The 56,665-nt window shown below is 59.3% G+C and carries 53 protein-coding genes and 1 other RNA gene; 21 read left to right on the top strand and 33 right to left on the bottom strand.

Features of this window, described 5'->3' with window-relative positions:
* Positions 1-181 precede the first annotated feature (181 nt).
* Entirely contained in the window at positions 182-1,012 is an 831-nt protein-coding gene (locus tag THS5294_RS01015) for a universal stress protein (RefSeq protein WP_058122258.1), read from the top strand.
* Here THS5294_RS01015 and fnrL read toward each other — a convergent pair.
* Complete coding sequence (gene fnrL / locus THS5294_RS01010) at positions 1,009-1,761, bottom strand: transcriptional regulator FnrL (protein WP_370736560.1); 753 nt, start codon at positions 1,759-1,761, stop codon at positions 1,009-1,011. The genes THS5294_RS01015 and fnrL overlap by 4 nt on opposite strands.
* Positions 1,762-1,825: 64 nt before the next feature.
* Between fnrL and hemN the strand changes: the two genes are divergently transcribed.
* The gene (gene hemN / locus THS5294_RS01005) at positions 1,826-3,181 is read left to right on the top strand and encodes an oxygen-independent coproporphyrinogen III oxidase (protein ID WP_058122292.1); all 1,356 of its coding nucleotides are present in this window, start codon (positions 1,826-1,828) and stop codon (positions 3,179-3,181) included.
* Here hemN and THS5294_RS01000 read toward each other — a convergent pair.
* The 5 genes from THS5294_RS01000 to THS5294_RS00980 all read right to left on the bottom strand — a co-directional run bounded on the left by THS5294_RS01000 (position 3,178) and on the right by THS5294_RS00980 (position 9,414).
* Positions 3,178-4,791, bottom strand: a complete 1,614-nt coding sequence (locus tag THS5294_RS01000; RefSeq protein ID WP_058122256.1) for an ABC transporter ATP-binding protein — start codon at positions 4,789-4,791, stop codon at positions 3,178-3,180. The genes hemN and THS5294_RS01000 overlap by 4 nt on opposite strands.
* Positions 4,788-5,897, bottom strand: a complete 1,110-nt coding sequence (locus THS5294_RS00995) for an ABC transporter permease (RefSeq protein ID WP_058122255.1) — start codon at positions 5,895-5,897, stop codon at positions 4,788-4,790. The genes THS5294_RS01000 and THS5294_RS00995 overlap by 4 nt, the downstream gene beginning before the upstream one ends.
* A 2-nt stretch (positions 5,898-5,899) precedes the next feature.
* Positions 5,900-6,994, bottom strand: coding sequence for a microcin C ABC transporter permease YejB (locus THS5294_RS00990; protein WP_038005901.1), 1,095 nt, complete (start codon positions 6,992-6,994; stop codon positions 5,900-5,902).
* A complete protein-coding gene (locus THS5294_RS00985) occupies positions 6,995-8,686 on the bottom strand; it encodes an extracellular solute-binding protein (RefSeq protein ID WP_058122254.1) in 1,692 nt (563 codons plus the stop codon).
* A 197-nt stretch (positions 8,687-8,883) separates the two neighbouring features.
* The gene (locus tag THS5294_RS00980; protein ID WP_038005899.1) at positions 8,884-9,414 is read right to left on the bottom strand and encodes a c-type cytochrome; all 531 of its coding nucleotides are present in this window, start codon (positions 9,412-9,414) and stop codon (positions 8,884-8,886) included.
* Between the two features lie 100 nt (positions 9,415-9,514).
* Between THS5294_RS00980 and THS5294_RS00975 the strand changes: the two genes are divergently transcribed.
* Positions 9,515-10,354, top strand: coding sequence for a prephenate dehydratase (locus THS5294_RS00975; RefSeq protein ID WP_058122253.1), 840 nt, complete (start codon positions 9,515-9,517; stop codon positions 10,352-10,354).
* On the opposite strand, the gene THS5294_RS00970 is transcribed toward THS5294_RS00975, so the two are convergent.
* On the bottom strand, positions 10,351-10,812 hold the full coding sequence (locus THS5294_RS00970) for an SRPBCC family protein (RefSeq protein WP_058122252.1): 462 nt from the start codon (positions 10,810-10,812) through the stop codon (positions 10,351-10,353). The genes THS5294_RS00975 and THS5294_RS00970 overlap by 4 nt on opposite strands.
* A 36-nt stretch (positions 10,813-10,848) precedes the next feature.
* The gene (gene nudC, locus THS5294_RS00965; protein WP_038005896.1) at positions 10,849-11,805 is read right to left on the bottom strand and encodes an NAD(+) diphosphatase; all 957 of its coding nucleotides are present in this window, start codon (positions 11,803-11,805) and stop codon (positions 10,849-10,851) included.
* A gap of 121 nt (positions 11,806-11,926) precedes the next feature.
* On the opposite strand from nudC, the gene THS5294_RS00960 reads away from it, so the two are divergent.
* The 7 genes from THS5294_RS00960 (at position 11,927) to THS5294_RS00935 (ending at position 17,212) form a co-directional block, all read left to right on the top strand.
* Complete coding sequence (locus tag THS5294_RS00960; protein WP_058122251.1) at positions 11,927-12,250, top strand: hypothetical protein; 324 nt, start codon at positions 11,927-11,929, stop codon at positions 12,248-12,250.
* Positions 12,251-12,296: 46 nt separating this feature from the next.
* An RNA gene (ffs, locus tag THS5294_RS17850) (signal recognition particle sRNA small type) lies at positions 12,297-12,394 on the top strand.
* Positions 12,395-12,529: 135 nt separating this feature from the next.
* On the top strand, positions 12,530-14,263 hold the full coding sequence (locus THS5294_RS00955; RefSeq protein WP_058122250.1) for a DNA polymerase III subunit gamma/tau: 1,734 nt from the start codon (positions 12,530-12,532) through the stop codon (positions 14,261-14,263).
* Positions 14,239-14,631, top strand: a complete 393-nt coding sequence (locus THS5294_RS00950; protein ID WP_133244409.1) for a hypothetical protein — start codon at positions 14,239-14,241, stop codon at positions 14,629-14,631. Before THS5294_RS00955 ends, THS5294_RS00950 begins: the two co-directional genes overlap by 25 nt.
* A 117-nt stretch (positions 14,632-14,748) precedes the next feature.
* Entirely contained in the window at positions 14,749-15,093 is a 345-nt protein-coding gene (locus THS5294_RS00945) for a YbaB/EbfC family nucleoid-associated protein (protein ID WP_038005890.1), read from the top strand.
* Between the two features lie 15 nt (positions 15,094-15,108).
* Positions 15,109-15,717, top strand: coding sequence for a recombination mediator RecR (gene recR / locus THS5294_RS00940; RefSeq protein WP_058122248.1), 609 nt, complete (start codon positions 15,109-15,111; stop codon positions 15,715-15,717).
* 91 nt (positions 15,718-15,808) lie between these two features.
* Positions 15,809-17,212 carry a bifunctional diguanylate cyclase/phosphodiesterase gene (locus tag THS5294_RS00935; RefSeq protein ID WP_158508570.1) on the top strand — a complete coding sequence of 468 codons (1,404 nt, stop codon included), beginning with the start codon at positions 15,809-15,811 and terminating at the stop codon, positions 17,210-17,212.
* Here THS5294_RS00935 and THS5294_RS00930 read toward each other — a convergent pair whose 3' ends face one another.
* Positions 17,213-17,842, bottom strand: coding sequence for a ribonuclease T2 family protein (locus tag THS5294_RS00930; protein WP_058122246.1), 630 nt, complete (start codon positions 17,840-17,842; stop codon positions 17,213-17,215). It lies immediately after the preceding gene.
* A 128-nt stretch (positions 17,843-17,970) separates the two neighbouring features.
* On the opposite strand from THS5294_RS00930, the gene THS5294_RS00925 reads away from it, so the two are divergent.
* Positions 17,971-18,717 carry a DUF1013 domain-containing protein gene (locus tag THS5294_RS00925; RefSeq protein WP_038005884.1) on the top strand — a complete coding sequence of 249 codons (747 nt, stop codon included), beginning with the start codon at positions 17,971-17,973 and terminating at the stop codon, positions 18,715-18,717.
* A gap of 44 nt (positions 18,718-18,761) precedes the next feature.
* Here the strand turns inward: THS5294_RS00925 and THS5294_RS00920 are convergent, their stop codons facing one another.
* From THS5294_RS00920 to clpS, 4 genes are all read right to left on the bottom strand, one after another.
* Positions 18,762-20,006 carry a PAS domain-containing protein gene (locus THS5294_RS00920; protein ID WP_058122245.1) on the bottom strand — a complete coding sequence of 415 codons (1,245 nt, stop codon included), beginning with the start codon at positions 20,004-20,006 and terminating at the stop codon, positions 18,762-18,764.
* A gap of 89 nt (positions 20,007-20,095) precedes the next feature.
* Positions 20,096-20,896 (bottom strand): SDR family NAD(P)-dependent oxidoreductase, encoded by an 801-nt coding sequence (locus tag THS5294_RS00915; protein WP_058122244.1) that lies wholly within the window; start codon positions 20,894-20,896, stop codon positions 20,096-20,098.
* A gap of 3 nt (positions 20,897-20,899) precedes the next feature.
* Positions 20,900-21,880, bottom strand: coding sequence for a class I SAM-dependent methyltransferase (locus THS5294_RS00910; protein WP_058122243.1), 981 nt, complete (start codon positions 21,878-21,880; stop codon positions 20,900-20,902).
* A 13-nt stretch (positions 21,881-21,893) separates the two neighbouring features.
* On the bottom strand, positions 21,894-22,220 hold the full coding sequence (gene clpS / locus THS5294_RS00905; protein ID WP_038006070.1) for an ATP-dependent Clp protease adapter ClpS: 327 nt from the start codon (positions 22,218-22,220) through the stop codon (positions 21,894-21,896).
* Positions 22,221-22,325: 105 nt separating this feature from the next.
* Between clpS and THS5294_RS00900 the strand changes: the two genes are divergently transcribed.
* Positions 22,326-23,036 carry an HAD family hydrolase gene (locus tag THS5294_RS00900; protein WP_058122242.1) on the top strand — a complete coding sequence of 237 codons (711 nt, stop codon included), beginning with the start codon at positions 22,326-22,328 and terminating at the stop codon, positions 23,034-23,036.
* 322 nt (positions 23,037-23,358) lie between these two features.
* Here THS5294_RS00900 and THS5294_RS00895 read toward each other — a convergent pair whose 3' ends face one another.
* Positions 23,359-24,342 (bottom strand): NAD(P)H-quinone oxidoreductase, encoded by a 984-nt coding sequence (locus THS5294_RS00895; RefSeq protein ID WP_058122241.1) that lies wholly within the window; start codon positions 24,340-24,342, stop codon positions 23,359-23,361.
* Between the two features lie 37 nt (positions 24,343-24,379).
* Positions 24,380-25,072, bottom strand: a complete 693-nt coding sequence (locus THS5294_RS00890) for a COQ9 family protein (RefSeq protein WP_058122240.1) — start codon at positions 25,070-25,072, stop codon at positions 24,380-24,382.
* Between the two features lie 96 nt (positions 25,073-25,168).
* On the opposite strand from THS5294_RS00890, the gene rpsU reads away from it, so the two are divergent.
* Positions 25,169-25,375: a 30S ribosomal protein S21 gene (gene rpsU / locus THS5294_RS00885; RefSeq protein ID WP_038005873.1), complete on the top strand. Its 207-nt coding sequence runs from the start codon at positions 25,169-25,171 to the stop codon at positions 25,373-25,375.
* A 68-nt stretch (positions 25,376-25,443) separates the two neighbouring features.
* On the opposite strand, the gene THS5294_RS00880 is transcribed toward rpsU, so the two are convergent.
* The 5 genes from THS5294_RS00880 to THS5294_RS00860 form a co-directional block, all read right to left on the bottom strand.
* Entirely contained in the window at positions 25,444-26,061 is a 618-nt protein-coding gene (locus tag THS5294_RS00880; protein ID WP_058122239.1) for a hypothetical protein, read from the bottom strand.
* A 4-nt stretch (positions 26,062-26,065) separates the two neighbouring features.
* The gene (locus tag THS5294_RS00875) at positions 26,066-26,203 is read right to left on the bottom strand and encodes an aa3-type cytochrome c oxidase subunit IV (protein ID WP_058122238.1); all 138 of its coding nucleotides are present in this window, start codon (positions 26,201-26,203) and stop codon (positions 26,066-26,068) included.
* A gap of 95 nt (positions 26,204-26,298) precedes the next feature.
* Complete coding sequence (locus tag THS5294_RS00870) at positions 26,299-26,757, bottom strand: DUF6173 family protein (protein WP_058122237.1); 459 nt, start codon at positions 26,755-26,757, stop codon at positions 26,299-26,301.
* Positions 26,723-27,796: an MBL fold metallo-hydrolase gene (locus tag THS5294_RS00865; RefSeq protein WP_058122236.1), complete on the bottom strand. Its 1,074-nt coding sequence runs from the start codon at positions 27,794-27,796 to the stop codon at positions 26,723-26,725. The genes THS5294_RS00870 and THS5294_RS00865 overlap by 35 nt, the downstream gene beginning before the upstream one ends.
* Positions 27,797-27,806: 10 nt before the next feature.
* Entirely contained in the window at positions 27,807-29,477 is a 1,671-nt protein-coding gene (locus THS5294_RS00860; RefSeq protein ID WP_058122235.1) for an acyl-CoA dehydrogenase family protein, read from the bottom strand.
* Positions 29,478-29,596: 119 nt separating this feature from the next.
* On the opposite strand from THS5294_RS00860, the gene THS5294_RS00855 reads away from it, so the two are divergent.
* On the top strand, positions 29,597-30,529 hold the full coding sequence (locus THS5294_RS00855; RefSeq protein ID WP_058122291.1) for an L-threonylcarbamoyladenylate synthase: 933 nt from the start codon (positions 29,597-29,599) through the stop codon (positions 30,527-30,529).
* On the opposite strand, the gene THS5294_RS00850 is transcribed toward THS5294_RS00855, so the two are convergent.
* From THS5294_RS00850 to ubiA, 3 genes are read right to left on the bottom strand one after another with little or no spacing between them, the layout of a single operon-like run.
* Entirely contained in the window at positions 30,526-30,852 is a 327-nt protein-coding gene (locus THS5294_RS00850) for a hypothetical protein (protein ID WP_038005866.1), read from the bottom strand. The genes THS5294_RS00855 and THS5294_RS00850 overlap by 4 nt on opposite strands.
* Positions 30,845-32,761, bottom strand: coding sequence for an OmpA family protein (locus THS5294_RS00845; RefSeq protein ID WP_058122234.1), 1,917 nt, complete (start codon positions 32,759-32,761; stop codon positions 30,845-30,847). Before THS5294_RS00845 ends, THS5294_RS00850 begins: the two co-directional genes overlap by 8 nt.
* Positions 32,762-32,819: 58 nt before the next feature.
* Positions 32,820-33,779 (bottom strand): 4-hydroxybenzoate octaprenyltransferase, encoded by a 960-nt coding sequence (gene ubiA / locus THS5294_RS00840; RefSeq protein ID WP_058122233.1) that lies wholly within the window; start codon positions 33,777-33,779, stop codon positions 32,820-32,822.
* Positions 33,780-33,792: 13 nt separating this feature from the next.
* Here ubiA and THS5294_RS00835 point away from each other — a divergent pair, with 13 nt between their 5' ends.
* From THS5294_RS00835 to THS5294_RS00820, 4 genes are all read left to right on the top strand, one after another.
* Positions 33,793-34,518, top strand: coding sequence for a 16S rRNA (uracil(1498)-N(3))-methyltransferase (locus tag THS5294_RS00835; protein ID WP_058122232.1), 726 nt, complete (start codon positions 33,793-33,795; stop codon positions 34,516-34,518).
* Positions 34,515-35,081, top strand: a complete 567-nt coding sequence (locus THS5294_RS00830; protein ID WP_058122231.1) for a hypothetical protein — start codon at positions 34,515-34,517, stop codon at positions 35,079-35,081. Before THS5294_RS00835 ends, THS5294_RS00830 begins: the two co-directional genes overlap by 4 nt.
* Entirely contained in the window at positions 35,078-35,608 is a 531-nt protein-coding gene (locus THS5294_RS00825; RefSeq protein ID WP_058122230.1) for a hypothetical protein, read from the top strand. Before THS5294_RS00830 ends, THS5294_RS00825 begins: the two co-directional genes overlap by 4 nt.
* Positions 35,609-35,674: 66 nt before the next feature.
* Complete coding sequence (locus THS5294_RS00820; RefSeq protein WP_058122229.1) at positions 35,675-37,045, top strand: glutamate--cysteine ligase; 1,371 nt, start codon at positions 35,675-35,677, stop codon at positions 37,043-37,045.
* Here the strand turns inward: THS5294_RS00820 and THS5294_RS00815 are convergent, their stop codons facing one another.
* Positions 37,046-37,921, bottom strand: coding sequence for a flagellar motor protein MotB (locus THS5294_RS00815; RefSeq protein ID WP_058122228.1), 876 nt, complete (start codon positions 37,919-37,921; stop codon positions 37,046-37,048).
* 84 nt (positions 37,922-38,005) lie between these two features.
* Here THS5294_RS00815 and THS5294_RS00810 point away from each other — a divergent pair, with 84 nt between their 5' ends.
* Complete coding sequence (locus tag THS5294_RS00810) at positions 38,006-39,460, top strand: alpha/beta fold hydrolase (protein WP_058122227.1); 1,455 nt, start codon at positions 38,006-38,008, stop codon at positions 39,458-39,460.
* Here THS5294_RS00810 and THS5294_RS00805 read toward each other — a convergent pair.
* The 3 genes from THS5294_RS00805 to THS5294_RS00795 are packed head-to-tail and all read right to left on the bottom strand — an operon-like array spanning position 39,457 to position 43,530.
* Positions 39,457-40,497 (bottom strand): lipocalin-like domain-containing protein, encoded by a 1,041-nt coding sequence (locus tag THS5294_RS00805; protein WP_058122226.1) that lies wholly within the window; start codon positions 40,495-40,497, stop codon positions 39,457-39,459. The genes THS5294_RS00810 and THS5294_RS00805 overlap by 4 nt on opposite strands.
* Positions 40,487-42,871: an FtsX-like permease family protein gene (locus tag THS5294_RS00800; RefSeq protein ID WP_370736561.1), complete on the bottom strand. Its 2,385-nt coding sequence runs from the start codon at positions 42,869-42,871 to the stop codon at positions 40,487-40,489. Before THS5294_RS00800 ends, THS5294_RS00805 begins: the two co-directional genes overlap by 11 nt.
* On the bottom strand, positions 42,871-43,530 hold the full coding sequence (locus THS5294_RS00795; RefSeq protein WP_058122224.1) for an ABC transporter ATP-binding protein: 660 nt from the start codon (positions 43,528-43,530) through the stop codon (positions 42,871-42,873). The genes THS5294_RS00800 and THS5294_RS00795 overlap by 1 nt, the downstream gene beginning before the upstream one ends.
* Positions 43,531-43,620: 90 nt before the next feature.
* On the opposite strand from THS5294_RS00795, the gene betC reads away from it, so the two are divergent.
* Positions 43,621-45,129 carry a choline-sulfatase gene (betC, locus tag THS5294_RS00790; protein ID WP_058122223.1) on the top strand — a complete coding sequence of 503 codons (1,509 nt, stop codon included), beginning with the start codon at positions 43,621-43,623 and terminating at the stop codon, positions 45,127-45,129.
* Between the two features lie 99 nt (positions 45,130-45,228).
* A complete protein-coding gene (locus THS5294_RS00785; RefSeq protein ID WP_058122222.1) occupies positions 45,229-47,640 on the top strand; it encodes a GcvT family protein in 2,412 nt (803 codons plus the stop codon).
* Between the two features lie 73 nt (positions 47,641-47,713).
* On the opposite strand, the gene cysG is transcribed toward THS5294_RS00785, so the two are convergent.
* The 6 genes from cysG to THS5294_RS00755 form a co-directional block, all read right to left on the bottom strand.
* Positions 47,714-49,105 carry a siroheme synthase CysG gene (gene cysG / locus THS5294_RS00780; RefSeq protein ID WP_058122221.1) on the bottom strand — a complete coding sequence of 464 codons (1,392 nt, stop codon included), beginning with the start codon at positions 49,103-49,105 and terminating at the stop codon, positions 47,714-47,716.
* Positions 49,102-50,037 carry a glycosyl transferase family protein gene (locus tag THS5294_RS00775; protein WP_058122220.1) on the bottom strand — a complete coding sequence of 312 codons (936 nt, stop codon included), beginning with the start codon at positions 50,035-50,037 and terminating at the stop codon, positions 49,102-49,104. The genes cysG and THS5294_RS00775 overlap by 4 nt, the downstream gene beginning before the upstream one ends.
* Positions 50,034-52,613, bottom strand: coding sequence for a nitrate reductase (locus tag THS5294_RS00770; RefSeq protein WP_058122219.1), 2,580 nt, complete (start codon positions 52,611-52,613; stop codon positions 50,034-50,036). The genes THS5294_RS00775 and THS5294_RS00770 overlap by 4 nt, the downstream gene beginning before the upstream one ends.
* Positions 52,610-52,951, bottom strand: a complete 342-nt coding sequence (gene nirD / locus THS5294_RS00765) for a nitrite reductase small subunit NirD (protein WP_058122218.1) — start codon at positions 52,949-52,951, stop codon at positions 52,610-52,612. The genes THS5294_RS00770 and nirD overlap by 4 nt, the downstream gene beginning before the upstream one ends.
* Positions 52,948-55,386: a nitrite reductase large subunit NirB gene (nirB, locus tag THS5294_RS00760; RefSeq protein ID WP_058122217.1), complete on the bottom strand. Its 2,439-nt coding sequence runs from the start codon at positions 55,384-55,386 to the stop codon at positions 52,948-52,950. Before nirB ends, nirD begins: the two co-directional genes overlap by 4 nt.
* Positions 55,387-55,461: 75 nt before the next feature.
* Positions 55,462-56,665: nitrate ABC transporter ATP-binding protein (locus tag THS5294_RS00755; protein WP_058122216.1), on the bottom strand; the 1,204-nt coding region annotated here is incomplete at its 5' end.

The following is a 56,665-nucleotide window of genomic DNA, read 5'->3' as shown; positions in this document are numbered from 1 at the left end:
TTCCGCCCATTTTGGCTCAACTGCGAGCCGGTGGGCCTGTTCATGAGGACCGACATCGCAAGCGCGCCTCTAAGTTGCATTGATCCATGTCAAGAAACGGCATCGACGAATTGACACAGGTCATGGCTGTCAAAATCTCGATCCAATAGCTGTGTAGCAGAGAAACAAGCAGGAGAAGACCATGCGTTTCGCCACCGTTTTGACCGTGATTAGCAATCATCAAGATATTGAAATTATGACAAAAACAGCGCTGCCTTTCGCCCGTGCACATTGCAGCCACCTTGAGGTGATCTGTGTCGGGATGGATGCCACCCAACCCGGTGTTTATTTCGCGGGTGCGACATCTTTGGTCTACGATGACGGGCGCCTTCAGGCCGTTGAGCAGGCGCAAGCCCTTCAATCCGATGCGAACGAGGCGTTGCAAACGCAGGGGGTGCTATTTGACGTTCAAGCGGCAGTTGTGCAGCCCGGAACGATAGGTGACATGGTGGCAGAGCGCAGCCAATTTGCCGATATCGTCATTCTTCCGCCACCCTATGCGCCCAGCCGCGCCGCACATGCGCCCACAATTGTAGAGGCCGCGTTGTTTGCCGGACGCGCACCCGTTCTAATTACCTCAGATGACATCGGGCAGCCTGAGCGAATCGTCCTCGCATGGAACCAATCCCGCGAAGCTGTCGCAGCCGCGCGCCACGCCCTGCCGTTCTTTGCTGCGGCCAAACGCACAGATGTCCTGATCGTCGATCCACCCCGCCATAGCGCGACACAGGGCGACCCAGGCGGAAACATTGCTAGGATGTTAGCCCGGCACGGTGGCAACCCTTCTGTGGTGATCGATGTGCAGACGCTGCCCCGCGTATCAGACACGTTAACGCGTCACGTCGTAGATACCGAAGCCGACCTGTTAGTCATGGGCGCATACGGGCATTCTCGCCTACGCGAGGCGGTGTTGGGCGGTGCCACTCGCCGTATGCTAGAGCAGTCAGAAGTGCCCCTATTATTGGCGCATTAACCGAAAATACCACCGTCGCTGTCATCGCCTGTTTCAGACATCAACAGGTCAAAATCGGGCACCGTAACGTGGCGTTTGCCTTCTAGAACAATGACTTTGTCCCGACGCAATGCGGAGATCTGACGGCTAACGGTTTCCAGCGTAAGCCCCAGATAATCGGCCATCGCTTCGCGGGTCAGGGGCAGGTCAAAGACTACACTTTGCTCCGCCGGATTTTCACGAAGCGACGCATCCCGACGGGCGATAATCGACAAAAGGCTCGCGATCTTTTCACGCGCAGTTTTGCGCCCCAACAGGATCATCCATTCGCGCGCAGCATCAAGCTCGTCTAACGTCATCTCCAGCAAACGCTGAGAAATATGGGGCGTGTCGAGAAGTAGTTCCTGAAATGGTTTTTGCCGGAAACAACACAACACAAGGTCCGTCGTCGCCACCACATCATACGTGGCCTTCGCGCGATTGGGCCGCCCCAAAAAGTCCGATGGCAGCAACAGGCCAACCATCTGACGACGGCCATCCTCCATGGTTTGCGTCAGCGTAGCCACACCCTCAACCACCGATCCGACAAAATCCAGAGGCTCGCCCGCCCACGCGATTTGTTGGCCCGCCTTATAGGAGCGGTAGTATTTCACGCTCTCCAAACGTTCCAATTCGTCAGCCTCACAGCGCGCACACACTGCGCTATGTCGAATAGGACAATTGCTACAATCCTGCTGAGTGAGCCGTGGGGCGGACATTGTACGTGGCATCTTTTGCCTTCTTTGCTTGATCTCGATCAAGGCGGAGATCATCTTTCGGTATAATGGTAAACAAATGAGTGAACAAATACAACTTAAGCGATACGGACTGTTCGATACGAAGGTCCCGCGCTACACGAGCTATCCGCCCGCCACACAATTTGCAGGGGGCGTTAATGCCGCAGTGCAGCGCGAATGGATAGAATCCATTGCCCCCGGGACCAAGCTTTCACTCTATATGCATGTCCCTTTTTGCCGGCGTTTATGCTGGTTTTGCGCATGTCGCACCCAAGGTGTGCGGTCAGATGAACCTGTCCGCGCCTATGTCGACAGCCTACTTCAGGAAATCGCGACGCTAAAATCAATGCTTCCGTCAGATGTTAGTTTGGCGCGTCTACACTGGGGCGGCGGCACGCCGACGTTGCTTGCGCCCGACATGATCGCGCGCATTGCGGACGCTTTCCAAGATATCGTTCGGTGGGAACCAGACGCCGAGTTCTCGGTCGAGATTGATCCAAATGAGATTGATCAGGCCAGGCTCAAGGCCCTGCAGGCAGGTGGCATGAACCGCGCCTCTATCGGGGTGCAGGATTTTAACCCTGACATTCAAAAAATTATCGGCCGTATCCAAAGCTATGAAACCACGCGCGACGTGGTTGATGCCCTGCGCGATCTTGGCGTCAAAAGTCTAAACGCAGACATTCTGTTCGGACTGCCCGAACAATCCCCCGAGCGTTTGGCCGAAAGCGTGCAACTATTGCTATCTCTCACGCCGGACCGCGTGGCTCTTTATGGCTACGCCCATGTGCCTTGGATGGCCCGACGTCAGGGAATGATCCCAACAGACACGCTGCCCACCCCAGAAGAACGTCTGCAACTGTATGAAAACGCCAAGAAGCTGTTCTTGTGGGATGGCTATAAAGAAATTGGAATCGATCATTTTGCGCGCGAGGACGATGGCCTTGCGATTGCGCGGGATACGGGTCGGCTACGGCGTAATTTTCAGGGGTATACCGACGACACATGTGATGTGCTGATCGGTCTTGGGGCCTCGTCTATTTCAAAATTCCCGCAAGGGTTCAGCCAAAATATCAGCGCGACAGCAGGGTATCAGTCCGCCGTGCGGGCGGGTGAATTAGCAACCGCCCGGGGCCATGTGTTCACCGCGGATGACAAATTTCGCGGCCGGATGATTGAAGCGCTTATGTGCGATTTTGAGGTTGAGACGGCAGACATCGTCTCAAGCTTTGGTGTTTCAGAAGACACCCTGAACCGGCTGTACACCCAAGCCTCCAACCAGTTCGCTGGTATGGTTGAGATCACTCCGACCCACTTTCGCATACGTCCGCAGGCACGCCCCCTTGTCCGCATGATCGCGCGCGTTTTTGACGCCTATGACATCAGCCAAGGCAGCCATAGCGCCGCGATCTAGGCCTCAATCACGGCCTCATCAGACTTTAGGTCAAACGCCGCCGCCATCAGGGCGCGCGTGTATTCGGTTTGCGGTGCATCAAAAACCTGTTGTGCGGGCCCGGCCTCAATGATGTCGCCTTGCTTCATCACCATCACCTTATGGCTCAACGCGCGAACGACCTTTAGATCATGGCTAATGAACAGATAAGCCAGCCCGTATTTCTTTTGCAGATCACGCAGAAGATCTACGATTTGAACCTGCACCGTCATGTCTAACGCACTTGTCGGCTCATCCAAGACCACCAGTTTGGGCCGCAAAATCATGGCGCGTGCGATTGCGATACGCTGGCGTTGGCCCCCAGAAAACTCATGCGGGTATCGGTCCATCATCGCCGGATCAAGGCCGACCTCGGTCAGGATTTCCGCGACCAGCTCACGGTGTGGGCGACCTTCACCCAAATCATGCACGCCCAAACCTTCGGCGATAATTTGGGCGACGGTCATGCGCGGGCTGAGGCTGCCGAAGGGGTCTTGGAAAACGATCTGCATGTGTCGCCGCAGGTCGCGCAGCTGCCGGGACGTCCATCCTTGGACATCTTGGCCCTGAAAAACGATTGGCCCTTCCGATGACAACAACCGCATCAGCGCAAGCGCAAGTGTCGTCTTACCCGAACCACTTTCGCCCACAATCCCAAGGGTTTCACCCGCACGCACATCCAGCGTTGCCGCGTTCACAGCCTTTACGTGGCCAACAGTCTTGCGCAAGAACCCACGCGTGATCGGAAACCACACACGTAGGGCATCGGTACTGACGACGACATCGCTGTTTGCAGGCGCTGGATCGGGCAAACCCGAAGGCTCCGCCGCAAGCAGCTTTTGCGTATAAGGATGTTGGGGCGCGGTGAAAATTTGCTCAGTCGGGCCGGTTTCGACAATCTCACCGCCCTGCATCACACACACGCGATCCGCGATGCGCCGCACAACGCCCAGATCATGCGTGATGAACAAAAGGCTCATACCTTCGGCAGCTTTTAGCTCTGCTAACAGATCAAGGATCTGCGCTTGGATCGTGACGTCTAACGCAGTGGTCGGCTCATCCGCGATCAACAACTCCGGCCCATTCGCAAGCGCCATCGCGATCATCACACGTTGCCGTTGCCCACCTGATAATTGGTGTGGATAAGCGCTCAGGCGGCTCTCGGCTTCTTGGATACCGACGCGCTCCAGCAGCTCCAAAATGCGGGCACGCGCGGCATCACCGCTAAGCCCCTGATGCAGGGCTAGGCTTTCAGCGAGTTGTTTTTCAATGGTGTGCAACGGGTTGAGCGACGTCATCGGCTCTTGGAAAATGAAGCTGATGTCGTTGCCGCGCACGCGGCGCAAATCCGGTTCGGGCGCGTGCACCATCTGCGTGCCGTTGTAGGTGACAGAGCCCGACACCTCTGCCGCATCTGGCAAAAGCGACACGGTCGACAACGCCGTTACCGACTTGCCCGAGCCGCTTTCGCCGACCAATGCCACGGTCTCACCGCGCGCAACCTCAAAGGAAACTCCCTTCACGGCCTCAGCTATCTGACCGTCCTGCCGGAACCCAACCCGAAGATCTTTGACTTGCAACACTGCGCTCATTGAAAGGTCTTTCGTGGGTCAAAGGCGTCGCGGACGCCCTCAAAGATAAACACTAAGAGTGACAGCATCACGGCGAAGGTCACGAATGCCGTGAACCCCAGCCAAGGTGCTTGCAGGTTTTGCTTGGCCTGAAGCGTCAATTCCCCCAGCGACGGGGCCGACGACGGCATCCCGAAGCCGAGAAAATCCAGCGTTGCCAGCCCGCCGATTGTGCCCGTAACGATGAACGGCAACAGCGTCACGGTGGCGACCATCGCGTTTGGCAAGACGTGACGAAACATGATCGTCCCGTTGGACACGCCCAAGGCGCGTGCGGCACGAACATATTCGAAGTTGCGAGCGCGCAGAAATTCGGCCCGAACAACGCCGACCAAAGCGGTCCATCCAAAGAGCGTCATCAACCCGACCAAAAGCCAGAAGTTCATCGGCACGATCGCCGCCACAATGATGATAATGTAGAGGGAGGGGGTCGAGCTCCAGATCTCCATGAGGCGCTGGAAAATCAGATCGACCCAGCCGCCAAAATACCCCTGCAAAGCCCCTGCCGTGATCCCGATAACAGAGGTCAAAACCGTCACGACCAACGCGAACAAAACCGAGAGGCGGAAGCCATAGATCACACGCGCCAGCACGTCACGCGCGGTGTCATCTGTGCCCAACCAGTGGGTGCCGTCGGGGGCGGATGGTGCCGTGCCGCCAATGTCGTTCACGGTATCATAGCTGAACGGCACAACAGGCCACATGATCCAGCCGACGGATATCTCTTCGCCATTGATGGACCCGTCTGCCGCATCTTCAATATACCCCTCAGGGTCGTCGAAACAGTCGATCAAACCGCCCGTGATAATGAGGCATTGAACCTCAACATCACGGTAGATCGCCTCGGTTCTGAAGTCGCCACCAAAGGTCGTTTCGGGATAAAAGCTGCGAAACGGGGTGTAATAGCCGTCCTGATATTTGACCAAAATCGGCTTATCGTTAGCGATGATCTCGGCGCAAAGCGACAGCCCAAACAGGATGGAAAACACCCATAACGACCAAACCGCCCGGCGGTTGGCTTTGAAGTTACGCAAGCGACGTTGGTTCAGGGGGGAAATCCAAGCCATACTCAGGTCTCCCGGCTTTCGAAATCGATGCGCGGGTCGATCCAGACGTACATCAAGTCTGACAAAAGCCCGACCACGAGACCAATAAGTGTGAACACAAACAGTGTGCCAAAAATCACCGGATAGTCACGGTTCAAGGCTGCCTCAAAACCTAGACGCCCCAAACCGTCGAGTGAGAATATCGTCTCAATGATAAGGGACCCGCCGAAGAAAACACTGACAAACAGCGCCGGAAACCCGGAGATAATGATCAACATCGCATTGCGGAACACATGGCCATAGAGCACCGCATTTTCCGACAACCCCTTGGCCTTGGCCGTGGTCACATATTGCTTTTTGATCTCATCCAAGAATGAGTTTTTCGTCAGCAACGTCAGCGTTGCAAAAGCCGCAATAGTCGATGCCAACACCGGCAGAGCAATGTGGTGGAAGTAGTCCAAAACCTTGCGGATCGGGCCGAATGTGTCCCACTCAGCCGAGGTCAGGCCCCGCGCTGGGAACCACTGAAAATAGCTTCCACCTGCAAACAAAACCAACAACAAAATCGCGAACAAAAAGCCCGGGATCGCATAGGCAACGATGATGATCCCCGAGGTCCACGTATCGAAATCGGACCCGTCACGCACTGCCTTGCGGATGCCCAGCGGGATCGACACCAAATAGGCAATCAAAGTGGACCATAGGCCCAGCGTGATCGACACGGGCATCTTTTCCAGCACCAAATCCACGACCGAGATTGAGCGGAAGTAGCTCTCCCCGAAGTCGAAACGCATGTAGTTCCACATCATATTGAGGAACCGCTCAAGCGGCGGTTTGTCGAAGCCGAATTGCGCTTCAAGCTCTTTGATAAATTCCTCTGGTAAGCCTCGCGCACCGACGTACCGTTCGCTCCCGCCGGAAACGACGTTGGTTTCAACGCCCAAATCACCGCCAGAGCCGGAGATATTGGCAAAAGCGTCGCCGCCGCCTTCAAGCTGCGCCAACACCTGTTCGACAGGGCCGCCCGGCACGAACTGTACCAAGGTAAAGTTGATCACCATGATCCCCAAAAGCGTTGGGATCATCAGCAAAAGACGTCGAAAAATATAGGCGGCCACTTACAGGGCTCCCGCGTCTTTCAACTGCTGAGCGGCCTCCGCGTCGTACCACCAGAAATCCAGCAAACCGAGGTCAAGCGGTGGCAGGGGATCGGGATGCCGATATTGATCCCAGTAGGCGACCCAATAATCGGTAGTGCCCCAGCGCGGCACCCAAAAACCGTGCGCACGCAAAACGCGGTCTAGCGCGCGGGTGCGCGGCTCCAACTCATCCAGTGTTTTGGCCTCAATCACGGCATCGATCAAGCGATCCACGGCTGGATCAGCCAGTGCCATAATGTTGCGCGAGCTGTTCTCAGCCGTCTCAGAGCCAAACCATTGTTTCAGCCCCAAGCTCGGCTCAAAACCTTGACCAGCCGCGATGTTGGTCAGATCCCAATCACCCGAACGGCGCAACTCGACGTATTGTGCAGTGTCGACGCGGCGCAGGCTGGCATCGATACCAACGGCACGCAGATTATCGATATAAGGGTTAATAATGCGGTCCATTTCGGCATTGAACTGGATGATGATCAGCTCCAGCGTCTCACCAGCGGCGTTGCGCAACAGGCCATCGTCACCAAGGCTCCAGCCCGCATCCTCTAGCATGCTCAGCGCTTGCCTACGGGACCGGCGATCAACGCGGTTGCTCTCGGATGTGTTTATGGGCGGCATTAACACTTCGGTTTCTAAGATTGACGCATCCAACAAACCCTCGGCCACAAGCGGCTCAAGCGCGGCCAACTCAGCCCCCTCGGGCGCGCCGACGGCCTCTAGGTTCGATCCCTGCCAAAACGAATGGTGCCGCTCAAACAGGTTGAAAAACAGTGCTTGGTTAGACCATTCGAAATTAAACAGCATCCGCACGGCATCACGCACGCGGTTGTCTTGCCATTTCTCACGGCGCAGGTTGAACACAAAGCCAGAGCCACCGGTAATGTTCCCACTGGGGATGGTGTCCACCGTCACGTGCCCATCTTGGACCGCGGGAAAATCATAAGCCGTTGCCCATTCCTTGGACGAGCCGGGCGTGCGGAACGTGTATGCGCCAGTCTTAAACGCCTCTTCGTCTGTGGATTCGTCCAGCCGAGCGCCTGTGCGCGCGAACCATTCCTTAGAAAACGGGTTCCACAGCCCGACCAACCCCATGCGGTCGCGCTTGGGTGCGGCTTGCGTAAATTCGAACCGGATTTGATGCGAGCCCGTCACTTCGATGTTCTCAAAAAACCCGTCAATAATGGAACGGAATTCCGCAATGCCTTGGTCCAAAAACAGATCAATCGTGAATTTCACATCCTCTGCCGTCATGGGCGTGCCATCGGAAAAGGTAACGTCATCGCGCAGGTTCATCACGACCCAATCAAGGCTCTCGGGATATTCGATCGTGGTGCAAAGATAACAATAGGAGCCATAGGGATCGTCGGCCGCGGCGATCATCAGGTTTTCGTATAGCAGATCATCGCCAGTGCGTTCAGCCACGCCCTTGCGGGTAAAGGGGTTAAAGCTATCGAAGGTGGCCAGCGTCGATAGGCTGATCTCACCCCCTTTGGGCGCATCTAGATTAACGTAGGAAAACGGCTCTCCCGGCCCGTATTTTAGCGCGCCAAAGTTTGAAAACCCATGGCTGACAATCACGTCCTCTGCCGAGGCAGGTGCCATCGCGCCACACATCGCCAGTCCAAAAGCCGCCAACCCGTGTTTCGCCCGTGTCATTCGCTGCGCTCCCTGTCCTGTTTTTGTCGATCTATGCGCGCTACCGCCCCTGCAGAAGACGTCGCACGTGCTTAAAGTTCAAGACTAATTAAAGTGCGATCTGGCCCCGGGGCAAATTTGCTAACGCAAAATTGAGCACAAAAACGAAAAAAGGCCGCCCCGATGGAGCGGCCCTCGCAATCTGGATTGGCAAAACCTTAGTTAAAGGTTGCCATGTAGGCGATCAGGTTCGCCTTATCTTCTACGGAGCCGCGGAAGTTATAGTTCATTTTGGTGCCGGGAGCGTATTCACGCGAGTTTGCGATGAAGTTCGCAATGTTTTCGGGGCTCCAGTCACCGCCCATGGTGGCCAGCGTTTCCGAGTAGGCGTAACCATCAGCAACACCTTTGGGCCGGTTCACAACACCGTGCAGGTAGGGGCCTGTGCCATTGGCACCAGCTTCAAGCTTGTGACAGGCCGAACATTGGCGCCACTGACGCTCACCCGCGCCGGCATCGGCCGTGGCATATACGTCTGCGAATGCGACTTGCACGACTTCTTCCGCAGGCGCGTCACCTGTTTCAACCGCAATGCGGTAACCTTGCACGGCCTCGTGCTTGTCGTGGCCCGCGTAGTGTTTCCCACCGACGTGGTACAGCGTTTCAGCAGCCCATCCACCGAGCAAGAGAAAGAGCAGGGCCGCGCAAAGCGATGCACCAGCTTTTGTTATCGTCATCATATCAAACATTGAGCGTCCCTCATCGTCGTTCGGGTGTATGTATGTGGTTTTCCAAGTCTGTTTCAAGGTATAGAACCGCGACCAAACGACCAAATTAGAAAGAATCTAAATGTCTGCCCGCATTGCATTTCAGGGAGAGCTTGGCGCCTACTCTCACGAAGCCTGCCTGAAAGCCCGCCCCAATCACACCCCAGTGCCCTGCGCAACGTTTGAGGATGTGATCGCAACAGTGCGCAATGGCGATGCGGAATTGGCCATGCTTCCGGTGGAAAACACGACATATGGGCGTGTGGCTGACATGCACCGATTGTTGCCAGATTCGGGTTTACACATCGTTGATGAGGCGTTTGTGCGGGTCCGCATCTGCATGATGGCGATGCCCGGTCAGACCCTTTCACAGATTAAGGTCGCGCGAGGGCACCTAGTGATTCTGCCACAGTGTCGAAGCTTTCTTGCGAACAACGCGATCACTGCGGAACCCCATGCAGACAACGCGGGCGCAGCGGCCGACATCGCCAAAGAGGGCGAAATGGGGGCTGCCGCCTTGGCGTCGGAACTGGCTGCTGAAACGTACGGGCTAAAAGTTCTTGCACGCGATATCGAAGATCAAGACACCAACACGACCCGGTTCTTAGTCATGTCGCCCACACCGGATCTGACGCATCGCGGCTCGGACCAGATGCTGACCAGCTTTGTCTTTCGGGTGCGCAACATCCCCGCCGCGCTATACAAAGCGATGGGTGGGTTCGCCACAAACGGCGTCAACATGACCAAGCTCGAAAGCTACATGGTCGGCGGCCAATTCACTGCGACACAATTCTATGCTGATATCGAAGGCCATCCTGAGGACCCCGCCGTGCAACGCGCGATGGAAGAGCTGAGCTATTTCAGTTCAATGGTGAAGGTCTTGGGCACCTATCCCGCAGACCCCGACCATATCCGCCACTAACTCAGGCGCATTTCCGCCTCGGTCTCGGCCACATACTCCGCGATCCGCGCGCGGTATCGGGCCAGAATTTGGCCATGCGCCAACTTGAGCGATTGCATCATGATCCGGGCCGGCAGCGTTTTTGGCGCGCCTTGAGTTGTGACCGTCAGGCGTGTTGTGACCGCGTCGACGACTGCCAACTCCACATCGACCGCAATATCAAAAGCCGCGCCATTGCCCCGGAACCGCATAAGCATGGGTGCCTCCAGCGACGTGACGATAAAGCTAACCTCCCGGGAGGCACCGCGAAAGGCGATCCGCGCGTCCCACTGCGTTCCCTCCTCCACCGGTCCGATTGGATTGCGCCGAATGATGCCACCTTGGCCGCGAACCGTCTGTTCCAGCCGGTCGGGATCACACAAGCTTTCAAACGCCTGATCTATCGGAGCCGCGATATCTGCCTTGGCGGTGAGCTTCATTGCCGTAGCCTCATGGAGTTTGGGCGGCTTCGCCGCTTAGTCCAAAGTATCCGCAAGCCAGTTTTGTAACAAGAACTGCGCGATGGAGCCCTTTCGCGCGGGCTTGAGCGCCGGGTTCTCACCCGCGAAAGAGGCCATCATGTCCTCCTTGCTCACCCAAAGGGCATCCTCGATTTCATCGACGTCTACTGTGATCTCATGATCCAGCGCCTCACCCCAGCAGCCAAACATCAGCGACATGGGAAAGGGCCAAGGCTGGCTCGCAAGGTACTCAACACGGCCGACGCGCACGCCGGCTTCTTCCCACACTTCGCGGCGTACGGCAGCCTCCAGGCATTCGCCCGGATCTACAAAGCCCGCCAACAGCGAATACATCCCCTCTGGCCAACCGTGGCTGCGTCCAACCAAGACAGAATTTCCGTGCGTGATCAGCATGATTACCACGGGGTCGGTACGCGGGAAATGCATTCCGCCACAGGTGTCACACTTGCGTTGGAACCCTGCTTTGCGGGCCTGTGTCGCCCCCCCGCATTTTGAACAGAACCTATGGCTGCGGTGCCATTCCAAAATCGCCTTGGCCATCGCGGCCAGCTCTGCGTCGCGTGGGGTCAGACCCGACATCACCTGCCGCAACTCCGCAAAGGCCGTGCCCTTGGGCAGATCGGGGTGGCTCTGCTCACTCGGGTCGACAAAGGCACCGATTTCAGGCTCATCCGCGCCCAAAGGCTCCCAGTCTGAGACATCGCGCGCGAACAACCCGCCCTGCGCATCCCTGCCCAAAAACACCTCTTCGGCACCTTGCATGGCAACAGGATGATCGGGTGACACCCATGCAAGCGCATCTCGCTCTGGGTTCAAAAGGGGTTTGCCCCGCCACAACAGCAACATCCGCGCGTCTTTGCGCAGCTTCGCCAATTCCTCGGGGGCCCGGCGAATATCCTCAGCCCGGTCCAAGCCCGAGCCACCAAAAGTCACTGTTTCCGCCAAGCGCATCGCCAATTCCCCCGTTTGGCCTCGGGATGGCACAGCCGATGGGCAGTGGCAACGGGCTTGCGCCGATGCAGCCCCCTGCCCCATCATTGGGACGATCCGTTTCGCCACAAGGAAAACCGTGATGATAAAGCTTGGCACCTATGCCCTTGTGTTGCTGACCTTGGCCGCCACATTCACCAAACCCACGCCCGAGGCCGTGGAAGGTTTGCTAAAGGCGCGAACGTTGCAGGCCGTGCAAGACGCCGAGGTGAACCTAGCCGATATGGGGCTGGACGGCGCGATGGTGACACTGTGCAAGCTACAGCCGAACGCCTGCTGGGACGTGCTGCGCGGCTTGACCGAAATCACGCACGAAGATCGGTACGTTTACGCCAAAATCGGGATTGATGGCCCCGGTGATCCGCAGGTGTGTTACGGGGCGTTTCGACAATTGATTTGCCTGTAGCTCGGGGCGGCTTGCAGAATCTTTGGGCATTGCTTAGGTGAGCGGTGAGGGGTTGGCGCGGGCAAGCGCCTCGCCAACCTGGTCAGGTCCGGAAGGAAGCAGCCACAACGAGCCCCGCTTGGGTCGATGTCCAATCCCTCACCCCAGCGCACAACGGTGCGCATCGCAGTTTCGCCGAAAAATCTGCTGAAACGACGCCATCGCACAAAATCACAAACACATACGCTGGACGCCCCACGCACGCGCCCCTATCCTGCGACCTAAGCCGAGGGAGCCACAATGTCCGATCAACCCGCTTATCAGGTGCTTGCCCGCAAGTATCGCCCTGCGACTTTCGCCGATCTGATCGGTCAGGAGGCGATGGTCCGCACCCTGCGCAACGCTTTTGAGGCGGACAGGATCGCGCAGGCCTTTATCATGACGGGTATTCGCGGCACCGGCAAAACCACCACCGCGCGGATTATTTCCAAGGGGATGAACTGCGTTGGCCCTGACGGAACGGGCGGCCCGACGACGGACCCTTGCGGGACCTGCGAACACTGTGTTGCCATTTCTGAGGGACGGCACGTCGATGTTATGGAAATGGACGCCGCATCACGCACCGGCGTCGGCGACATCCGCGAAATTATCGACAGTGTGCACTACCGCGCGGCCTCTGCTCGCTACAAAATCTACATCATCGATGAGGTTCACATGCTCTCGACCAGCGCGTTCAACGCGCTGCTCAAGACGTTGGAAGAACCCCCTGCGCACGTCAAATTCATCTTTGCCACGACCGAGATCCGCAAAGTTCCCGTCACCGTTTTGTCCCGGTGTCAGCGGTTCGACCTGCGCCGGATCGAACCCGAGGTTATGGTCGCACACCTGCGCAAGATCGCCACGGCTGAGAATGCAGAGATTGCGGATGATGCGCTGGCGTTGATCACCCGCGCCGCAGAGGGGTCTGTCCGCGATGCGATGTCCCTGCTGGACCAAGCGATCAGCCACGGCGCGGGCGAAACGACCGCAATACAGGTCCGCGCGATGCTTGGACTGGCCGACCGTGGCCGCGTTTTGGACCTGTTCGACATGATCATGCGGGGCGATGCCGCCGCGGCGTTGACCGAACTGGCGCAGCAATACTCGGACGGGGCGGACCCGTTGGCGGTGCTGCGCGATTTGTCAGAAATCACGCATTGGGTTTCGGTCATTCAGATCACGCCTGAGGCTGCCGAGGACCCCACCGTTTCACCAGATGAACGCGCCCGGGGCCAGTCCATGGCCGCAGGCTTGCCCATGCGCAGCCTGACCCGGATGTGGCAAATGCTGTTGAAATCACTCGAAGAAGTTTCCGCCGCGCCAAATGCGATGATGGCAGCCGAAATGGCGATCATCCGCCTGACCCACGTGGCAGACCTACCGGCACCCGACGACCTAATCCGCAAGTTGCAAAAGGACCCGCCCGCAGGCCAAGCCCCAGCGACCCGCGCCCCCAACCCACAAGGCGGCGGCCCACGCGGCCCGATGAACAGCGTCACGAATGTGGTGTCCGGCTCTGGCGCCCAAGCCGCACCCGCCGCAGCCCCCACACCGGGGCTGGAGCGGTACAACCAGTTTAGCCAAGTGGTTGAGTTGGTCCGTCAGCACCGCGATGTGAAGCTATTGGTGGAAATCGAAAGCTATCTGCGGCTGGCCAATTACGCCCCCGGGCGCATTGAATTTGAGCCCACACCAGAAGCCCCAGCCGACTTAGCTGCTCGGCTGTCGTCAAGGCTACAGGGCTGGACTGGCCAACGCTGGGCAATTTCGGTCGTGAATGCCGGCGGTGGCAAAACGATTGCCGAGGATCGCGACGCAGAAGCCGCTGCCCTGGAGGCCCAGGCCAAAGCGCACCCCATGATGGCCGCCGTTTTCGATCTATTTCCAACGGCCAAGATCCTCGAAATTCGAACCCCAGAGGCGCTGGCCGCACAGGCCCTCGCCGATGCTTTGCCGGAGGTGCCCGACGAATGGGATCCGTTCGAAGAGGAGTGATCCTTGCCGCGTTTGCAGCCCTGCCGGCACCCGCACTCGCCGATATCTGCGCCCAAGTCCGGCCCAATTGGACCGGGACAGAGGCCACAGCCCTAACAGAGGCCGTGGCTCTGTTTGGCACGCCACCCAGCCTTTTGTTGATCGTAGCGACCGCGCTTGTGGTCCGTTTTCGCAGCCAGTGGGGCGGATTGGCTGTCGTTGTCGCGTGGGCGATGTGGACGTCTGCCGTGGCCTTGAACGGGAATGCGCAACTCGCGCAAGCCGCTACCGAGGGCTGCGTCGGGTCCCCTGCCCTGTTCCTGATCGGGGTCGCGCTGATATGTGCGGGGACCGTTTTGTATACACTGCCAAAGTCCACCCGGCTCTAGGCACAGCACCGCTTCGTCACTGCGACACCTTAATCTGTCTGTTTGGGCTGGCGAATGGGGCCGACGGGGGTTACCTTGTCAACTAACTTGGACACCCGGACAAAGAGGCAGTTTACGATGCTCAAAGGACTTGGTCAGCTTGGCGATATGGCCGGCATGATGAAAAAAGCGCAGGAAATGCAGACAAAAATGGCTGAGATGCAAGATAATCTCGCCAACATCACTGTGACCGGCGAAAGCGGCGCGGGCCTTGTGACGGCGACCGCAACAGCCAAAGGCGTGTTGACGGGTCTCGATATCGACCCGTCGATCTTTGACCCCAATGAAAAAGAAGTCGTCGAGGACCTGATCCTTGCCGCCATCAATGATGCGCAAACAAAAGCCGCCGCAAAGGCCGCCAGCGAAATGCAGGAACTGACCGAAGGCATGGGCTTGCCCGCGGGAATGAAGCTCCCATTCTGAGCCGCGAACCCTGATATGGCGACGGACGACCTGTCTGACCTCAACGCGCTGATCGAAATGATGGCCAAGCTCCCCGGGCTTGGTCCCCGATCTGCGCGGCGTGCTGTGCTGCATTTGATCAAAAAGCGTGACACACAGATGCAACCACTGTCCCGCATGTTGACCCATGTGGCTGAGACCGCACGTGCCTGCCTAAATTGCGGCAACATCAGCACCTTAGAAGTCTGCAGCATCTGCGCCTCTGAAAAGCGCGCCAATGGTCAGATTTGCGTCGTAGAAGAAGTGTCGGATCTGTGGGCCATGGAACGCTCGGGCATGTTCGGCGGGCGCTACCACGTTTTGGGCGGCACACTGTCACCGCTCGACGATATCGGACCCGAGGCACTACGCATGCCACGGCTCAAGGACCGGATCACAAGCGAAGCCGTGCAAGAAGTCATCCTCGCACTGAACGCCACCGTGGATGGTCAAACAACGGCGCACTACATCGCGGGTGAGCTGGCCCACACGGGCGTCGCCATGACCACCCTTGCCCAAGGCGTGCCCATCGGCGGGGAGCTCGATTATCTAGATGACGGCACCATTTCTGCCGCGCTTTCGGCCCGCAAAGAGATGCCTCGCTAAGCAGCACTGACAATTTTTTGACAACCACCGATTGTATGCGCACTATGTTCACGCATATCGTATCAAAAAATCGTTGCTCATGTTGTTTATTATGGAATTTTGGACCCTCGTGCTGTTGGCAGCCCTTGGTGCATTAGCGTTAGTGGGCCTCGTGTACGCAATGCAGCTGCGGGCACTGCTTGCGGATACGCGCACCCAAGTTGATGCGCTTAACTCGCAAAACACCGACCTTGTCGACGCGCTTGAGCGGGACGACCTGACGTCTGCATACTCCCGTAGCAAATTGTTTTCGCTCATTGAAAACGAAGACCGGTCGCATGATGTCCACGTGTTGTGCATCGATCTCGACAATCTTGGCAGCGTGAACGACGGGCACGGGTTTGATACAAGCGACCGATTGCTCACCGCAGTTTCCAGTGCCTTAATTGATCTGGTGGGGAACACCGGCACCGTGGCGCGCACGGGCGGCGATGAATTTTGCGTCGTCCTAAACACCCCCGATCTGAAGGAGGCGCAACTTACGGCGGTCAGAATTGGCATGGTGATCGCCAAGACGTCAGTTCCCAGTGGTGAGATTTTGGTAAGCCGCAGCGCCTCCATCGGGATTGCGCCCCTGTACCCCGATCAAAAACTGATCAGCGCAGTAATCTTGGCCGAAGACGCGCTAGCACTGGCCAAATTGGAGGGGCGCAACCGGGTCAAAACCGCTGATGAGGAACTCCTGAAAACGCGAACAAAACGAGCGTCGCGGCCCACAATCGAAGAAATCCAAAACGGTTTGAACCGCGATGAGGTGACTTATTACGTGCAACCCATTTGGGACATTCATGCAGGCAAACCCGTCGGGGTTGAGGCTTTGCTTCGTTGGGTGACACCCGATGGCGAAGTTCACCTTCCGGAAAGCTTTGTTGATACGATGACGGATGCCCATCACCTTGATCTTAAACTCCCGCTTGAAGCCGCGAGCCGCACAGCCAACGCCTTTACCCAAGACCCCCCCGGCATGTTTTGCGCATTCAACGTTTCGAACAGCTTTCTTGAGCGCGGCAATGAACTGGCGCCCGAATGGATCAGCGAACTGTTGAACGGTGTCCCGCCCGAGCGGATGGTGTTTGAGATTGTCGAAAGCGCCGTTATTCAAGACCCAGAAGGCGCGAAACGTATGCTTGAAGCGCTGCGTGAAGCCGGTGTTCGCGTCGCCCTGGATGACTTTGGACGGGGGTTTTCCAACCTTCAGCGCCTGCAAGAATTTCCGGTCGATATCGTCAAAATCGACCGCCATTTCATCACGGACCTCCACAATAACGCCCGCAATGCGGGGATATTGGATGGCCTGATGGAAATGTCTCGCACGCTCGAATTTGAAATCATCGCCGAGGGAGTTGAGACGGAAGCCCAGCTGGAAACCGTCCGCACCTCTGGCATCCACCTTGTGCAGGGTTACCTTTTGGGTCGGCCAGCACCCGTCGATGAATGGCTCAAAAGGCTGTCCTAACTAGCGCATCGGACTGAACAGGGCGTCATTTTGGCGACAATCGCGGATCACATCGGCCCCACATCTGCGCGGCTCAAGCTCCTTGGTCAGACAGATGCGAACCTCCTGAATACGCCTAGCCTTACAAGTGATCGTCACTTGATCGGCCCGCAAGGACGGGTTGGCCTGCAAAAACGCCTCCTCAACCAAACGCGTGGGCAAGGTGACCTCTCGGTCTAGATCACGCAGCATTTCAGGCCGCTGGATTGCGTCGTAGGCCGCACGTGATGCAGAAAAATACGCCTGAGGGTTCAACCCAGAACAACGCCCATGCTTTTTCCATTGATGCCACGCCAAACCAGCGGAACCCATGATATCAGCCATCCCGGCCGTCTCGCTTCGGGTGGCCTCACGGTGAGGCGTACGGCAATAGCTGGGCCAGCCACGAGAATATTGGGGCCACAGCCCGTGCAAAGTGAACCCAAAGCCACGCCCCTGATCGCACTGCGACGAGCCGCGCGCATCGCCTTCGAGGGCACACCACGTTGGCGTCCAACTCAGAGACAACACATAATAATCGAACACGCCAGCCTTTGGTTCATCAGCATGCGCCACGCCTGCCAACATCAACAACGCCATGATCCAACGCATTTTTGCTTCCCTCCGGCCTATCTAGAGCATATATACCGCTCAAGTTCCCCAAAAAGCGAGAACCCGCGGTCGACAGATCGCCGCCCAGCCGGGCGACGGGACAGCTATGCCGTAAGGAGAGACACGAGATGAACAAACCGATCATGGCAAAAGCCACTGCCGTTTGGCTGGTGGACAACACCACGCTCAGCTTCAAGCAGATTGGCGATTTTTGCGGCCTACACGAGCTGGAAGTACAAGGCATTGCGGACGGCGATGTGGCCACCGGGGTCAAAGGGTTTGACCCGGTCACGAACAACCAGCTGACCCAAGATGAAATCGACGCGGCTGAAAAGGATCCGACGCAGAAGCTAAAGCTCAAGTTCAATCCCGCCGCTGTGGGTGAGGAAAAACGCCGTGGGCCCCGCTATACGCCGCTGTCAAAGCGCCAGGATCGCCCCGCATCCATCCTCTGGCTGGTGAAATTCCACCCCGAACTTAGCGACGGCCAAATCTCGAAGCTGGTTGGGACGACAAAGCCAACCATCCAAGCCATCCGTGAGCGGACCCATTGGAACATCCAGGGTATTCAACCGATTGACCCAGTTGCTCTGGGGCTATGCAAACAGTCCGAGCTTGATGCGGCGGTTCAGAAGGCAGCCAAAAAGCTCGCCGCTGAGGGCAGCATCATGTCCGATGATGAGCGTCGCAAACTGGTTTCCACCGAGCAAAGCCTTGAGATGGACAGCGAGCCAAAGATCCCCGCTGCTATTTCCGGCCTAGAAACCTTCACGCTCTCTGATGATCCGCGTGAGGACGAAGGTCCTGAGCTTGATGCCGACAGCCTGTTCAACCTGCCCGAAGCGAGCGCAGACGAGGACGACGAACAGCCATAAGGTGCTGTTCTATCAGTTGTATTAACGGTTAAACGCCGCGCGGTTCATCCTGCGCGGCGTTTTTGCGCCCCCGCATCCACACCGCGCGCACTTGCGATTTCATGCTCAAGCGCATCACGCAGAATGGTGCTATCGTCCTGAATGGACGCCAACTCCTTGCGCGTCCGCTCCTGAAAGCCGTCGAGTTGACGCATAATGTCGTCAATACCGCCGCCTTGTTGACCGATACGTGCACTTTCGATTTGGCCAATGATACTTGTCACCGAAAGCCCCGAGAGCGTCCGCGTCAACCGTTTGCACGTGTTGTGAAATTGCGTGATCTCTTCAACCATGTGTTGAAGCCCACTTTGCAGGTAACGTTCCTCTAACTCCGACAGGAACTTACCCTCTGCCTCAATCACGGCAGTGTCATCGCCAGCCTCAAAGATATCAATCACTTCGTTCTGGATTTGATTGGCGCATGTCACGAACAATCCATTGTGAATCTCAGCCGCAACCGTATCGGCGCGCGCTACGAATGTGGCAATTCCGTTCCGAATTTCTTCAATCATATCGCTAAAACTTTGCGAAATTACGCTAAGCGGAAGCGCCTGTTGGCCCATCTGCGCCGCGACGACCCCCATGTTAATTGGCGATGTCTTTATGTTGGCAAACCCCGCGACGATCTTGGTGCTAGAGGCTTCAATCCGGCTTAGCGCATCCAGCATATTGCGATAGCGCATCATCGCAGGATTATCTGTGCGCGTCATAAAGGTGTTTCGTGCCTCAACCTCCTTGGACAACGCGTGGGCCATAAACGTCGGGTAATCCTTAAAGCCAAGTGCTTTGATTTCCTCCAAGAACAGTGCAGCGCTGGCCTGTGGTTCTAACTTTTCAGCGTTTTCCTTGGTCCGTATACGCTCGTAAACCTCAATTACTTTGGGCTTCAACTCGCTCAACGGCTTTAGCCGCACGGAAAGGTACCCGCCTGAAATCGGTGTGATAATTGCAAATACCCAATAGGGCTGCCCATTCTTCGCACGATTTTTAATGTATGCCCCAATCGGCGTTCCCGCTTTCAAAGCCTCCCACAAGATCCAGAAAACGGCACGCGGCATGTCGGGGTGTCGTACGATTTTATGCGGCGCGCCGGACATCTCCTCCCACGGATAGTGACTGGTACGCAGAAACACGTCGTTGCCGAACAATACGACCCCGCGTTCATCCGTTCGTGAAAAGAACAGCTCATGCGGCTCAAAAGTGACTTCTTCCTCACGGGTACCGGAGGATTGGGACGTGGCGTTTGACATGATCGACTACTCGAATGAGGGGCACGCCACATGCCTAGCGGACAAAACCTCTCAATCGGTTAACGGCAGCAGAAGCGCGCCAAATTCGATCAGTGCGCCGCACCATCCACAGGATCAAGAAGCGTGCGTCCCCCATCCACGGTCAGGATTTGCCCCGTCATAAAGCCCGCCCCGTCACTGGCCAAAAACTGAGCAGCATCAGCAACTTCACTTGGCTTTGCGATACGTCCCATCGGTGTGCCTGCACAGATCGCGGGGCGTAAATCGCTGTCTTCTTTCAACGACGATTTCAACGATGCGGACATCACCGAACCAAACGCTACAGCATTCACGCGGATGCGCCGAGGCGCGAGCGCAACGGCTAGCGACCGCGTCGCTTGATCAAGCGCGGCTTGCGAGATCGAGTAGCCCAGCAAATCCGCCTGCGTCCGACGCGCGGCGATAGAGCTGATGTTGATGATTGAACCAATAATTCCCTCATCCCGCCCATCATTTTCTGCCTGTGTTATCATACGCTTGGCTACCGCTTGGCTGAGCCTAAGGGACGTCATCAGGTTCTGCTCAAGCAAGGCCATCACAGTGCCGTCCTCTGGGTCAAGCGGGTCCGTTTTATCTACCTGCCGGGAGGCATTAACCAAGATATCCACCTGATCAAATGCATCCACCGTTGCCGACAAAAGGTTGGCTACCGTTAACTTTTCGCGCAGATCTCCGGCGAAGAACTTCATATTCTCAGAGCTGTCGCCGATCTGTTCAGCCAGACCTGCTTCGTCACGATCCGCGCACATCACTTTGGCGCCGCGTTCCTCAAAATGCCGCGCAATGGCCAGACCGACGCCGTTGGCCGCACCTGTCACGATTGCCGTCTTGCCACTGATGCTCAGCGCCATAATCTACCTCTTTGCCGGTCTTTTGGCCGAAATCACCTTATAACCGCCTGTCTCGGCCAGGACCACAACCTCGGTAAAGGCGGTACGCAGCGTCGTCTCGTATGGCAGGTGGCGGTTTGCCACCATAAGGAACTGGCCCCGTGGCGCGATCAACCGCGCCGCCTGAGAGATAAAGGCCTGCCCCAACGCGGGCACGGTGTCCCGGCCGATGTGAAACGGCGGATTCGAAATGACCGTGTCGTAACGGCCCGTCCAATCGCGTGCGTCAGCCCAATGAAAAGCTGCACGTGCGTCCGTGACATTCTCGCGGGCACAGGCAAGCGCGGTCCAGTCAGCCTCGACCAAATCGATGCTGATGACCGCGGGACATTGCGCCAACACCTCTGCGGACAAATACCCCCAACCCGCGCCCAGATCACACACAGTGCCCTTCAACGGCGGCAAAGCCGCGACCAGTGCGCGTGAGCCGGGGTCAATCCCATCAGCAGAAAACACGCCCGCCCGGGTGCTGTAGCCATCGACCGTCTGCGGCGCGGCAGCCCAACCGTCGGGGGCCTGCCCTGGATTGGGAAAAGCAAAGACTTTGCCATGTGCCTTACTGAACGCAGGCCCCACCTCGGCCATTTGACGGCACAGCTTCAACACCGATTCGATGCCAGCTTCCTTGGGGCCGTCCACGATAATAGTTGCCCCCTTCGGCGTAACCGCACAGGCGCTGGCAATCAGGTCGAGAGTTTCTGCCTTGGATTTCGACACGCACACCACCGCCGCGACGGCCTGCTCATCGGGAGCCTCCGTCGCAGTTACAATTTTGCGCGCCCTAAGCGCCTGATGATCGGGAAAAAATCCCTGAACCGCCGTAATCCGCGCGGGATCGACGGGACCAAAATCAAACGCCCCATCAGGATGGAACACAATGACGGGGCCCGCGTCCGGCAGGTCAACATGCCCGCTCAGGAGCGCCAAGGCGAAACGAGATTTCATAAGATACGGGGGCCTAGTCTTCTTTTTCCATGGTGCACTGCAAAGGGTGCTGATTGCGGCGGGCAAAATCCATCACCTGCGCGACTTTTGTCTCTGCAATCTCATGGCTGAAAACGCCCACAACGGCCATGCCCTTCTTGTGCACGGTCAGCATAATTTCCACGGCTTGCGCATGGCCGATCTGAAAAAAGCGTTCCAAGACGTGCACGACGAATTCCATCGGCGTGTAATCGTCGTTCAAAAGCAATACCTTGTACATCGGCGGCTTAGCCGTCTTGGGCTTTGTGTCGGTGATGACGGAGGTATCGCCATCGTTTTCCGAAGGCGTGTCGGACATCATGATGGTCTGGGTCAACAAGGGACACCTCTTGAGCATACGGTAAACTGCGGCTAGCCCCGTAATATAAGAGCATGTGCGCCCCTGAAAAGGGGCAGTAAGGAGAGAATGGCACGGAAAGTCTTAACAGTTGGTTTAGATGCCGATGACACGCTGTGGCATAACGAAACTTTCTTTAAGCTCACGGAGGCGCGTTTTCGAGATTTGCTAGGCGATTTTGCCGAGGCTGACCACCTCGCGGAGCGCCTGCTAGAGGCCGAAAAACGCAACATTCACCACTATGGCTTCGGCATCAAAGGCTTTGTGCTGTCGATGATCGAAACCGCCATTGAGGTCACGGACAAACGCGTTCCCGCCCATGTGATTTCGCAAATTCTTGAGGCGGGCCAAGACATGCTCGCCCACCCTGTTGACCTACTGGACGGGGTGCAAGACGCTGTAGAAACGCTGGCCCAAAACCACCAATTGATCCTGATCACCAAGGGCGATTTGCTTGATCAGGAACGTAAGATTGCGGCCTCTGGCATTGATCACCTATTCACCGCTGTTGAAGTCGTTTCCGACAAAAACACGACCACATATGCACGGATATTCTCGCAATACGGTGCAGGACCCGAGACGGCATTGATGGCGGGTAACTCAATGAAATCAGACGTTCTTCCCATGATTGAGGCTGGCGGGCATGGTGTCTTCATCCCCTTCGCCGAGGCGTGGGCGCTAGAACATGCGGAGGCCCCCGAAGCCCACCCCCGCTATCACACACTAGAGGCGTTGGCGGATTTGCCAAACCTCATCCAAGACCTGCAAGACGACAGTTAAGTCAGCGATGATTATATAGGGCGGGCCGGAGCGATCACGCCAAAGCCCATGGCGGTCATTTAGACATTCCAATCGCCCGCCGAGGATGGCTCACCCAACCAGCGCGACACAGCCCCCTAAAGCGACACATACAACGCTGAGTAAAGCTTGAAACGTTCCAAGCAGAACGACGAACACCAAACCAAAGCTTCGTCCGGCGCGCCAACACCCGAGCCAAACACCATCACCCCAAACACCGGCAGACAAACCGCATGATACCTGCGGCAACCAGCCGCAGGTATCATCGCACCTTATCTACCGGAAAAGCTGAGCCTAAGCCGTCTCACCCAACCTTGAGAACGATTTTCCCGATATGCTCCGATGCTTCCATCCGCGCATGAGCCGCCGCCGCCTCTGCCAACGGGAATTCCGAGTCCATCACCGGCTTGATCCGACCCGATGCGTAAAGCGGCCAGACATGCGTCAACAGATCGGCCGCGATCTTTGCCTTGGCTCCGTCGCTTTGGGGGCGCAACGTTGAGCCGGTGATCGTTAGTCGCCGCATCATCACTTGCGCGAAATTCAGCGCGACCTTTGATCCTTGCAAGAAGGCAATCTGCACCAAACGCCCGTCGTTCTTGAGCGCACGGACATTGCGCGGCAGGTAGTCCCCGCCGACCATATCAAGGATCAAATCCGCGCCACCCTCGGCCTTGAGAACCTCAACAAAATCAGCATCGCGGTAGTTGATCGCGCGCGCTGCCCCAAGGTCCCGACAGGCAGCACACTTCGCATCAGACCCAGCAGTCGTGAACACACGGGCACCCATCGCAGAGGCCAACTGGATGGCCGTCGTACCTATGCCAGATGACCCACCATGGACCAAAAACACCTCCCCCGCTTGCAGCCCACCGCGCGTCATAACGTTGGAGTAAACCGTAAACGCCGTCTCACACAGGGCCGCGGCTTGATCCATTGGCATATCGCCCGGAATGGGCAGCGCGTGGTCTTGGTGGGTCAGCGCGTATTCCGCATAGCCCCCGCCCGGCAGCAACGCAGTCACGCGGTCGCCGACTGACCATTTGGATACGTTGGGACCGACAGCCGCGACTGTGCCTGCGGCCTCTAACCCGGGCAGATCGCTGGCTCCCGGTGGAGGGTTATAAAGGCCCGCACGCTGCAGCGCATCGGGACGGTTCACGCCCGCGTAAGCGACCTTGATCAGGATTTCGCCCGCCCCCGGAACCGGCACATCCCGTGTGGTCGGCCTTAGGACCTCAGGCCCACCAGCCTGAGTGATTTCAACAACTTGCATTTGTTCTGCCATAGGAGCCTCCGTCGTTGCCCCTTGGTAGCAGCCGACTTCACGAAGCGGAAGGGTCGCGCCATTGCCCTGGAAGGTCTGAGCGGGACAGCTTGGACGGAGCTTTCACCTTGCCCAGCGCCCACAAAGGCCCAGCAAAGACCTTTGCAAACATCGGGTTGTTGAGTGTGGCGCCCTTAACCTTTTCGAACTGCATCACGTTGTCGATGCGGCGGTCCAAAAAGCCCCAAGTGGCGGCATGATCCTCACTCTCATCGCCGAGCCAGAACAATACGGTCGATCCATACACTGCCGACAGAATCGAACGCTTTGTGTACCAATTGTAATCCTCAGACATATCGCCAAGCGTGTCCCAGATGGCGTCACAGGTACCCCAAACCGCCTTCGCCCCATCCGCTGCATAAAGCGGCAGCGCAAACAGCGTGGTGCCCCGGCGCACAGCCTCTTTGTGCGGCTCCGCCAGTTCCAGTCGCAGGCGCACCGCATGTGCCACCCGATCCCGGAACCGCATGTCGTAAAGATCCCGCGTTTTCAGTGCAGCAACCATCTGGGCATCACCGCGTTTGTGAAACGCCAACGCCAAATCAACAGCCCCGCGCGGGAACGCAGCCTTGGCGGCTGCGGGCACTGCGCCGCTGTCTTCCATCGCCGCCTCAAACGTCGCCTGCGACCACCCGTCAAACGCGACGTGGGGCAAAGCGGCATCAATCATCTTGTCGGTCAGGTTGGTCATTCGCGATCCTCCATTACTGGACATGTAGCCGGGACGTTGTTATAGGCCAGCTTCCTGCTTTTTATAACTCTAACTTAGGAAGGTGGTGACAACCACATGCAGGTCAGTGTTCGCGACAACAATGTCGATCAGGCGCTTCGTGCCCTGAAAAAGAAGCTGCAGCGCGAGGGTGTGTTTCGGGAAATGAAGCTCAAGCAACATTTCGAGAAGCCCTCCGAGAAAAAAGCGCGCGAGAAGGCAGAAGCAATTCGCCGGTCCCGTAAGCTCGCTCGGAAAAAAGCGCAACGCGAAGGGATGCTCTGAGCATTTCGTCGATTGTCATAGAGAACCCCCGGTGCCTTCAGGCTCGGGGGTTTTTCTTTGCCCGGGCTTTAGCCAGCTGCTGCGGCCTTGGCCGCCTGCTGGGCGCGGTACCGCAAAACATCTGAGTTCGAATCAGGGCTGTCGTCAAAGATCTTCCGCTCGGATACGCCGGGCAATTTGGCGAAATCTTCCATGACTTGCACAGGAAAGTAGGACGGAGACATTTGCGGCAGGCCAAGTGCCTGCAAAATACGGCTGGTGGTAATGGCGCAGGTCGCGTTGCCCGCGGCCCCATTGGCCTTGACCAATGCCAGTGCTTGGTCAGCCACTTCGGGGCTTACCTCGACCTCTTGCAGCACCACATGAAACGTCTCACGGGCGTGGTAGTCGAGGTAAAAGTCATAAACCGTGGGGTTCATACCAAAGAGCACGTCATTGCGCTCTGGTACGGTGGGGTGCCACCATGTGCCGGCGGGATCCCACAACACACGCTCAGATCCGTTAACCAACAGGGCCGAGTGCCCGCCATTGCCTGATCTGTTGTTTATGGCTGTGATTAACGTCAGCGACGTCGGCCCGTCATGTATATAACGGGCCTGTGTCACCGCGCTGTCATCCGCCCACTTCGGCTCAGCCGTGCAGGCGCTTAGCGCGCAAAGGGCGGCAACAACTGCCAGCCAGCGCATTGGCTTAGCGCGCGAAAATCGCGAGGAAAACCAGAACTGCGATGATTGCGACAACGGTCCACTTTGTGAATGTCACAAAGCCTTCGAATGTCTTTTCATGCACTTCGGTGTTCATGCTGCCGTGCTTGTGCTCTTCTGCCATTGGTCGTCTCCCAGATTAAGCTTCTGTCCGTTGCGCAGTCGTTAGCCGATTGCGCGGCCCCTGTCACGGGGGACTGGCGCGCGAAATCGGCGCAGCTAGGTGTTTTCCTCAAGCGCGGCGGCCAATTGAAATCCGATACGCATCGGCTCGGGCTGTTCTTTGGGCTTTGGCAGGGTGCGCAGCATCACGTTCAACTGATTTACATGCTGGATAAGCTGCGTTTTCGCGCCCGCCTGATCGATCCCGTAAAAGGTGATGATATCGGGCGCATAGAACCCGACGCCCTGAATGCGCAGCACGCCCATGTCCCCCCCGGTGAACCCCATCGCAACTTCATGCTCGGCATCCAGCTGTTCCTCAAAATTCTTGAGGTACATGATGACCCGCTGATAGGCCCATTCGGCGGGGCTTTTCTGATCTACGGGTTTTTTGCTGACTGCATCTGGCACGGGGGCGGCTTCGGCGCAGGGCTCTGCGGGGTTTGCATGCACCGCGCCACGTCTCGTGAGTGCCGCCGCCTCAAGCGCCTCTGCTGTTGTCTGTGTCTCGTTCATCGCCGTTCCCCTTGGCTTGCCAGACGTAAACGCCATCCGCCTGTGGTGTGCGTGTGATGTCCCCACGTTTCCACAGGTGGTTGAGGTGCGCAATGGTTTCGACAAACGCGAGCCCATAGATGCCAGACGTGATCTTGCGCTTGAACAAAGGCGCAAAACACTCGCCGCCCAAGCGTGGGGTTTGTAGGTGGTCCAGCAAGCGGTCCAGCGCGCCATGGTGGTTTTGCGCCAATTGCGCCATCCGCAGGGGCAGCCCTGTAAACGGCAGTTTATGTCCCGGCAGCACCAATTGATCGTCCCGCGCGCGCGGTGCCAGACGGATACATGCGTCTAGCCATTCGCCCACGGGGTCAGCCTCAGGCTCAGTGGCATACACCCCAATATTGGGAGAGATCGACGGCAAAAGCTGATCACCGCCCAGAACCAACGGCCCATCCACCTCATACAAAACCGCGTGATCAGCGGCGTGGCCTTGGCCCAAGGCCACATCCCAATCACGCCCCCCAAGGGTGATCCGATCGCCCTCATCCACACGGGTAAAGCCTAGCGGTAGGGGGTGCACGCAATCGGCAAAGTTAAACGGTCGCTCGGTGGTGCGCTGCGCAAGCACCTCTGGGTCCATCCCATTCACGCGCCAAAACTCAAGCGTTTCAGGCGCAGGCACATCTTGGGCATCCAGCGTTAGCATCCGCGCCGTAACATAGCTGGTGCGGGTACAGATCAGCTCCGCCCCGCGCGCCATCAACCAACCCGCAAGACCAATGTGGTCAGGATGATAGTGGGTGACGAACACACGCGTCACCGGACCATCCAACTGCGCCATCAACCCCTCAAGAATGGCGCGCGCACGTTTTGTGTCAAAGCCCGTGTCCATCAGCGCCCAGCCATTCGGCTCCCGCAGGAAGTAGACATTCACATGATCCAGCGCCATCGGCAGGGGCAATCTGGCCCACAACACGCCCTGTGCGACCTCAACCAAAACGCTCTCGTCAGGGGGCGTTTCCCACGGATACCTGATGCCAATTGGCGCGTCTTTCATCCCGGTATCCTTACGTGGCTAGATCCTCTGCACTCAGGGCATACAGGTCCGTCGCGCCAAGCGAAACCTTCCCCAGTTCCGCCATCGCCTCTGGCAACGCCCGAGAGACATAGATTTGCGCAAGTTTGGCGTGTTTACCCCCGGCCCGCGCACCCTTGAGGTGGGTCCAACTGCCGATAATGCGCGCGAAAGCCGCCAGATAATGGACCGCACCGGCGAAGCGTTCATTTAATGGTTGTTCCAGCAGCCAGTCCGTCACGTGGCGCAATTCGGTCACGGCCGCGCGAAGTGCGGGGTGATCCATCGCGTTTATTTCGTCCATCAGGGCAAAGGCCGCGTCGCCCCCATCGGACAGTTTACGGCCCACCAGATCCATCGCCTGAATCCCATTCGTGCCTTCATAAATCGCGGCCACGCGGACATCGCGCAGGTATTGCGCGGCACCGGTTTCCTCAATGTAGCCCATGCCCCCGTGCACTTGGATGCCCGTGTCCGCAACCGCGATCCCGACATTGGTGCAATAGGCCTTGGCGATAGGCGTCAGCAGTGCGGCTCGCGCATTCCAGGCGGCCTCACCCGTGGCCGTCGCCATGTCGATGGACACCGCGCATTCAAAGGCAATCGCACGGGCGGCGGCGGTATCGGCCTTCATCCCCGCCACCATCCGGCGCACATCCGCGTGGTCAAAAATGGCCGTCGCGCCCTTGGGCGTCTGGCCCTGCTTGCGATCCAGCGCATAGGCGAGCGCGTGTTGCGTTGCGGCCTCAGCCACGGACACGCCCTGCATTGCCACGCCAAGTCGCGCGTTGTTCATCATGGTAAACATAGCAGCCATGCCTTTGTGCGGCTCACCCACCAGCCACCCCTTGGCACCGTCATATTGCATCACTGCCGTAGGGCAGCCGGCCTGCCCCAGCTTATGCTCAAGGCTCACAACCTTGAGCGTATTAGCGACACCAAGAGTGCCACCCGCATCGGGGATCAGCTTGGGCACCATGAACAGGCTGATGCCTTTGGTCCCCTCAACTCCATCGGGCAAGCGGGCCAAAACCAAGTGGCAGATATTCTCAGTCAGGTCGTGATCCCCGCCAGAAATATAGATTTTCTGCCCCGTAATCGCATAAGTGCCATCGCCCAAAGGCTCCGCCTTGGACCGCAACGCGCCGACGTCACTGCCCGCTTGCGGCTCCGTCAGATTCATCGTGCCCGCCCATTCGCCCGAAATCAGCTTGGGCAAATACAGCGCCTTCAATTCATCTGAGGCATGATGCTCTAGGGCTTCAATCTGACCTTGGCTCATCAAGGGGATCAGGTTCATCGACAAACACGCGGACCCAATGAATTCATTCACCGCCGTCATCAGCGTGAGCGGTAGGCCCATGCCGCCATACTCTGGGTCAGCGGCCATCCCGACCCATCCACCCTGCGCAATCGCGCCGTAGCCTTCGATAAAACCGGGGGGCATGCGCACTTTGCCATTTTCAAGCCGCGTGGGATGCGTGTCGCCCACCCGGTTCAAAGGGGCCAAGACATCCGCCGCCATGCGCCCAGCTTCGGACAGAATCGCATCGACCATCTCATCGCCGGCCTCAGCAAAGCGCGCAGTCGCGCTGACTTGGTCAAAACCAACGACCGTGGACAAAAGATGACGAATTTCGGAGACAGGCGGCGTGTAGGACATCGGGCTCTCTTAGGTTGGACGCTTTTCCTCGCGGTGCGCGAGCGGTATGGATGTTTTGGGCAAACCTAGGTCGCGCTTCGGTGGCCAATCAACAACAACGCAGCGTTACATATTTTCAGATGACCGAAATCCTGACCCCAGAGGCAAATGGCCTTGCCCGCGCAGCCGCATTTCTGCGCGGTGGCGAGCTCGTGGCCTTTCCAACGGAAACCGTCTACGGCCTTGGCGGTGACGCCACGAACGGACGGGCCTGCGCCGGGATTTTTGCCGCAAAGGGCCGGCCCAGTTTCAACCCATTGATCGTCCATGTCCCCGACCTTGCAGCGGCTCAAGAATACGCCGTGATAGAGGGGCCATTGCTGCGCCTCGCACAGGCCTTTTGGCCGGGGCCTGTCACAATTGTGGCCCCTTTGCGGGCCGGTCACGGATTGTCCGATCTGGTCTCAGCGGGCCTGCCGTCTGTTGCACTGCGCGTGCCCGCGCATCCACTGGCCCAAGCGTTGCTGCGCGAAACGGGCCGCCCCTTGGCCGCACCATCGGCGAACCCCTCGGGCCAGATCAGCCCAACGACCGCCGCCCACGTCTATGCGGGCCTAAACGGCAAAATCGCGGCGATACTGGACGGAGGCGCATGTGCCGTTGGCCTCGAATCGACCATTCTTGGCGGTGATCCCGTCCGGTTAATGCGCGCAGGTGGGCTGGCCGTTGAAGAGGTTGAAGCCCAGCTCGGCCACGCCCTGCCAGAGGACACAACGCCCGGAAAAATCCAAGCGCCGGGGCAACTGAGCAGCCACTATGCACCCGATGCGCCCGTCAGCCTGAACATCACGGATCGGCACGCAGGACGCACGTTGATCGGTTTCGGAGAGATTATGGGTGACCTCACCCTCTCCGAGAGCGGTGATCTGGTCGAAGCCGCCTCGCGCCTGTTCGGGGCCCTGCACACGGCGGATGCCTTGGGGCTACCGATTGATGTAGCACCCATCCCGAACGTAGGCTTAGGTCGCGCGATCAATGATCGACTGACCCGCGCCGCGGCACCCCGCAGTTAGCCTTTGGCGTGCGCTTCGATATAGTTGCGCAGCTCTGACGCCTCATGGCGGGCCTCCCGCAGCCCCTCCATCGCGGCGCGCAACTCGGCCTCCGTCTGGGACAGCTGGCCGCTGAGCTCTGCTTCGCGCTGTTGCATATGACTGACGGCCTGATCGCGCATTTCTTCGGCGTCGTGCAGCGCTTGGGCCATATCTTCCAGCTCGGCCACATCCGATTTCGTCACACGGCTGAACTTGCTCACCAACCACGAGGCGAACCAGCCCAGCACGAAAGCAATGAACAGAATGATGGCGATAGTCGTCACAAATTGCGTGTTATTCATCGGCCGCAGCCTCCTGAGATGGGTCAGCGGTTTCACCCGCGTCTGGGGCCTCGGCACTTGCGGCGGCCTCAGTCGCCAACGCAGCGGCCGGGACCGGATTTGGAATCAAGCGGAACGCGATACGGCGGTTCGCCTCACGGCCTTCTTCGGTCCCGTTGTCCTCAATCGGTTGGGTCTCACCGTAGCCCACGGCCTGTAGGGCGGCGGGCTCAACGCCCCGATCCACAAGCGCCGACCGCACCGCATCAGCGCGTTGTTGGCTTAGGTTGAGGTTCATTTCCTCACGTCCCTGACTGTCCGTGTGCCCGCCAATTTCAACGCGAATACGATCGCAATCCTCAAAGGCGGCGGCAAGCTTTTCGACCTGATCCACGGCAGAACTGTCGATGTCGGCAGAACCCGGCTCAAAGGTGATTTTCTTGACCTCCAACACCGCGTTCATCCGCGCGACGCATTCCTCGGGCGTTGGGATATTCGCGGTTGGATCAAGCAATTCATCATAGATCACAGCCACGGAAAAATCTGCACTTTCGCCCAGCTTGGACGACAGAATGCGGGACATGTCAGCACGGGCTGTGCGCGAGCCGGTATCGCCGCGCACCTCAACGGTGCTGGGCTGCACGATCAGCGTGCCGTTGTTGAGATGGCTCAGCGCCTCTAGCCCCGCAAACACACGCGCAGGCCAGCCGTTGGGCAGTTCGGGGTCCTGTCGAGTGGCGATGTAGGTGTCTTCGCTGCCAAAATGCGCACGCGCAAAGCTGAGCACAGCAGCCTCTTGAGCCACATCGCTCAGACGGCCGCGCATTTGCACGATCCCTTCGGGAGACCGGGTCGCCACAAACTCAGGCACCTCTGCTTGGGCGGCACTGCTTTCTGGTTTCGGGGGCAGCACAGAATGCAGCGAAAACACATCCGGCAGGTCGCTTTCCAATTGCCCAATCGTGCGATCAAACGTCGATTGCGGTGTGGTATCGGCCGCAATCAGTGTCACGTCTGCATCCGAAAAGGTGATCGTCCCGCCACCTAAATCGTCCAACGCGGTAATGCCCAGCGAAACAGCGTCAGCCCACGATGCCGACGGCACGCCAAGCCCAACGACGCAGTCCGCCTTGCCCTCAAACCCTACGCCTGCCGCGGCGCGCACGATCTGATCGCGTGCTGCATCCGTATCCGCCGAGCAGGCGTCAAACGCCACGGCATCACCATCCTTGGTGAACCGTAAGGTGAACGGGGTAATCACCGGGCGCGGTGCCGAAATCGACATCGCCAGTGCGATGCCTGCGGGCGCACGCCGGGCAATTGCCGCCTCTAGCGTTGCCTTTTGTTCTGCGCTGTCAGCGATGGCCGTGATCTCAACCCGGTCTTTTGACACCGATATTTTCGAACGCGGCAGATCCCGAAGACTACGCAACGCGAAATCAACGGCATCAGCCCAGTTTTCGGGTACATCACGTGCAGTTTGCTCAACCATGTCGGTCACAGGCACGTCAGCCCCGAGGTTCGCAAGCCCTTCGGACAACTGCGCGCGACCACCATCAGACGGCACCAAACCAATCAACGAAATGCCCATGTCATTGCGCAAAATCTCAAGCGAGAACCGAGGCGGTGCAATGCTTTCGGGATCGATGACGTCCATCGCATCCACAATCCGACCGCTGCCCACAACCGTGCCCGCTACGGTAATTGCACGAAAGCGCGCGGCCTCAGACGGGGCGGTGCCGGTGACATTCAGGATCAAACCGTCGGGATAGACCTCAACCCAATCCAGCGCCTCTTGGGCAAACACCTGATCCAGCGCCTGAACCGAGCGCGTTTCGATCCAGTCCGCACCAAAATGCGCTGTCCCCCATGCCGCAGCACCCGCAACGGCAAAGCAGGCAGTGGCAATCACTGTTGGCAGGCGTGACATATAAACCGAAGGCTCCCTTGGTGGCCTTCCATTTAGCCCCGGCTGTAGCGCACTGCAATCACAGGAACACGGCTGCGGCGAAAAACAGCGCAGGGATCAGGCCCGCATCGCGATTGCTGCGAAAGATGCGCAAACAATTGGCAGGGTCCGTGATATCCAGCCGCCCCAGCTGCCACGCCATATGCCAGCCAAACCCCCAAACACCCCCCAGCGCCAGCACAAGACCCAGCACATTAGCTGTCGGCGCCAGCGCCATGATCACCGCAGCCCCCATCAGGAGAACCGTCAAAACAAGGAAAAACCGCAGCCACTTGGGTGAGTTGTCCGCAAAAAGCCGCGCGGTGGATTTCACCCCGATCAGCGCGTCATCCTCACTGTCTTGGTGCGCGTAGATCGTGTCATAAAACAGCGTCCACGCGATGCCCGACAGGTACAGCAGGATCGGCACCCACCCCACGCTGCCCGTGTGTGCCGCCCACGCTAGCAACGCGCCCCAGTTAAACGCCACGCCCAAAAACACCTGCGGCCACCACGTAAACCGTTTTGCGAACGGATAAATCGCCACAGGGGCCAAGGCCAAAACGCCCAGCGCAATCGCCGTTAGGTTAAACGTGACCAAAATACAGAATGAGATCAGGCACTGCACAACCGCCCACAAAAGCGCCCCTTTGACCGTCAACTGCCCGGACGGAATGGGCCTCGACCGGGTGCGCGCAACTTTGCCGTCGATATCGCGGTCTGTGATGTCATTCCACGTACATCCCGCCCCACGCATCAAAAACGCGCCAATCGCACAACCCAGCACAATCCACAGATCAAACCACCGCGGTCCGTGGGTCGCCGCAGCCAAGGCCACGCCCCACCAGCATGGCAATAACAACAGCCATGTCCCAATGGGACGGTCCGCCCGAGACAGCCGCAGATAGGGTCGCGTCCACGCCGGGGCACGGGTATCAACCCAGTTGCCCTTGACGGCATCGGCAACCTGCTCTTGAGGTGGGGGCGCAATCTGAGACATCGGGGAGCCTTTCATGGCGCAAAGCAAAGTCAGGGTGTTTGTAGACCAGCCCTTGGGGGAGGCGCAAACAGTCGCGGTCTCCGCGGATCAGGCGCATTACCTTTTTGGGGTGATGCGGCTCAGCGTGGGCGATGTGATCACCGTGTTCAACGGGGCTGATGGCGCGTGGGCTGCCGAAATCGTGGACGCGGCCAAGCGCCGGGGTATGCTTTTGTGCAAGGAGCAAACCGCGCCGCAGCACATGCCCCCGGACCTGTGGCTGTTGTTCGCGCCGATCAAAAAGGCGCGCACCGATTTCATCGTGGAAAAGGCGGCAGAATTGGGCGCTGCCCGGATTTGTCCGGTGCAAACACGCTTCACCAATTCCGAGCGTATCCGCCAAGACCGCCTGCAGGCCCACGCGATTGAGGCCGCCGAGCAATGCGGCGGGACTTTCGTGCCGCAAGTCAGCGCTTTGGAAAAGCTGGACACGGTTCTGGCGAAGTGGCCCGAGGATCGGCAATTGGTGTTCTGCGACGAAAGCCTTGTGGGCACGGCATCGTCACTCGCGGCCGTGCGCCAAGGCCCCGCCGCCATCTTGATCGGGCCAGAGGGCGGTTTTTCACCAGAGGAACGCACCCGGCTACGCGCCGCACCCTTTGCCACCTCGATCAGCCTTGGCCCCCGCATTTTGCGCGCAGACACGGCGGCAGTTGCGGCCCTGACCTTGTGGCAAACCACCGTCGGAGATTGGGCGTGAGCGTGCAATTGCACCTGTTCTACGCCAGCCAAACACCTGCGGCCCTGATCCTACGCCAAGCGCAGGGCCCCCTATGGCGGCTGATCGGCTGGGATAGGGCGACGGATACCCTGTCACCGGGGCAATGGATGCAGCACGACATCCTTGTTGATCGCTGCGCGCTTTCGCCTGATGGGTTGCATTTCCTGTATTTCGCGGTTGATGAGCAGTGGGATCGGCCAGCCAAGGGCGCCTATACCGTGCTCAGTGCCGTGCCCAATTTCGACGCGCTCGCGCTATATCCCCAAGGCGATGTACAGGGCGGCGGCGGGTATTTCGTGGATAACACGCACTACGTGATCCAAAGCCCAACCGGCACGCCCGATCTGGTCGGCAAAGCACCCGGCCTTAAACGGGTCAATTCCATGAGCGGGGCAGCCATGACACCACGTGCCGCGCGCGGGTTTGGCAAACGGCGCAATGTCACAGCCCCCAGCCCCCAAAACTACACAACTGAAGGCGGCAAATTGTTTGCCCCGGATGGACGCATGATCGTAGATCTCACACAGATGGAGACCCCATGAGCTGGCTCCGCCCCGAAGCCGTTGCGCGCCTGAAACAATGGCGCGAAACGATGATTGGCACCGCTGTCACCTGCGTAGGCGGTTGGATCGCGCTCACGTCCTTTGGGCTGGGCGTATTGGCGGGCGGGGTCATTGCCCTGATCGGCGCGTCACTCATTTTCACGGGCACACGCCACGCATTATTCCGCACCGACGCCGAGGCACCGGGCATCGTTGAGGTGACCGAAGGGCGGATCACCTACCTTGGCCCACTTGCTGGCGGAACAGTCGCGCTCGCGGATTTGCGTGAGGTCAGTTTTACCCGAACGCATGATGGCAACACGTTTTGGCAGCTCACCAGCCATGAACCCCAGCCCCTGATCATCCCTGCGGGCGCGTCGGGCGTTGACGTCCTGCTGGATACGTTCACCGCACTGCCGCAGTTCGACACCGGGTTGATGGTCCGCGCTGTGCAATCACGCACACCGACCGCGCGCACAATTTGGCACCATCCTGCGCATGCCCGCACGCTCAAGCCCTTGACTTGACCCGCCAGAGCGCTCAGTCGTGGCCCACTCCGCTCCGGCGGGACAGCTACCCTTTCGGAGACGCATATGTCCATTCCCCAGTCCGGCGGCGCGCCGATCACTCACCACGACCAGCTCGCACAATATCTTGCGGACGGGTGCAAACCCAAAGAAGACTGGCGGATTGGCACCGAACACGAGAAATTCGGTTATTGCAAAGACAGCCTCAAGCCGCTGCCCTACGACGGTGATCGTTCCATCAAGGCGGTGCTCGAAGGACTGCAACACCGCTACGGCTGGGCCCCGGTTTTTGAAGGCCCCCATATTATCGGCCTCGAAAAAGACGGCGCGAACGTCAGCCTTGAACCCGGCGGCGCGCTAGAACTTTCTGGTGCCCCCCTCGAGACGATCCACCAGACATGCGATGAGGTGAACACCCACCTGGCCGAGGTCAAGGACATCGCCGATGAGATCGGCGTTGGCTTCATCGGCTTGGGCGCCGCCCCGATTTGGTCGCACGAAGAAATGCCCTTGATGCCCAAAGGGCGTTACAAATTGATGAACGCCTACATGGAGCGCGTCGGCACCGCCGGGACATCCATGATGCGGCGGACCTGCACCGTGCAAGTGAACCTCGATTTCGAGTCTGAGGCTGACATGGTGAAAAAGATGCGTGTGGCGATCGCGCTTCAGCCCGCGGCCGTCGCCTTGTTCGCGAACTCACCGTTCTTTGAGGGCACGCTGAACGGCCATAAATCGTGGCGTTCCCGCATTTGGCGGCATCTGGACGACGCCCGTACCGGCATGATCCCGTTCGTGTTTGACGAAGGTTTCGGGTTTGAGGCGTGGGTGCAATACGCGCTCGATGTGCCGATGTATTTTGTTTACCGCGATGGCGAATATATTGACGCACTCGGCATGTCGTTCCGCGATTTTCTTAAGGGTGAGCTGCCTGCTCTGCCCGGAGAAAAACCCCTGATGAGCGATTGGGCAGACCACCTGACAACCTGTTTCCCCGAAGCGCGGTTGAAGAAATTCATCGAAATGCGGGGGGCCGATGGTGGCCCATGGCGGCGGCTTTGTGCCCTGCCCGCGTTTTGGGTTGGGCTGACATATGACCAAGGCGCGCTGGATGCCGCGTGGGATTTGGTCAAAGATTGGGATGCCGAAACACGCGAAGAATTGCGCGTCGCCGCCTCAATCCATGGCCTTCAAGCCGAGGTAAACGGCCTGCGGATGATCGATATCGCGCGCGAAGCCGTCGCAATCTCTGAGGCTGGCCTAAAAGCCCGCGCCCGTCCTGGTGTTGGCGGGCTTGTCCCGGATGAGACCCACTTCCTCAATGCCCTCAAGGAATCCATTGAGACCGGCAAAGTCCCCGCTGATGAACTGGTGGATGATTACAACGGTCGCTGGAACGGGGATTTGACCCGTATCTTCGCCGATCACGCCTACTGATCAGCGTCGCCCCGATCCCGCACGCGGGTTTGTGCGTAGAAACACGACCTCTAGCCGGTTGTTGCGATAATCCATGGGCCGTTCAGTCTTGGGGCTACGATCAGCATGTCCCGTGACACGCTGAATGCGCCGACCTTCGAACCCTGCCTCGATCAGCAGCATCCGCATCCTGTTTGCGCGGCTGCTCGACAGATCCCATGAGATGTCACGTGCCTCAACAATGGGGCGCGCGCGGGTGTAGCCTTCGATGGCCGCACTGTTGGACACAATCGTCGCCACGCGATTTATCATCTGCGCAAGCGCAACCAGTTGCGGCTTTGGCGTATCGCTGCCCGGCTCAAACAAACGGTTGTCGGGCAAGTCAAAAATCTCAACCACCAGCCCCTCATCCGTAAGCCGCGTTTGTACGTGCGTCAGGGCTAATTCCTCGACCAGACTATCCCCCCCCAACCCCAACAGGGTACTTTCAGCCGCAGCCAACTCCTCTTCTTCCTTTGCGGCCGCTTCTTCGGCCTCCGCTAGGGCCTGCATCGTGCCTGCCGTCCCAAATGCCTGCTGCACGACGCCCTGATCCTTGCCAATCCCGCCCACGCCATCACGCGCCAAGGTTTCTTGCGAAAACGCACTGGAGCCCCCCATCGCGCCATCCCCACCCCCAGATATCCGCGCAATCGGGATTTCCGGGCTGAAATAGTCCGCAAGGCCCTTGCGCTGGTTCTCTGTGGTGGCATTAAGCAGCCACATCAGCATGAAAAACGCCATCATTGCGGTCACGAAATCCGCATAGGCAACCTTCCACGCGCCCCCATGGTGCCCCCCACCACTGATGACTTTCTTGCGCTTAATGATGATGGGGCGTTCGAAATCGTTGGACATAGCACTCACAGAGGTTTCGCTTTGCCAAAGGCGTAACAACACTAGATGAACACTCGATTAATCGTGCCACCGAAAGCCACAAATATGCGCCTGTTAACCACGTTGGTTGCTCTTTTTGCCCTCACAATTGGGGTCTTTCAGCTTGAGCAAGAGCGCGCGGACATCCCCCGCCAAACCGCGCAAGTGGGCACAACGCCGGTCACAATTTACGGCGCGGGTCCTGGCCCCGCTGTCGTGATTGCCCACGGTTTTGCAGGGTCCCGCCAGTTGATGGAAGGCTACGCATTAACGCTCGCGCGCGCGGGATATTACGCCGTCAGCTTCGATTTTGAGGGGCATGGCCGTAACCCGATCCCGATGTCCGGCGACGTGACCCAAATCGATGGCACGACCCGATTATTAATGGATGAAACCCGCCGCGTGATCGACTTTGCACGCACGCTACCGGGGGTGGATGGGCGCATCGCGCTGCTTGGACATTCCATGGCCACAGACGTCATCACCCGTGTCGCAGTTGCGGATAACATCCCAACAGTTGTAGGCATTTCCATGTTTTCAGAGGCCGTTTCCAGCACCGAACCCGCACGCCTTTTGATGATATCCGGCCAAGCCGAGGGGCATCTGCGCGACGCAGCCCTCAACGCCGTATCGCTCATCGGCACAGGCGATGAGGGCCAGACTGTGACCCAAGGTTCAACCATTCGGCGCGCCGTCGTGGCACCGGGGGTAGAGCATGTCGGTGTCCTTTATTCACAAACCGCAAAGCGCGAAGCACTCGCGTGGATCAACGCTGCATTTAACCGCGAAATCACCCCACCAGTCGCAGCGACCGGCGCGTGGATTTTGCTCACGCTTGCGGGCATCGTCGCATTGGGCTGGCCATTGGCCCGCGCCGTGCCCCACGGCGCAGCACCGCCCGCCGTTCCCGCCCGCACATTCTGGCTCGCAACGCTGGTGCCGGCGCTCGTCACGCCGCTCATCCTCGCGCCGTTCGAGTTGCATTTTCTACCCGTGTTGGTCGCCGATTACCTTGCCGTACATGCTGCCGTTTACGGTCTTTTGACACTCGCCATACTGCGCATGGGCGGTGTTCGGCTAACAGGCGTGCGCATGCTGCCCTTTGCCCTTTTGCTGCTCTGGGGGCTGGTCCTTTTTGGCGGCTTTCTTGACCGCTATGTCGCAAGCTTTTTTCCAACGGGCCCGCGCGTCGCGATCATCGCGGCGATCAGTTTCGGCACAATCCTCGCGCTATTGGCTGAGGCCACGCTCACCCAAGCCGGAAACGCATCATTTACGCGCAAAACCGCCGCACGGATCAGCTTTCTTGGCTCGCTCGCGATTGCTACGGCCCTCGATTTTGAGCGTCTCTTTTTTCTGCTACTTATCCTGCCGCTCATCGGATTGTTCTACGCGAGCTTTGGCGTGATGGGCGGCTGGGTTGGCCGCCGCAGCGGCGCGGTCGTGGCTGTGGGGGCGGGCCTCGGCCTGTGCCTTGGCTGGGCGCTAGGCGTCAGCTTTCCGATGTTTGACGCGGGCTAGTAGCCTGTCATTTCTAGATATCCGCGGCCCTGATGCGTCCCGGCGGCGGTCACTGGCCCCTCCCAATAGGGAAACAGCGTCGCCTGCCAACTGTCATCATTAATCGCACGTGTCGTGATATCCAGCCCTTGGGATGGCAGCTCAACACGCCAATCCACAGGCACATCACGGCCCGCAACTTTCGCAGTACGAATAGGCGTCAGGCGCAGATCATTTGACGGCACCACCGCGCCATCTGGCGTGATCCAACTGGCATAGGTGAACGATATGCCCGCCTCATCCCGAAGGCCAAAGCCCATCAGCCGCTCGCCCCCCTCAAAGTGCAGGGAAAACCAATCCCAACCGAGTTGCCCCGCATCAAGCGGCTGCGACGACCACTCCCGGTCGAGCCAGCCCTGCCCTGTGACCGCCACCTCACCATCCGGCAGGTTCAACACACCGCTGACCTCATAAAAGGGCTGCGAATAATAGTAACTGGCCTGCCCGCTGTTAGATTTCACCGAAAATCCGTTGTCGCCATGAAATACAAACGGCCCCGTCGCGGTGAGGTCGAGTGCATAGGTCGCACCCTCCAGCGTTGCCGTCAGGTGCAACGCATCCAGCGCGTCGCCGGTCGCAGCGCGGCTTTGCATGGTCCAATCATCTATCCAAGCGACAAAAGGCGCGGGCGTGACACCCGCCTGCCCGATCCCGCCACGCGCCAAACGCTCGCCCGTGAAATGCGCCTTGGGCGTGGTGATCCCGGCGTGGCCCATCCAGACCTGCACGTCCCCTTCGGGCCGCAAAGCGGAGCGGAACAGCGTCCATTGCACGCCGTAGGTTTCGCCGTCTGCGCCCTCTAGCACGGCCGTCAGGTACCACCACTCGATGCGGAATTCGGGGTGTGGGCCATGATCTTGGGGGAATGTGAAACTGGGCGCGGGCGTTGGCAGCGCATACCCCTCAGCATCTTGGCCAAGGCCGGCAAACCCCTGCGCCGACGCGATCATGGGCATGCAGATCAGCCAAAGGGCCGCGCATATGGCTCTAACGGGCATGGGCAAATACCTTCAACAATTCGGACGGAGGCAGTTTTGCAATGCTGCGCATCGGCAAGGCGGCAGCAAGGGCCGCACCCACCAGCGCCCACAGCAACAGCTGCGCCCAATCCCACGGAAACACCTGCATCGGAAGGCGCCAACCAAACGCCTCAACATTCACAATCGCCAGCAACACCCACGCAAGCCCTAATCCGACCGGCACCGCCAGAACCGCCGTCAACAGCGCAAGCACAAGCGCGCGCCCCATTTCCAGCGTCGCAAGGTGGCGGCGGGTTAGTCCCAGCGCCCAAACCGGCGCAAGCTGCGGCAATCGCATCGTGGCAACCGTCGTCAAAGACGCCCAAAGCGCAAACCCCGCAACCCCAAGCGTCAGCACATTAAGCGCACGGGTCACGAGGAAGGTCTGTTCAAACACCTCAAGGGAGAACGCCTTGACCTCCTCTTGGTTGATCGTGTTGTCGGGCGGCAGGCCAAAATCCATGACGATCCGATCGCGCAAGGCGGCAGGGGCATCCGCGCTGATCGCAAAACGCAGAGGTGATATGTCCGGAAAGCGGGCCGAGAACGTATCATAGCCGATGATCGCCTGCCCCGCCGGATTGCCGTAGTCGGAATAGACGCCCACGATCTGCATACGCCAATCGGGGGCCAGCGTCAGGGTCGCCCCAGTCCAAAGGTCGTCGCGGCGCGCCAGCTGTTCGTTCACCAACACACCCGTACCCGCAGCGACCCGGTCCCAGACGTCAGGGGCACCTTCCAGAAGGGGCCAGTGATCACGGTAGGTCGCGTGGTCTTTGATGCCGAACACCTCACCAGGGGTGCCGCCGAGGGTGATATCAGCAGAGATGATCGGCAAAATGGCGTGGACATCATCTGCGACAAAATCCTGAAACGCGGCGGCCTCGGCGGGGGTGCGTGTGGTAACATAGAGATCAGAGGCCAGCCGTTGGTCGAGCCAGCCAATGAACGTGCCCCGAAAGGACCCGACCATGGTCGACACCCCCACGTTCGCCGAAAGCGCGAGCAAAAGCGCCATCAACGCAAGCGAAAGTGCTGGAATTTGCTGTCGCGTGTCCGCCCAGACCCAGCGGGTCACGACCCCTGTGCCAAAGCGTGACAGGCCCCTGATGATCAGGGTCAAAGCCGTCGGTACCAAAAGAGCCGCCCCCAACAAAAGCGCCGCAAGACACGCGAACCCCGCGACCAGACCATCCCCCGCAACGCCCAGTATCAACGCCGCAGTAAGTAAGCCGAGGCCCCCGAACGCCTGTATCCTTGCGGTGCGCGCATTGGCCCGCGCCCACGCGCGCGGCATCGCCGGTGCCAAAATGGGCAGGCGTGAGAGCTGCCAAAGGCTGCTGCCCGCAGCCGCCGCAGCCCCGATGTAGGCCATGACAAATCCTGTCAGCCACCAGATCGGGCTCAGGCTTAGGCTACCAGACACCGACGCGCCATAAAGCCCCGACAGGGTCGCCGCGACACCCGGCAACAGTGCCGCTGCTACCACGTAGCCCAGCACAATCCCAAGGCTGCCGCCTACGGTCGCGAGGACAAACGCCTCAGCGGCCAGCAACCCCACAAGTGCGCGCTGCGGCAGACCCAAGGCACGCAAGGTCCGAAACAGCACCCGCCGCTGTTCAAACGCAAGGCCAATGGCCGCGTGCACGATGAACAGCCCCACTGCAAACGAGAGCAACCCAAACGCCGTCAGGTTCAGGTGAAAACTATCCGTAAGACGCGCGATGTCGGAACCCTCACTCGGTGCGCTCAGCATATAGCTGGCGTCCAGATCGGACAGCGGCGTGCGACCCTGCGGTTGGTTTTCGAGCACAATGATCGACGAAAGCGTATCGCTCCGCAAAAGCTGCATTGCGATGCTCAGGTCAGTCACCAGCCGCCCCGGCGCAATCGTATCCAGAACGCGGGCGGGCGGCAGCCCATCAGGCAGTCGACCCACCGTTTCGGGATGGACGAACACAACACCGGGCGGCACCAAAAACGCGCTCAAATCACCTGCGCCCCTTAGGTCTGGCACTGCGGCCCCTTGGGGGGCGGTGAACGGATCAAAGCCCAGCACCTCTAGCCCCGTGCCGCGCAAACCGCCCTGCGCTATGGGCGACACAAGCCACCCCGCCCGACGCAGCGCCACAAAATCCGCCAACCGCAACGGCCCATCCGCGCGGGTGATCTGTTGCAGGTTGGTCTGGCCCAGCGCGCTCGCAGCCCGGTCATAGCTGACCCGCGCCTCGGCGTTGATGGCCTGCACCCCGGTCCACAACCCGGTGGCCAGCGCCAAGCCGATGATCACCACCAGCAGCTGCAACCGATGCCGCGCCCAATGCGACCACAGCGCCTGCGCGCCCGCCCGGATCACGCGATCACACCTGCACGCAGTCCGACCTGACGGTCCAGCCGCGCCGCCAGCCGCATCGAATGCGTGACCATCAACAGACCCGCCCCAGTCTCCGAGACAAGCTCTAGCAAGAGATCCATCACCGCATCGCCTGTTGCCTCATCTAGGTTGCCGGTGGGTTCATCCGCCAACACCAGTTCGGACTTTGCGGCCAAGGTTCGTCCAATGGCAACCCGCTGCTGTTGGCCGCCGGATAGCTGCTCGGGGAAGCGGGACAAAAGCGCGCTTAGGCCCAAACGCTCCGCGAGGTGGGCGGTCCATGCCGCATCATGGCGCCCAGACAGACGCGCATGAAATGCCAGATTGGCCGCCACATCCAACGATGGGATCAGGTTGAACTGTTGAAATACGACCCCAACCGTGCCCCGCCGCAGCGCCGCGCGCCCCGGATCATCCAGACCTGCGATATCCGTACCCGCAATGCGGATGTGCCCCGCATCGGGCACGTCCAATCCACCGATCAAATACAGCAACGTCGATTTGCCCGAACCGCTTTCCCCGGTCAGGGCAAGGCTGGTACCCGCCGTCAACGACAGCGACACCCCCCGCAAAACTTGCAAGGGGCCTTCACCCGTTTCGAAACTTTTGGAGACATCGGTCGCGTGCAGTAATTCCATGACCGTCAGGTAGACCCCCAGGCCCGACGTTCAACACCAATTGACGCCGCACCTTCCGCCCCCTAGCGATGATCCCAAAGGGAGGCAGACATGACACAGCCAAATATTCTGATCTTCATGGTGGACCAACTCAACGGAACGCTGTTTCCCGATGGCCCTGCCGAATGGCTACACGCCCCCAACCTCAAGCGGTTGGCCGAACGCTCGGTCCGGTTTGCCAACGCCTACACCGCCTCACCGCTGTGCGCGCCCGCGCGGGCCAGCTTTATGTCCGGGCAACTGCCATCCCTGACGCGGGTCTATGACAACGCCGCCGAATTCAGCGCGGAAATCCCGACCTATGCGCACCATTTGCGCCGTGCGGGATACCAAACCTGCCTCTCGGGCAAGATGCATTTTGTCGGCCCCGACCAGTTGCACGGCTTTGAAGAACGCCTCACCACCGATATCTATCCCGCCGATTTCGGCTGGACCCCCGACTACCGCAAACCCGGGGAACGGATCGACTGGTGGTATCACAACATGGGGTCTGTCACCGGCGCAGGGGTGGCCGAAATCTCGAACCAACTGGAATATGACGACGATGTTGCGTTTCAAGCGACGCAAAAGGTCTATGAATATGCCCGTGGGGCGGATGCACGGCCTTGGTGCCTGACGGTCAGCTTTACGCACCCCCACGATCCTTATGTCGCCCGCAAGAAATACTGGGACCTCTATGAGGATTGCGAACACCTCCTGCCCGAAGTGCGCGATCTGGGCTATGACAACCAAGACCCCCATTCCCAACGTATCTTTGACGCGAACGACTGGCGCAGCTTTGATCTGTCGGAGGACAACATCAAACGCTCCCGCCGTGCGTATTTCGCCAATATCTCCTATCTCGACGACAAAATCGGAGAGGTACTAGAGGCCCTCGAAGGCACCCGCCAAGAGGCCGTGATCCTATTTGTCTCAGACCACGGAGACATGCTGGGTGAGCGGGGTCTGTGGTTCAAAATGTCCTTCTTTGAAGGGTCCGCCCGCGTGCCATTGATGCTGTGCGCACCCGGCATCGCGCCCCGCACCGTGACCGAGCCGATGTCGACCATCGACCTCTGCCCGACCTTGTGTGACTTGGCGGGGGTTTCGATGGATGAGGTCGCGCCTTGGACCGAAGGCACATCGCTTTTGCCCTTCGCCCGAGGCGAGATCCGCACCGCCCCCATTGCGATGGAATACGCGGCAGAGGCCAGCTATGCCCCGATGGTCGCCCTACGCTATGGGCAATGGAAATACACCCGCTGCACGTTGGACCCAGAGCAATTGTTCAACCTTGATGACGACCCACATGAGTTGACCAACCTTGCCGATGCCCCTGCCCACCAAGGCACGCTGACCTCACTGCGGCACAAGTCCGAGGCGCGCTGGGACCTTGCGCGTTTTGATGCCGAAGTCCGCGCCAGCCAAGCCCGGCGTTGGGTCGTCTATGAAGCCCTGCGCGAGGGTGGCTATTATCCGTGGGACTACCAGCCGCTGCGCCGCGCATCCGAGCGGTATATGCGCAACCACATGGACCTGAACGACGTAGAGGAGTCCAAGCGGTTCCCCCGCGGGGAGTAGCCTAAAGCGCTTCATGTTAAGAATAGGCAAGGATATGTCGCAAACGCGCGTGTGAGCCCCAACAGGCCCCCGTAATTAAGGGCCCAAAGGGAGAATTCTATGCGCACCCATGCCCAAGCAGTTGTCATCGGGGGCGGCGTTATCGGCTGCTCTATCCTCTATCACCTTGCCAAACTGGGCTGGACCGACAGCGTGCTATTGGAGCGCGATGAGCTGACCTCTGGCTCAACATGGCACGCGGCAGCCAACATCCACGGCCTGCACGACAACACCAACATCACGCGCATCCAGAACTACACGATGGACCTGTATAACGCGCTAGAAGCCGAAACCGGCCAATCATGCGGCGTGTTCCAGCCCGGATCGTTGTATCTGGCCCAGACCGAGGCGCGCGAACACCAGCTGCGCCTGCAAGCGGCCAAAGCGAAATACTACGGCCTGCAATTCCACGAAGTCACCCGTGATGAGGCCGAGCGCCTGCACCCGCTGGTCAACTATGACGGCATTCGTTGCATCATGTTCGAACCCTCCGGCGGGAACGTGGACCCCTCGGGCGTGACCAACGCCTACGCCACCGGCGCGCGGCAAATGGGAGCCGAGATCCTGCGCTTTACGCCCGTCACAGGCACTGAGCAGCAGCCAGACGGCACTTGGATTGTGCGCACACCAAAGGGTGATATTCGCACCGAATGGGTTGTGAACGCGGCCGGTCTTTGGGGCCGTGAGGTTGGCAAACTGGCGGGCCTTGATCTGCCCCTGCAACCGACTGAGCACCAGTATTTCGTGACCGAAACGATCCCGCAAATCGCGGGCATGGACAAACGTCTGCCATCGGTTGCCGACCGTGACGGCGAATACTACCTCCGCCAAGAGGGTCAGGGCCTTTTGGTCGGCGCTTATGAGCGCGACCTGAAATTCTGGGCCGAAGATGGCACACCCCAAGACTTTGGCCACGACCTGTTTGATGGCGACCTCGACCGGATCGAAGACAACATCATGCGCGCGATCGACCGCGTCCCCGTGGTGGGTGAGGCCGGGATCAAGCGGATCATCAATGGCCCGATGATCTGGTCCCCCGATAGTAACGTGCTGTTTGGCCCCGTGCCCGAACTGCGCAACTACTTCTGCTGCAACGGGATTATCCCCGGGTTTTCGCAGTCAGGTGGCATGGGCCTGATGGCGGCCGAATGGATCACCCGCGGCGAAAGCAGCTATGACATGTTCGCGTGGGACGTGGCCCGCTTTGGGGACTGGGCCGATGCGGCCTTCACCAAGGCCCGTGTGGGCGATCAATACGCGCACCGCTTCTCGATCCACTTCCCCAACGAAGAACGGGAGGCAGGCCGCCCCGTGCGCACCCGCCCCGTCTATGAAATGCAAAAAGACCTCGGCGGCGTCTTTGGCCTGAACTACGGCTGGGAACATCCCGCATGGTTTGCGGACACGCCGGGCACCAAGGACACGAACGGTTTCACCCGCCAAAACTGGTGGGGACCCGTGGGCGACGAATGCCGCATGCTGCGCGACCACGCCGGCATCATCGACATCTCAAACTTCGCCAAATATTCGGTGCGGGGTGCAGGGGCCTCGGACTGGTTGGACGCGATTTTCGCCAACAAGATGCCCCGCGCCGTGGGCCGGTCCTGCCTGACACCTCTGATCGGGGTGAACGGCGGCATCGCAGGTGATTTCACCGTGACCAAGCTGGGCGAGGAAGACTTCCTCATCATCGGGTCTGGTGCGGCGGAGCGGTATCATCAGCGGTTCTTTAACGCGGTTGAGCGCCCCGAAACGGTCGCGTTCGAAAGCCAAACCCAAGCCATGTGCGGCTTTAACGTGGCAGGCCCCAAAAGCCGTGACTTGCTTGCGCGGCTCACGAACGCGGACCTCTCAACCGAGGCGTTCCCCTTCATGCGGTCCGCGCGGATCACATTGGGCGGGATCGATCTGGTCGCCCTGCGGGTCAGCTTTACTGGCGATCTGGGCTGGGAATTGCACTGCCGGACTGAGGATCAAGTGGCCCTTTACACCGCGCTCTTGGATGCCGGGCGCGAGCTGGGCGCAGGCCCCGTCGGCAGCCGTGCCCTGATGTCACTGCGCATCGAAAAGGGCTACGGGTCTTGGAGCCGCGAATACTCCCCCGAGTATTGGCCACAGGAAGTCGGGTTCGAACGTCTGTGCAAGCTGGACAAGGATTTCCTCAACAAGGACGCCTACGTCGCGCTCAAGGACAACCCCGCGCGTGAGATGCTTTCGATCATCGAGGTGCTTGACGTCACGGACGCGGACGCCACTGGTGGAGAGCCTATTTTCCTCCCCGATGGGACGCCCGTGGGCCGCGTCACATCCGGCACCTATGGCTATACGGTCGAAAAATCTCTGGCGCTTGGGTTCCTCAAGGGTGTTGAGCCGGGCGCGGAGGTCGATGTGATGATCTTGGGCAAACCCCACCGCGGCATCGTGCTGGCCGAGCCGCCCTTTGACCCCGCAGGTGCGCGCCTGCGCGCCTAGGCCACCCGGTTCCCGCCGCGCGTTTGAACCCGCGCGGCGGACATTTTGATCGTTTGGAACCAGCGCATGACGGCTATTCAGCCGCCTGAAGCGGCACAACGTTTTCGGCATAGGCAGTCTTGGGCAACCGCAAAAAGATCACCGCGCCGTTTGTAACGTTGTGCGCCTCTAGCGCCTTGGTCAGCGTCGTCGCGGTGCAATCAAACCGCTGCTCATTGGCCCTTTGTGCGTCCGCGACGACCGACACTTGGATCAAATCGCGCCGTGGAACCCCATGTAACGCGGCCTCAATGTCGGGGGCTGCCCGCACACCCATATAAACCGCGACGCACGTGCCGGGCCGCAGCAGCGGCAGCCAGTCTGGTGCGACAGCCCCATCCGCCAAATGACCCGTCGCGAACACAACCGTATCCACGTCATCGCGTGAGGTCAGGACCGTCCCGCCAGAGGCCGCCGCCCCACTGGCAGCCGTAACCCCGGGCACAATTTCCAACGGCAAGCCTGCGTTCTTTACGGCGGCGATCTCCTCGGCTGCGCGACCAAAAATGCCGGGATCCCCAGCCTTAAGCCGCACAACGCGCTGTCCCTGCCGGGCTGCGGCCACAAGTCTGGCGGTGATTTTCGCTTGGGGCCATGCGTGACATCCGGGGTGCTTGCCAACGTACACACGCTCCGCATCGCGGCGGGCCAGTTCCAACACCTCTGGGTCAATCAAGCGGTCGTAGAAAATGATATCCGCCTCCTGAAGGCGCTGCACACCGCGCAGCGTAATCAAGTCCTTGCTGCCCGGCCCTGCCCCGACCAGCGCCACGCTGCCGCCGGTCTCTGCGTGGATATTGCCGGTCTGGATCGCGTCCTTGATCAGGCGCGCGGCCTCCCGCTCTGCGCCCCGGCCAAAGGCCTCACGCGGGGTGCCCGTAAACACCCAGCGCCACAAATCGCGCCGGGCACGGGGGCCAAGCCGGGCCGCTGCAGCCCCCCGCAAGCGTCCTGCAAGCGAGGCCAAATCGCCTAGGCCCGGCTCTAGCATCTGCTCCATCCGGGTCTTGATCTGGCGAGCCAAAACCGGCGCTGTGCCCTCGGTGCCGATGGCCACGACAACCGGATCACGGTCCACGATAGAGGGGGTAATTGCATCACATAGCTCTGGCTGATCGACCACATTAACCGTCGCACCCGCGATCTTGGCCAAATCATGCAACGCGGCATCCATCCCAGGGCAACCCGTCGCGATGAAACACAACGCAGTGTCCGCAAAACTGGCCGGGGTGATTGGCCCCGCGCGTTGAACAACCCGGCCCTGTGCCGCGAGTTCGGCCAATTCCGGCTCTAGTTGCGGGGCGAGCACCTCGATCACCGCTTCGGTTTTCAGCATCAATCGCGTTTTCTGCGCGGCCTGTTCGCCGCCCCCCACGATCACAACGCGGCGTCCCGCCATCTGAAGAAACATCGGAAAGGTTTTCATGCGTGCACCTTTTGTTGAACGTTGCGATTGCTCCAAAGGTCTTGGGCCAAGTCTTGGCATTCCTTGAGAGTGGCCTCAGCGCGAAGCCCCCAAAGCGCGAGCGCAGCCGTCCCTGTCACAGTCGCCTGTGCCTGCGCGCTCTGGAGGTCACCCCGCCAAAGGGTTCCAATATTCAGTGTCATTTCCGGATCATGCAGACGGCGTGGTTGCGCCAAAAGCGCGGGCGCTGTCGCCTGTGCGTGCACCCCATCGCGCAACCCAAATAGCGCAATATCCTTGGTTGGGTTACGCTCAAACTCACCACCCCCGCCTTTGATGATCACAAGGTCTTTCTGACCCAACATCTCGGCGGCGCAGGCCTGAAGGCTGCGGTAGGACGGGTGAAACACCCCCTGCACCGACACACGCGCCTGCGACGGGTTCCACATCCGCAACACGGTGTTCCAGCATGAGCGTAGCCCAAAAGCATCGCGTAGCCGCAGGATGCGAAACGCCTCGGGGCAAAGCGTTTCAAGGGGGCTGTAACGCACCAGTGGGCCTGCGTGCTCCAATGCCTCCCGCACGCTTGCATCAGGCATTTGATGCGAATTCCAACCGTGCATAGACACCGAATATCCAGCCTGTGCGACCAAGCGCGCGGCTAGCAAAAACAAGGGCGCGCCACGGGTCCGGCCCGCAGCATAGCTGGGCCAATCAAGGTCCGCCGTTGGCAAGACCCCCGTGACATGATCCCGCAAAGCGGCCGTAAAACCCGCGATTTCTTCGGGCACTTCGCCCCTCAGCCGCAGCACCATCAACAAGGCACCGACCGCTTCGGGATCAGCCTGTCCACGCAAGATAATGGTCATGGCATCGTGGGCCTCTGACATCGTGAGGGGCCGTGCGCGCCCCTGCCCCCGGGCGACAATCCGAACGTAGGGTGCGATGCTCATTCGGCGGCCATCGGCAGGGCCGCCTCGTGCAAAAGGGCCGCCAACTCTGGCTTGCACGAACCGCAATTGGTGCCCGCACAGGTCTGCGCGCCCAAGGCTGCAACCGTCGTGGCCCCACCCTGTACCGCTGCCAAAAGCGTGTTGCGGCCCACGTCAAAACACCCGCACACGGTCGCACCCGGATCGAACTGCCCCGCCGCAGGACGCCCGGCCAAGACCCGAAGCGGGTCGGCCTGTGTGCCGATCAGGGCCACCACATGACTGCGCGCCAAGGCGATGGGCGCAGGACCTGCATAGAACACACCCACCAAGGTGCCCGATTGGGTGAACGAAATCGCCGTTGTACCCGCCTGAGCATCAGTCACGCTGGCCGCTGTCGCATCGGCGCAGCCGGTGACGCGGCGGGCGGTATCTTCCCAATTGAGGGGCAGGCAACGCCCCGCCAGTTCCACCTGCCATCCGGTTCGGGTACGGGCAACCGCGCTGTAAATCTCGCTTGGCTGCATCTCAGTGGTGCTGGCCGCAAACCCGTACCAAGCGGCTGCGAATTTGCGCAATTCCACTGCACCCGTTTTGGACGCAGGCTGGCCCGAGACCGGATCAACCTCCGGGCGGATCAGGCTGTTGATCATGCCACTCGGCGCCTTTTGACGGGTCCAATGCATTGGCGCAAACACCTGCCCCGGCGTGGCGCGCGGCGTGATCAATGCCCGTAGGATACCGTCGCCGCAGGTATTCTCAACGGCGACCAAATCCCCCTCGACCACATCGATCTGCGCTGCATCTGAGGGATGTATTTCAAGGTACGGCTCCGCAAGATGCGCCCCAAGGCGCGGGGCTTTGCCCGTGCGCGTCATGGTGTGCCATTGGTCCCGGTTGCGGCCCGTATTCAAGGAAAACTGAGGGTTTTGACTTAGTTTTGGGGCGGAAATGGGCAACATCTTGGCCTTGCCGTCGGCATGATAGAACCCGCCTTCTGCAAAGAACCTTGCACCATTGCGGGGCCATTGGGTCGGCAACAGGTTGGCGTAATCCACATCCGCAAAAACGCTCAGATCTAGGTCACGATGGAAACGCTGCGCGGCATCACCAAGGGCGATGTATTCGGCGAAAATCTCAGCGGGGCTGGTATAGTCAAACCCAGAAAACCCCATGCGCCGCGCAACATCGGCCACAATATCCCAATCGGGCCGACACTGTCCCGGCGTGGGCAAAAACGCGCGCTGGCGTGAAATCCGACGCTCCGAATTTGTGACGGTCCCGTCCTTTTCGCCCCACCCCGTCGCGGGCAGCAGCACGTCGGCCAGATCGCCCGTGTCCGTGCGGGCCATGATGTCCGAAACGGCCACAAACGGCACATTTGCGATGGCCTCCGCCACGCGGTTGGCATCGGGTAAAGACACGGCTGGGTTCGTGGACATGACCCACAACGCCTTGATCTCACCGCGCGCGCAGGCATCAAACAGATCGACCGCCTTAAGGCCCTGATGGTCGCTGATCGTTGGGCTGTTCCAAAACGTTTGAACCGCATCGCGGTGGGCGGCGTTGTCGAGATCGAGGTGGTTGGCGAGCATATTCGCCAAACCGCCAACCTCACGCCCGCCCATCGCATTGGGCTGGCCCGTCGCCGAAAGCGGGCCACAGCCGGGCTTGCCGATCCGACCCGTCGCAAGGTGGCAATTCAGGATCGCGTTTACCTTGTCGGAGCCGCAGGACGACTGGTTCACGCCCTGACTATAGAGCGTGACGACCTTTTCCGTGCCGGTCCACGCGGTATAAAACGCCTCCAGCTCCGCCGGGCTGAGGTCGGTGTCCGCAGGGTTGCTCAGCCGGGCGGTGGCCACGGCATCCTCATAGCCATTAATGTATGCATTAATGTATACATTATTTTGTGCGCCCTGATCGGCGATATGGGCGAGCAACCCGTTGAACAGCGCAATGTCCCCGTCGGGCGCGATGTTCAGGTGCATGTCGGAAAATTCAGAGGTCGCCGTGCGCCGCGGATCGATGTTGATGATCCGCAGATTTGGGCGCGTTTTCTTGGCCTCAATGATGCGCTGAAACAGCACTGGGTGGCACCACGCGAGGTTGGAGCCGACGAGCACGATCAGATCGGCCTCCTCCAGATCCTCATAGGTTTGCGGCACCGTGTCAGACCCAAACGCGCGCTTGTGTCCCGCAACCGAGGACGCCATGCACAGCCGGGAATTGGTGTCGATGTTGGCCGAGCCGATGTAGCCCTTCATCAGCTTATTCGCGACGTAGTAATCCTCGGTCAGCAATTGGCCCGACACATAGAACGCGACACTGTCGGAGCCATATGTGTCTATTGCGGCTGAGAATTTTTCGGCCACTTGACCCAGTGCGGTGTCCCAGCTTGCGGGCGCGTTATCCACCATCGGGGTCAGCAAGCGGCCCTCAAGGTCAATGGTTTCGCCGAGCGCAGAGCCCTTGGAGCACAGCCGCCCAAAGTTGGCCGGGTGGTCCGGATCACCCTGAATGGTGCCGTCTGGCGCGGCCAAAACCCCGCAGCCAACGCCGCAATAGGGACAGGTGGTGCGCGTGAGTTCGGTCATTCCGCGGCCACTTTCCGCGATCGCAGGAAGGTGGCATCGAGCAAGATGCGCCCCCCCTCAACCCGCGCAGGATAGGTCGCGACTTGCCCCTCATCCGCGCCCTGCGCTTGGCCCGTTTCCAGCGAGATGACCCAATTGTGCAATGGGCATGTCACAGCGCGTCCGTGCACTATGCCCTCGGCCAAAGGCCCTTTCTTGTGCGGGCATGCGTTGTCGAGCGCGAAAACCTCATCCGCACCAGTGCGGAACACCGCGACGCAGCCGTGGGCGGTTTTAACCATGCGCGCGCCGCGTTTCGGGACGTCATCAAGGGCGGCGATATCGATCCAGTTGCTCATTCCGCAGCCTCCAATGATAGGTCGGCAAGGGGCTGGTATTGTTGGGCTTTTGTTGCCGCATGCTCCGCCCAGGGGTCCTTACGATAGATCAATTGGCTGAGTTCGAACCGCTCAACCAAGGCTTGGCGGTTATCTAAATCATCCACGACCTGCGCGGTGATCCAGTCGAGGCCCACCTTGGCCATCCACTTGTAAATCCGATCCAGATACTTGGCACCCTCACGGTACAACTGCGTCACGGCGCAGATGACGTCGATCACCTCTTGCTCGGTCGCGACCTGAACCAACAGCTCGGTCTCTTTGACGTCCATGCCCGCCGCGCCGCCGATTGAGATTTGATAACCGCTATCAACGCAGACGACACCGATGTCCTTACACGTCGCCTCGGCACAATTTCGGGGGCAGCCAGATACGGCCAGTTTGAGTTTATGGGGTGTCCACGAACCCCACAGGATTTTTTCCAACTGGATGCCAAGGCCAGTCGAATCCTGTGTGCCAAAGCGGCAATGATCCGTGCCGACACAGGTTTTCACGGTGCGCAAACCCTTGGTATAGGCATGCCCCGACACCATGCCTGCGGCATTCAGATCAGCCCACATTGCAGGCAAATCTTCGCCGCGCACACCAAGCAGATCGATCCGCTGGCCACCCGTCACTTTGACTGTTGGGACATCGTATTTGTCTGCCGCATCAGCGATGGCACGCAATTCGGCGGGGGTTGTGATCCCGCCCCACATCCGAGGCACGACCGAAAACGTGCCATCTTTTTGGATGTTGGCGTGTTTACGTTCATTAATGAAACGTGATTGCGGGTCGTCGCGATATTCCAGCGGCCAATCTGCAAGCAGATAGAAGTTAAGCGCCGGGCGGCAGACATGGCATCCGCAGGGTGTTTTCCAACCACAGGCCTGCCACACGGCAGCCATGGAAGTCAGCTTTTGGGATTTGATCATGCGGCGCACGTCTTCATGGGTCATGTCGGTGCAGCCGCAAACCGTGGCGGCGGCAGGGGCTACGAAATCGTCACCCAATGTGACCGCAAGCACCTGCTCGACAAGCCCAGTGCAACTGCCGCAAGAGGCGGAGGCCTTGGTTGTGGCCTTGATGGCCCCTAAGTCGGTTGCGCCCGCTGTGATCGCATCTTCGATAGTTCCTTTGCACACGCCGTTGCAGCCACAAATCTCCGCATCACGCGGTAAGGCTGCAACGGCTGAGAGCGGGTCCACAGAGCCGCCTCCTTGAAACGCGGGGCCAAAAATGACAGTTTCGCGCATCTCTTCGATGTTGGTTTTGTCGCGGATAAGGCCAAAGAACCAATTGCTGTCGGCGGTGTCGCCGTACATGACGCAGCCGACCAGAATGTTGTTTTCAATGACCAAACGGCGATAGACACCGCGCGATGGGTCGCGAAAGACGATGTCTTCGCGACCTTCTCCATCGGCAAAGTCGCCCGCTGAAAACAGGTCACATCCTGTGACCTTTAGCTTGGTCGAGAGGTCCTTTTGCACGAACGCGGCCGGTTCGCCCAACAGCGTTGCTGCCGCCACCTTAGCCTGATCATACAGCGGCGCCACAAGGCCAAAAATCGCCCCGTCATGTTCCACACATTCACCAACGGCCAGCACATCGGGATCGGATGTGAGCATCTGATCGTCCACGTGAATGCCCCGACCCACAGCCAGCCCGGCGTCCTTGGCGAGCGCCACGTTGGGACGGATGCCGACAGCCATCACCAAGAGATCACAGGGAAGCTCAGTGCCGTCATCCAGCAACAGGGCGCGGACATGACCGTCTTGACCAAGTATCTCCTTGGAATTGGCGGCGCATTTAACGGTGATGCCTTTTTCGACCAGCGCTTTGCGCAGCAAGAAGCCTGCGGCCTCGTCCAGCTGACGCTCCATCAACCATGGCATGATATGCACCACGGTCACGTCGACCCCGCGTGCGGCCATGCCTGCGGCGGCCTCTAGACCCAAAAGCCCGCCACCGATAACAACCACCTTAGATCCTTGCCCCATGGCCATCATCTGCTCGGTGTCTTCCAGATCACGGTAGGCGATGACGCCCTTTAGATCATGGCCCGGAAGCGGGATCATGAAGGGATTGGAACCTGTGCCAAACACCAGTTTGTCGTAGGAGATAACCTCACCATTTTCCGCCGTCAGCGTCTTGGCTGCGCGGTCAATCTGGGCCACCCGTTCACCGAAACGGCAGGTGACATTGTGTGTGGCATAGAAGGCCGCGTCGTGGGTTACGATTTCTTCATAGGCCTTATCACCACTCAGAACCGGGCTGAGCATGATGCGGTTGTAGTTTCCGCGCGGCTCTGCGTTGAAGAGGGTGATATCGTAGGCAGAGGGCGCGGCCTCTACGAGGTGCTCAATCACACGGCCAGAGGCCATGCCCGCACCAATAATGACAAGTTTTTCAGTCATTTTTGCTTCCTTTTATGCGCCCGACGCGCGGTACGCGCAGGGCCAAAGACATGACAGGGCTGCAGGGGGCGAGGGTCACTCTGCCGCCACGGCCTTGGGTTTGTCTGACGTTTGGGATGCCGTTTTCGACGTGTTGCCGTGTTCATATTCCTCAAGGAAATCGAGAACTTCTTGGCGGTAAGTGTAATAATCGGGATGTTCCAACAGCGCCTTGCGGGTGCGTGGGCGCGGCAGGTTCACATCCGTTATTTTGCCAATGGTCGCTTGGGGTCCGTTGGTCATCATGACAACACGATCCGCGAGCAAGATGGCCTCATCCACGTCATGGGTCACGCAGATTGCGGTGACTTTGGTGCGCGACCAAACCTCCATCAGAACTTCTTGCAATTCCCATCGTGTGAGGCTGTCGAGCATGCCGAACGGCTCATCCAAGAGGAGCAGTTTGGGCGACAGCGCAAAGGCACGGGCGATCCCGACGCGTTGCTTCATACCGTTCGACAGGTCCGAGGCTTGCTTGTCCATACTGTCGGCAAGACCCACGCGTTCAAGATAGTATTCGACCACATCCTGACGCTCGGCCACCGAGGCCTTGGGGTAGACCTTGTCCACGCCGATTGCGACGTTTTCCTTGGCTGACAGCCATGGGAACAGGTTCGGCGACTGGAAGACCACGGCGCGTTCGGGGTCTGCGCCCTGCACGTCCCAGCCATCCAAACGGATGTTGCCCTTTGATATCGGGTTAAGACCTGCGGCCATGGTTAACACGGTTGATTTCCCGCAGCCTGAGTGCCCGATTAACGAGATAAACTCACCCTTTTTGACCTTCAGATCGAAATCCTCGACCACCGTCAGGGGGCCTTTGGGCGTGGGGTAAACCTTGTGCAATTCGCGGAAGGTTAGATACGCATCGTCCGGGCGAATGGATTGCGACGCCTCGGCGACGGCCTTGGGCACGCTGTGGATGGGCGTGACGTTGGGCAGTCGTTTCGTGCCCTCCACCTTCGCCTCAATCCCCGCGTCCATCAGGTAACGCGTCACGTCAGCGCGCAGTGTTTTGAAAGCCGCGTTATGGTTCATCTCCATCCGGTCGCGCGGGCGCGGCAGGCTGACGGGGAACTCTGCGCCGAGCGTCCCATCGGGGTTCAGTGCGATGATCCGATCCGCAAGAATGATCGCCTCATCCACGTCATTGGTGATGAGCACGCAGGTTTTTTTGTCTTTCTCCGGCTTTGTTGCACAAACCCGCTTGGGGACGTGTTTCCCCTGACCCCGGACGGAT

It is taken from the genome of Thalassobacter stenotrophicus, from assembly GCF_001458315.1.
GTDB lineage: Bacteria > Pseudomonadota > Alphaproteobacteria > Rhodobacterales > Rhodobacteraceae > Thalassobacter > Thalassobacter stenotrophicus.
This window is presented reverse-complemented; position numbering and strand designations above follow the sequence as displayed.

What these genes read in the sequence shown, in the direction of transcription:
- THS5294_RS01015 (WP_058122258.1), top strand. Translation starts at nt 182, where the DNA reads ATGCGTTTCGCCACCGTTTTGACCGTGATTAGCAATCATCAAGATATT.
- fnrL (WP_370736560.1), bottom strand. Translation starts at nt 1,761, where the DNA reads ATGCCACGTACAATGTCCGCCCCACGGCTCACTCAGCAGGATTGTAGC.
- hemN (WP_058122292.1), top strand. Translation starts at nt 1,826, where the DNA reads ATGAGTGAACAAATACAACTTAAGCGATACGGACTGTTCGATACGAAG.
- THS5294_RS01000 (WP_058122256.1), bottom strand. Translation starts at nt 4,791, where the DNA reads ATGAGCGCAGTGTTGCAAGTCAAAGATCTTCGGGTTGGGTTCCGGCAG.
- THS5294_RS00995 (WP_058122255.1), bottom strand. Translation starts at nt 5,897, where the DNA reads ATGGCTTGGATTTCCCCCCTGAACCAACGTCGCTTGCGTAACTTCAAA.
- THS5294_RS00985 (WP_058122254.1), bottom strand. Translation starts at nt 8,686, where the DNA reads ATGACACGGGCGAAACACGGGTTGGCGGCTTTTGGACTGGCGATGTGT.
- THS5294_RS00980 (WP_038005899.1), bottom strand. Translation starts at nt 9,414, where the DNA reads ATGTTTGATATGATGACGATAACAAAAGCTGGTGCATCGCTTTGCGCG.
- THS5294_RS00975 (WP_058122253.1), top strand. Translation starts at nt 9,515, where the DNA reads ATGTCTGCCCGCATTGCATTTCAGGGAGAGCTTGGCGCCTACTCTCAC.
- THS5294_RS00970 (WP_058122252.1), bottom strand. Translation starts at nt 10,812, where the DNA reads ATGAAGCTCACCGCCAAGGCAGATATCGCGGCTCCGATAGATCAGGCG.
- nudC (WP_038005896.1), bottom strand. Translation starts at nt 11,805, where the DNA reads ATGCGCTTGGCGGAAACAGTGACTTTTGGTGGCTCGGGCTTGGACCGG.
- THS5294_RS00960 (WP_058122251.1), top strand. Translation starts at nt 11,927, where the DNA reads ATGATAAAGCTTGGCACCTATGCCCTTGTGTTGCTGACCTTGGCCGCC.
- THS5294_RS00955 (WP_058122250.1), top strand. Translation starts at nt 12,530, where the DNA reads ATGTCCGATCAACCCGCTTATCAGGTGCTTGCCCGCAAGTATCGCCCT.
- THS5294_RS00950 (WP_133244409.1), top strand. Translation starts at nt 14,239, where the DNA reads ATGGGATCCGTTCGAAGAGGAGTGATCCTTGCCGCGTTTGCAGCCCTG.
- THS5294_RS00945 (WP_038005890.1), top strand. Translation starts at nt 14,749, where the DNA reads ATGCTCAAAGGACTTGGTCAGCTTGGCGATATGGCCGGCATGATGAAA.
- recR (WP_058122248.1), top strand. Translation starts at nt 15,109, where the DNA reads ATGGCGACGGACGACCTGTCTGACCTCAACGCGCTGATCGAAATGATG.
- THS5294_RS00935 (WP_158508570.1), top strand. Translation starts at nt 15,809, where the DNA reads ATGGAATTTTGGACCCTCGTGCTGTTGGCAGCCCTTGGTGCATTAGCG.
- THS5294_RS00930 (WP_058122246.1), bottom strand. Translation starts at nt 17,842, where the DNA reads ATGCGTTGGATCATGGCGTTGTTGATGTTGGCAGGCGTGGCGCATGCT.
- THS5294_RS00925 (WP_038005884.1), top strand. Translation starts at nt 17,971, where the DNA reads ATGAACAAACCGATCATGGCAAAAGCCACTGCCGTTTGGCTGGTGGAC.
- THS5294_RS00920 (WP_058122245.1), bottom strand. Translation starts at nt 20,006, where the DNA reads ATGTCAAACGCCACGTCCCAATCCTCCGGTACCCGTGAGGAAGAAGTC.
- THS5294_RS00915 (WP_058122244.1), bottom strand. Translation starts at nt 20,896, where the DNA reads ATGGCGCTGAGCATCAGTGGCAAGACGGCAATCGTGACAGGTGCGGCC.
- THS5294_RS00910 (WP_058122243.1), bottom strand. Translation starts at nt 21,880, where the DNA reads ATGAAATCTCGTTTCGCCTTGGCGCTCCTGAGCGGGCATGTTGACCTG.
- clpS (WP_038006070.1), bottom strand. Translation starts at nt 22,220, where the DNA reads ATGATGTCCGACACGCCTTCGGAAAACGATGGCGATACCTCCGTCATC.
- THS5294_RS00900 (WP_058122242.1), top strand. Translation starts at nt 22,326, where the DNA reads ATGGCACGGAAAGTCTTAACAGTTGGTTTAGATGCCGATGACACGCTG.
- THS5294_RS00895 (WP_058122241.1), bottom strand. Translation starts at nt 24,342, where the DNA reads ATGGCAGAACAAATGCAAGTTGTTGAAATCACTCAGGCTGGTGGGCCT.
- THS5294_RS00890 (WP_058122240.1), bottom strand. Translation starts at nt 25,072, where the DNA reads ATGACCAACCTGACCGACAAGATGATTGATGCCGCTTTGCCCCACGTC.
- rpsU (WP_038005873.1), top strand. Translation starts at nt 25,169, where the DNA reads ATGCAGGTCAGTGTTCGCGACAACAATGTCGATCAGGCGCTTCGTGCC.
- THS5294_RS00880 (WP_058122239.1), bottom strand. Translation starts at nt 26,061, where the DNA reads ATGCGCTGGCTGGCAGTTGTTGCCGCCCTTTGCGCGCTAAGCGCCTGC.
- THS5294_RS00875 (WP_058122238.1), bottom strand. Translation starts at nt 26,203, where the DNA reads ATGGCAGAAGAGCACAAGCACGGCAGCATGAACACCGAAGTGCATGAA.
- THS5294_RS00870 (WP_058122237.1), bottom strand. Translation starts at nt 26,757, where the DNA reads ATGAACGAGACACAGACAACAGCAGAGGCGCTTGAGGCGGCGGCACTC.
- THS5294_RS00865 (WP_058122236.1), bottom strand. Translation starts at nt 27,796, where the DNA reads ATGAAAGACGCGCCAATTGGCATCAGGTATCCGTGGGAAACGCCCCCT.
- THS5294_RS00860 (WP_058122235.1), bottom strand. Translation starts at nt 29,477, where the DNA reads ATGTCCTACACGCCGCCTGTCTCCGAAATTCGTCATCTTTTGTCCACG.
- THS5294_RS00855 (WP_058122291.1), top strand. Translation starts at nt 29,597, where the DNA reads ATGACCGAAATCCTGACCCCAGAGGCAAATGGCCTTGCCCGCGCAGCC.
- THS5294_RS00850 (WP_038005866.1), bottom strand. Translation starts at nt 30,852, where the DNA reads ATGAATAACACGCAATTTGTGACGACTATCGCCATCATTCTGTTCATT.
- THS5294_RS00845 (WP_058122234.1), bottom strand. Translation starts at nt 32,761, where the DNA reads ATGTCACGCCTGCCAACAGTGATTGCCACTGCCTGCTTTGCCGTTGCG.
- ubiA (WP_058122233.1), bottom strand. Translation starts at nt 33,779, where the DNA reads ATGTCTCAGATTGCGCCCCCACCTCAAGAGCAGGTTGCCGATGCCGTC.
- THS5294_RS00835 (WP_058122232.1), top strand. Translation starts at nt 33,793, where the DNA reads ATGGCGCAAAGCAAAGTCAGGGTGTTTGTAGACCAGCCCTTGGGGGAG.
- THS5294_RS00825 (WP_058122230.1), top strand. Translation starts at nt 35,078, where the DNA reads ATGAGCTGGCTCCGCCCCGAAGCCGTTGCGCGCCTGAAACAATGGCGC.
- THS5294_RS00820 (WP_058122229.1), top strand. Translation starts at nt 35,675, where the DNA reads ATGTCCATTCCCCAGTCCGGCGGCGCGCCGATCACTCACCACGACCAG.
- THS5294_RS00815 (WP_058122228.1), bottom strand. Translation starts at nt 37,921, where the DNA reads ATGTCCAACGATTTCGAACGCCCCATCATCATTAAGCGCAAGAAAGTC.
- THS5294_RS00810 (WP_058122227.1), top strand. Translation starts at nt 38,006, where the DNA reads ATGCGCCTGTTAACCACGTTGGTTGCTCTTTTTGCCCTCACAATTGGG.
- THS5294_RS00805 (WP_058122226.1), bottom strand. Translation starts at nt 40,497, where the DNA reads ATGCCCGTTAGAGCCATATGCGCGGCCCTTTGGCTGATCTGCATGCCC.
- THS5294_RS00795 (WP_058122224.1), bottom strand. Translation starts at nt 43,530, where the DNA reads ATGGAATTACTGCACGCGACCGATGTCTCCAAAAGTTTCGAAACGGGT.
- betC (WP_058122223.1), top strand. Translation starts at nt 43,621, where the DNA reads ATGACACAGCCAAATATTCTGATCTTCATGGTGGACCAACTCAACGGA.
- THS5294_RS00785 (WP_058122222.1), top strand. Translation starts at nt 45,229, where the DNA reads ATGCGCACCCATGCCCAAGCAGTTGTCATCGGGGGCGGCGTTATCGGC.
- cysG (WP_058122221.1), bottom strand. Translation starts at nt 49,105, where the DNA reads ATGAAAACCTTTCCGATGTTTCTTCAGATGGCGGGACGCCGCGTTGTG.
- THS5294_RS00775 (WP_058122220.1), bottom strand. Translation starts at nt 50,037, where the DNA reads ATGAGCATCGCACCCTACGTTCGGATTGTCGCCCGGGGGCAGGGGCGC.
- THS5294_RS00770 (WP_058122219.1), bottom strand. Translation starts at nt 52,613, where the DNA reads ATGACCGAACTCACGCGCACCACCTGTCCCTATTGCGGCGTTGGCTGC.
- nirD (WP_058122218.1), bottom strand. Translation starts at nt 52,951, where the DNA reads ATGAGCAACTGGATCGATATCGCCGCCCTTGATGACGTCCCGAAACGC.
- nirB (WP_058122217.1), bottom strand. Translation starts at nt 55,386, where the DNA reads ATGACTGAAAAACTTGTCATTATTGGTGCGGGCATGGCCTCTGGCCGT.